Source organism: Cyanobium sp. HWJ4-Hawea, from assembly GCF_024345815.1.
Taxonomy (GTDB): Bacteria; Cyanobacteriota; Cyanobacteriia; order PCC-6307; family Cyanobiaceae; genus Cyanobium_A.
The window spans coordinates 1-57543 of record NZ_JAGQBV010000009.1; the positions used below are offsets into that span (position 1 = coordinate 1).

The following is a 57543-nucleotide window of genomic DNA, read 5'->3' on the forward strand; positions in this document are numbered from 1 at the left end:
CGTCGGGGATCGAGTCGAATTCGTAGAAGCGCAGGCCGTCGTGCTCGCCCAGGTTCATCGCCTTCTGGGCAATGTTCTTGAGGATCTGGCCGCCGGAGAGATCACCGATGTAGCGGGTGTAGTGGTGACCCACCAAAAGCTCGGGGCTTTCTTTCGCCACCTGGTGCAGGCGAGCGACGTATTTTTGGGCACCGGGGGTGGCTGTGATCGCAGTGCGCCAGTCGGCTCCGAAATAGAAGGCGAGGTCTTGCTCGAGGCTGTCGCGGCGGTTGAGCTCAACAAACCCCACCGGACCCACCACCGGGTGGTCCTTGAGCTTGGCGAACTCCTCCTCCATGGCGGAGTAAACGAAGTAGAGGTCGGCCACCAGGGTGCGATAGCTGGCCTTATCGACCACCCCCTTAAGGAAACAGCTCACGAAGCCGGTGTTCTCCGCCATCGTGTGGGCCTTTTTGGTGCCTTCTCGCAGCTGGGAGGCAAGGGCGACAGACATGGGATTGGTGGGCTGCTGGAGCAGAGGCCACAAAGTAGGCGGGGCCTAGGCCAGCTAGGTATGAAGGTTGCGAAGGTTAACGGGCTACAAAGGCTGGCGGTTGAAACTAGGCTCGAATTAGCTAGCAATTGCCACTGTGGATTTCGAAAAGCTCAGCGCCCCCAGCAGTGGCACGGCCATTCGTTTTGAAAATGGCCAGCCGGTGGTGCCAAACGATCCGATCATTCCCTTCATCCGCGGCGATGGCACCGGCGTAGATATTTGGCCCGCCACCCAGTTGGTGCTGGATGGGGCCGTGGCCCAGGCCTATGGCGGCGAGCGGCGGATCGAGTGGTTCAAGGTCTATGCCGGCGATGAGGCCTGCGACCTCTACGGCACCTATCAATACCTGCCAGAAGACACCCTCGAGGCGATCCGCACCTACGGCCTGGCGATCAAGGGTCCCCTAACCACGCCAATCGGCGGCGGCATCCGCTCCCTAAACGTGGCCCTGCGCCAGATCTTTGACCTCTATTGCTGCGTGCGCCCCTGCCGCTATTACGCCGGCACCCCCAGCCCCCACAAGCGGCCCCAGGACCTAGACGTGATCGTCTACCGGGAAAACACCGAAGACATTTACATGGGGATTGAGTGGGAAGCCACTGATCCGGTCTGCCTCGAGTTGATAGAGCACCTCAACAACGTGGTGATTCCAGCCAACGGCAAGCTCGGCCAGCGCCAGATCCCCACCGGTGCAGCCATCGGCATCAAGCCCGTGAGCAAGCACGGCAGCCAGCGGCACATCCGCAAGGCGATCGAGCACGCATTGCGACTTGAGGGCAACAAGCGCCACGTGACCCTGGTGCACAAGGGCAACATCATGAAGTTCACGGAGGGTGGCTTCCGCGACTGGGGCTATGAACTGGCCACCAGCGAATTTCGCGATGTCTGCGTGACCGAGAGGGAGAGCTGGATCCTCGACAACCTCGAGCGCGACCACTCGCTCAATACGGAAGACAACGCCCGCCTGATCGAACCGGGCTACGAATCCCTAACGCCAGAGAAGAAGGAGGCGATCTGCGCCGAGGTGAAAGCGGTGATCGACAGCATTGGCGAAAGCCATGGCTACGGCAAGTGGAAGTCGATGGTGTTGGTCGACGATCGCATCGCCGACAGCATCTTCCAGCAGATCCAAACCCGTCCCCAGGACTATTCGATCCTGGCCACCCTCAACCTCAACGGCGACTACATCTCCGATGCGGCAGCTGCGGTGGTGGGAGGCCTGGGCATGGCGCCCGGCGCCAACATCGGCGACAACGCCGCCATCTTTGAAGCCACCCACGGCACCGCCCCCAAGCACGCTGGCCTCGACCGCATCAACCCGGGTTCGGTGATCCTTTCGGGCGTGATGATGCTCGAATTCATGGGCTGGCAGGAGGCTGCAGACCTGATCACCGCTGGGCTAAGCGCCGCCATCGCCGCCGGTGAGGTCCCCTACGACCTGGCCCGCCTGATGGAACCGCGGGTGGAACCGGTGAGTTGCTCAGGCTTTGCCCAGGCGGTAGTGAGTCATTTCCATAAGTGAGTGCTGCGGTTGGGGCCGCTGAATGTAAATTTCATTCCATGTGCCGCTATTGCTGGTGAAGGAGCTGGGGATATCTGGGGAAGAATCTCAGAGGCAGGGAGCTCGGGTGCAGCGATCTCGGCGGCGGCCCCAGGGGCGCAAGTTGCTTTGCCCGGCCCATCCCGACCAGGTAATTGAGGGCAATGGCCGCAAATATTTCCTGCACCTACTGAAGGCCGAGGAGCTACAGGCCCGCGGCATGGCGCACAAAACAGCGAAGCTGGTGATCGAGGCCTACCCGGTGCTGGTGCTGAGCAACGAATGGCTGGAGGAGCTGTTCTGCCCAAAGTGCGGCACAAGCCGCTGGTGCCACATCACCCGCCAGGAGGATGGGTCGAACACTTTGCGCTGGGCGCCCCGGGAGCTCTGGCAACAGGTGGCCCATGTGGACCCGCTGGTGCCAAATCCCACGGTGAGTGAATTCACGCGGCGCTCGGCCCGGCGGCCCAGCCTGAAACGGGCCGACGGCAAGCGCTACTTCGACTGAAGGGATTGTTTGCTTGGGGCCTGGTGCGCGGGAGCGCGGGATTCTGTGTGGCCTGGGGTTTGCCCTGGCTTCGTGGACAGATCGCAACCTGCCAAGAGCGGCGAGCTAATCGAGAGCGGGGGCAAAGTGCATTGTGTTTTTTGGAGTGTCGGAAATTATGTACAGCCTGTACAGATCATGTACATAGCCCTAGGGGCACTACACAGCAAACCTGCAGCAAAAGCCACTAAACACGAGTAGCCAGTTATCAGGAGCCAGCCACGAGCCCTGGTGCTGCTGCCGTCGCCAAGAAAACCCACCATATTCATTAAAAACTTGACAAGATCGCGCCTAGCTTGCTGTTGAGCTGGGCAAGCCGCTCGCTCCCTTTCTTGAGCTGCGCGGTTTCGATCCTGACCTGCTTGATCTATTGCTCCAGCTCGTATCACTACACTTTCAGCTCGACGTTTGGATGCAAATTTATTGCTCTATGGCCGTCGCCACGGCGGCAGCTAAGCAAGGAATTCCTGCTTGCTGCGGTATATCGAAGGAAGTGGCTTCCAAGATATCGACATGGGAGGAGCAGGGCGGCGAAAACCGTGATCTAGCCTTGGCGGTCAAATCCTTAAACCATCTTAGCCAGCCCAAACCCTGCGCCATGCTCGAGGCCGGTGCTGTCGGCGGACAGGATTGCGAGAGCTGTGTCCATAAATCCATACAGGTTGTACAGATTCATGGACAGTGGTGATCCAGATAGGCCGGGGCCGTGATCTGGATGGTGTCGGTGCGAAGGCGCGGAACGATTAGATCAACGCTCTGCAACCAGCTCCAACTTCAGCTTCAGCTTCAGAACCCACTAGGCGCATGAGCAGCTGCAGCCCAGGGGCCCAATCCCAGCGGCCAGCCTTGCTGCTTTATGCGCATAAAAGCATAGCAATGCTAATAAAAAATTTAGGCATATCTTCTTTTCGGGGAGCAATTCACAATTTGCAGCCGGCTGTGGATCTAGTGGCGGATGACCTCAGCTCGCTCCAACTGCGCCATCCGCACCAACTGCGCTGGGCTGCCATTCGGGCACCAAGGCAGAGAGCACCGCCAGGGCGGCCCCAACATCTTGGGCGGCAATGGCTGCTTCGAGGGCATCGAGCTGGGGCCAGAGCTGATCTGGCAGCACCGATCGCTCGCGGGCCCGGTAAATCAGGGGGTGATCGGTGGCCTCGGATTCGGCATCGATCAGCAGCTCCTCAAACAGTTTTTCGCCGGGCCGCAAGCCGGTGCAGACGATCTCGATGTCGCCGCCGGGGTTGGAGCTATCGCGCACACTCAAACCGCTGAGGCGCACCATTTGTTCGGCGAGGTGTTTGATCCGCACCGGTTCGCCCATATCCAGCAGAAAGAGATCACTGCCCTTGGCTGCTCTGCTCTCTTCTGCACCGCCATTTGCTGTGCTGTCTGCTGTCTGGCCTTTTGAGAGGGCTGCCGCCTGGAGCACCAGTTGGGCGGCCTCCGGGATGGTCATGAAGTAGCGAATGATCTCCGGGTGGGTGAGGGTGATCGGACCGCCGGCCGCAATCTGCCGGCGAAATAGGGGCACCACCGAACCGGAGGAGCCGAGCACATTGCCGAAGCGCACCATCGCAAAGCGGCAAGGGGATCCCAGGCTCAGGGCCTGCTGAGCGAAGCCCTCCACCAGGAGCTCAGCCACGCGTTTGCTGGCGCCCATCACATTGGTGGGGCGCACGGCCTTATCGGTGGAGATCAGCACCACCTGCTGCAGGCCGCAGAGGCGGGCGGCATGGCAGATCACTCGGGTGCCCAGCACGTTGTTGGCCAGACCCGCCAGGGGGTTGGCTTCCACCAGGGGCACGTGCTTGTAGGCGGCAGCGTGGAACACCACCTCCACGCCCTGCTCGGCGAAACACCGCTGCACCAGGGCGGGGTCGGCGGCGCTGCCCAGCACGGGCACCAGCTCCACCCCATCGAGGAGCAGGGCGCTGAGCTCCTGGTGGATTGCGTAGAGGCTCGGTTCGCTGCGCTCAATCAACACCAGACGGCTGGGGCTGAGCTTGAGAATCTGGCGGCAGAGTTCTGAGCCGATTGAACCGCCGGCGCCGGTGACACAAACCACCGCAGCACGGATGCCAGGGCCAAGCAACTGGGACCTGGGCGGCACTACATCACGGCCAAGCAGCTCTTCAATCGATATCGGGCGTAGGGCATCGATGCGGGCGCGGCCGCTGGTGATCTCCTCCACCGAGGGCACCTGGAGCACGGGGATGCCGAACTCTTGGAGATCGTCGACGATCTTGCGGCGCCGGCTGCGGCTAAGCGAGGGAATGGCGATTAGCAGCTGATTGAAATCAGCCCTGCGCTCGCGCAGGATCTGGGGCGGATAAATGGGGACGCCATTGATGTTGCGGCGCCAGAGATCGGGAGAGTCGTCTAGGAACAGCTCCACGCTGTGGCTGCCGGCAAGGCGCAGAGCCGCGGCTAGCTGCACGCCGGCGGCACCGGCGCCGTAGATAGCCACACGGGTCAGGGCATGGGTTGGTTTGTTCTGCAGGCTCAGCAGCAGGTCACGCAGGCCAAAGCGCACCGCACCGGTGAAGCCGGTGAGAAGGAGCCAAAGCAACAACCAGCTGCTGCGGGGTGGCAGGGGCAGGCGCAACAGGGCGCCGCAGGCAAATAGCAACAGCACGAGCAGGCCATTGCGCAGCGCCAGGTTATATAGGGCGCGGCTGCCCACGTAACGGGTGAGGCCCTTGTATTGGCCGCTGAAGGTGTAAAGCGGCAGGCCGATCAACCAGGCAGCTGGCAATAGCCACAGGCCCTGCTCAAAATTGCTGGTGAAGGGGTGCGCCAGACGCAGCCAGAAGCTCAGCCACACCGCCAAGGGCAGCAAAAGCGCATCGACGGCGATTAACAGCAGGCGGCGTTGCACTGGTGTGAAGCGCAGCAGCTGGTTGGTGAGGACGCGAATAGGCATAAAAAAAGCCCCTGTCGCGGAGGCGAAAGGGGCGGAGTGCAGGGCTGGGCTGGGCGGGGGGGTGCTGGGCGGGGCGGGGCGCCATCAACGAGTTCAGCCGCTTGGGGAGATCAGGGAAATGCCAATTTTGTTGAGAGTCAGATTTTTTGAAAGTCAGCGCAGCGAGCGGGTGAGTTGCTTTTTGGAAGTATCATAATTTCTGTACAACCTGTACATGAGATGTACATGGACCCAGAGGAACTACACAGGAAAGCTGCGGCAGTAGAAAACGCAGCCAACCACCAGGAGGCCTAGCGCTGTTGAGGAATCAAACAAATCCGCCAACAGGTGCAGCCAGGAAAGAGCCTGCCCCCTGCACAGCCAACAACCCTTATCAGTACAATGAGTCGCACACTATTCAGCCCTTTAGACCACACTGAACCTGTGGTGGCGGGCCAGCGATGGGGCATGGATTCGGGATCAGACATCAGCCATTGGGGCTGTTTTGTAGCAGGCGCACCAACATCCGGCGTTGGTGATCTTGTCCCCCAAAGAAGACGGCCAAAACCTGGATTTCTCGCTGCTCAGCGTGTGGTTGAGACCAATAAACAGCACGATCCAGAGCCAGATGGCGAAGGCCAGGCAGCAGATCGTCGTGAGTTTCTCCGCGGAAGGGAGCGGTGGCCAACCGTTCAGCTGCGGTGATGATCGCCTCGATGCGCACCTGGGCGTGGCGATTGGCCTCAGCCGGTGGTTCTCCAAAACCGCAGTAGGAATGATTGAGGTACTCGGTGATCAGCAGAAGATCGTTGACCGCCTCTGCAGCGAAGACCACTTTCCACGGAAGCTGGCTAGCCGGAAGCTCGCTCACCGGGACGGGTTCGTCAGTTTTGCCCGAAGTTGATCGGCAGAGATAAAGGAGCCTTTGGCGCGCTGCTGCAGCAAGACCTGCAAGGCGGCCCGATCAGCTTGGGCATCAACCTCCTGCTGCTGCAAAAGCTCAAGGCCATGCTGCAGCACAGCGCTCAAGGATGGGAAGCGACCAGCACCCACCAACGCCTTGGCAAAGGCATGCTGATCCTCACGGAGAGACACTGAACTCTTGACGACCACACCCTTGAGGCTCACACTCTTGAGGACCACTGGCGCACCTTCACAACCACACCCCAGTGTGACCAAGTAGCACCAAGCAGTCAAGGGTCCTGGCCCTGGCTGTGCTCAGCCTCGCGGGCCAAGGCATGAACAAGCTCTCCTCAGATCCGTGAACAGCTGCAGCCCCGCAGGCCTGATCGATCTGAAACTCCATGCAAAGGCTTTCGAAGGTGGGATGCGTCAAAAACATCAAACTGGTTTGAGTAACTGGTTTGACTAACTGGCAGGCGACCGACAATCGTTCAGCAGCGCACTGGTTGAGGAAGAGCAGCTCAGTTCGCTAGAAACGCATCCACGCTGATACCCGCTTGGCGCAGGATGGCGCGAAGGGTTCCCTCGGGCATGTCACCAGGGTGATTCGGGATCGTGGTGTAGCGATTACCAGAACGCTGATACCAGATCTCGTGAGAACCAGCTGCTTGGCGGTCAAACGCAAACCCGAAGAGCTTCAAACGCTTGGTGACATCGCGGTAGCGATAACCAGACAGACGACCCACTACGCGCTCAGCACAACGGGAAGCTCAAAAGAATGCGCGAGGGGAGCAGAAGCCTCAAGTTCACCTCGATCAAGCCGCGCTTCATGAAGCTTTTTGGCGACATCACGGGCAATCTCGAGGGTTTCTGTCACGGTGCGCCCTTGGGCGACCAAACCGGGAATGCTTTCACAGGTGGCTAGGTAACCACCCTCTGGGAGCTGCTCCAAGTGAAAGTTGACGAGCCATTCAGCCACGATGGATGTCCCGCAGGGTCTTTTCAGTTTAAGTGAACCTTTGTTCCCGGTAGGTGGCGGCGAAAACCGTTATCTATCCTTGGCGGTTAAATCCTGAAACCACCGCAGCCAGCTCAAATCCTGCGGGATGCTCGGGGCCGGTGCTGTCGGCGGACAGGGTGGCGCGAGCTGTTTCCGTAAATCTGTACGACCCGTACAGATTGATTGATGGTCGTGATCCAGATGTGCCGGGGCCGTGATCTTGGTGGTGTCGGGGCGTGAGCGCGGCAGAAGTCGGAGGTTCAAGCCAAGCCGCCGTATTCGTCCAGCAGGGAGATCACATCTCGGACTCGCTGGGCGTTGATGGCGGAAGGGTCGAGTTGGTGGCAGAGCTGAACACGATTGCATCGAGCTTGCTGTTGAGCTCGGCGAGCCGCACGTTCTCTTTCTTGAGCTGCTCGATCTCGCTCTCGACTCGCAAAATATTGTTCTCGTCTTGCAGCATTCTCTGCTGCAGCTCGTATCGCTGCACTTTCAGCTCGATCGTTGGATGCCAGTTGAGCTTCTGCAATAGCCGTCGCCACGGCGGCAGCGATGCAAGGAATTCCTGCTTGCTGCGGTATATCGAAGGAAGCGGTTCCCAGGAGGTCGACATGGTCGTAGCTCGTAAACAGGGTGATCAGGGCGAGAAGCAGGGCGGCGAAAACCGTGATCCAGCCTTGACGGTCAAATCCAAAAACCATCGTAGCCAGCCCAAACCCTGGCTACAGAATAGTACAGGCGAACCACCAAGACATCCGTGGAACCACGGAACAGGCAGCGCCGGTGAGGCCCTGGCGCCCTGGACAACCAAGACCACACCCACGTTGCGCAACGCGCTACAATCTGAATGTAGTGGATCGATTCTGTGATCCAAAGCTTTCGGCATAAAGGGCTTCGCCTGTTCTTTGAAACGGGGAAAACCACTGGCATTCAGCCATCTCTTAGCCCCAAGCTCCGCCTTCAGCTTGCCGCACTGCAATCTGCCAACCAGATTGAAGACCTTGAATGCCCCGGTTATCGCCTACATCTGCTTAAAGGCACAGACAAAGGCCGATGGTCTATTTGGGTGAATGGCAACTGGAGGCTCACCTTCGAATTCCGCGAAGGCCACGTTTTCAATCTCGACTTCGAGGACTATCACTGATGCGAATGCACAATCCTCCCAATCCAGGAGAGTTCATCGCTGGCACGTATCTCGATCCGTGCGGCCTCTCCATCCGTCATGTAGCCGATCGACTGGGGATCTCCGCCTCAACTTTTCAGCGCCTCGTTGCCGGAAAAAGCCGGATCACTCCCGACATGGCTTTGCGATTATCGCGCGTTCTAGGTCGCAGCGCCGAAAGCTGGCTGTCGATGCAAGACAACTACGACCTCTGGCAGGCTCGTCAGCGACTCGATCTTTCCACACTCACACCATTGGAACTCGCTCCAGCCTGAGGGTCGATCGGTAACCCTATTTAGATCAACAAGAGCTGCGATTAATCCATGCGGCAAAATAGGAAATTCAAGCCAAGCCGCCGTACTCATCCAGCAGGGAAATCACATCTCGGACTCGCTGGGCGTTGATGGCAGAGGGGTCGAGTTGGTGGCAGAGCTGAACACGATTGCATCGAGCTTGCTGTTGAGCTCGGCGAGCCGCTTGTTCTCTTTCTCGAGCTGCTCGATACTCTGCTCCAGCGCGTAGCACTCCACGTCTACGTCGATCGTTGGATGCAATTTAGCTTCTGCAATAGCCGTCGCCACGGCGGCAGCGAGGCAAGGAATTCCTGCTTGCTACGGTATATCGAAGGAAGCGGTTCCCAGGAGGTCGACATGGTCGTAGCTCGTAAACAGGGTGATCAGGGCGAGAAGCAGGGCGGCGAAAACCGTGATCCAGCCTTGACGGTCAAATCCTGAAACCATCGTAGCCAGCCCTAACCCTCGTTACAGGATAGTACAGCTGTACCAGCAAGGCATCCGTGAAGCCACGGCGAGGCGCAATTCCAGGCCGGTGCTGCCTGCGGTTTAGGTGGCGCGAGCTGTTTCCGTAAATCTGTACGACCCATACAGATTGATTGATTGTCGTGATTCAGATGGCCCGGGGCCGTGCTCTGGGCAGTGTCAGGGAGAGAGAGGGGGCGGCACGATTAGGTCAGCGCTCTGCAACCAGCTCCACTCCAGCACCTGCTGCCAGCGTTGCTCACGGGGCCGCAGGCCTGAGCGCCACGGCAGGGAATAGAGCCTCACGCCATCCCCCCGTACTCCTCCAGCAGCGAGATCACGTCTCGGACTCGTCTGGCGTTGACGGCGGAGGGGTCGAGTTGGTGGCGGAGCTGAACACGATTGCATCAAGCTTGCTGTTGAGCTCGGCGAGCCGCGCGTTCTCGCTCTTCAGCTGCTTCATCCGTTGCTCGTGAGCAATCTTCCGCTGCTCGTACTCGATCTCTCTCAGCTTGAACTCGATCTCTCTCAGCTCGTAGTCGACAACGGGTCGCCAGTTGAGCATCGCCAACAAGCGCCGGAACCAGGGCAAAGAGGAGTAATACTCCGATTTGCTGATCGAGTGCGACGGCGCCGAGAAAGGGGATGTGGACATGGCTGTACGACGAGAAAAGAGTGATCAGCGCCAGCAGGCCGCCCAGGAGCAGGGTGAGCCACCCCTGGATGTCGAATAACAAAACCTTACCCACGCCGAATGACCGCCGCTCAACTAACAATACACTTGTACTGGCGAGCTGTTGAAAGCGGGAGGGCCTCTACGGCCCCCGGTTTCAGAAAAGTTGTCACCCTTTGGTGAGTCCCACGATCAGGGAAGACCCGGGCGGAACTGCAGCGGGTTCAGGCAGAACGCTTCAGTGCAAAACCCACCGCACCGCCCAGCACAAGTTGCAGAACACCAGCAGCCCAGTCGACTCTTTTTTCCGGTATCGGACGGAAGAAGCTGAGGACCAGCACCAATGCCGAAAAGGCCGCGATGGCTCCGATCAGGCGAATGGCATTGACCTCAAGGCGATGCCGCTGCCGGCGATCATCCGGGTGCTCAGCACTTCTAACCTGCACACCTCCGGTGAGATCAAGGAGCGCCTTGAAATCAGCGTTCGGGTCACTCATCCGTTCAGATACTCACCAACGTTTCGCGTTGATCGTCTTTCACAAACTGAAGCTGGGCGCCAGCCTCCTCTCGGTCCTTCACCAGCAGGTACAACGCCAGTGCCCGACGGAAGACGTCGGTCTTCGTGAGCCCCTCTGAAGAAGCAAGGTCGTCGAGGCGCTCACTGAGACGATCAGGCAAGCGCACTTCAAGGCGTGAGGTGGTCATCAAGCGAATCCGGCATGCGTACGGCAAATTTTACGGCAAAACCCGGCGTTTTTGAGCCATGGGGCATGTGAGCCGCATGTTGCCCCCACCGCTGCTTCAAGCCAACCCGCCGTACTCATCCAGCAGGGAGATCACATCTCGGACTCGCTGGGCGTTGATGGCGGAGGGGTCGAGCTGGTGACAGAGCTGAACACGATTGCATCTAGCTTGCTGTTGAGCTCGGCGAGCCGCTCGTTCTCTTTCTTGATCTGCTCGGTTTCTTTCTCGATCTGCTCTGTTTCGCTCCTCACCCGCAAGGAATCGCTCCTCAGCTGCTCGATCATTTTCTTCTCTTGCAAAGTCCTCTGCTGCAGCTCGTATCTCTGAACTTTCAGATCGATCGTTGGATGCCAATTGAGCTTCTGCAATAGCCGTCGCCACGGCGGCAGCGAGGCAAGGAATTCCTGCTTGCTGCGGTATTTCGACGGAAGCGGTTCCCAGGAGGTCGACATGGCTGTAACTGGTGAACAGGGTGATCAGGGCGAGGAGCAGGGCGGCGAAAACCGTGATCCAGCCTTGACGGTCAAATCCTGAAACCACCGTAGCCAGCCCAAACCCTAGCCACAGGCTAGTACAGGTGAACCAGCGAGGCATCCGTGGAACCACGGAGAGGCTCAGTTCGGGGCAGGTGCTGTCGGCGGACAGGGTGGCGCGAGCTGTTTCCGTAAATCTGTACGACCCGTACAGATTGATTGATGGTCGTGATCCAGATGTGCCGGGGCCGTGATCTTGGCAGTGTCGGGGAGAGGGGGCGGCAAGATCAGGTCAGCGCTCTGCAACCAGCTCCAACTCCAGCACCTGCTGCCAGCAGTGCTCACGGGGCAGTAGGCCTGAGCGCCGCGGCAGGCAAGACGCAGCTTCGGACCGCAAGGGAGGAAGGTCTGGGAGGCAAACCCCCAACCAGGCTCTGGTTCACCACCACGGCGGTGGAGGGCTGTTGAATTCGCCGTATTCGAGCAGGAAGCCGATCAACCCTCGGAGCTGTTGGGTGTGTTCTGGGGTGGGATCGAGCTGATGCTGGAGCTGAACAAGAGCGCATCGATTTTGGAGTTGAGCGCTTCGAGCCGCTCTATCTCGCTCTTGAGCTGCTTCATCCGTTGCTCGTGCGCGATCTTCCGCTGCTCGTACTCGATCTCTCTCAGCTCGTAGTCGACAACGGGTCGCCAGTTGAGCAACTCCTTCGGAGAAGACTGCGTCTACGCCAACAAGCGCCGGAACCAGGGCAAAGAGGAGTAATAGGAGGGTTTATCGAAACAGCCTTTGCTGATCGAGTGCGACGGCGCCGAGAAAGGGGATATGGACATGGCTGTACGACGAGAAAAGGGTGATCAGCGCCAGCAGACCGCCCAGGAGCAGGGTGAACCACCCCTGGATGTCGAATAACAGAACCCTACCCAAGCCGAACTCCCGCCGCTCAACTAAAAATACACCTGTACTAGCTGACTTTTGAAAGCGGGGGGCCTCTACGGAGGCCATACCGCGAAGCAGCCCCACAGGCCGGCAACCTCCAGCGGCGCTCACGGGGCCGCAGGCCTGAGCGCCGCGTCAGCTGACACGCAGCTTCGGCCGCCACACGAACAGCAGGCCTGCACCCCGCGAACCGCGAGCAATCAACGGCAGGCCCGCAGCAGAACAGAGCGGACGGCCTGGGCGTAGGCGGCCATCTGTTCGGGGGTGATGGTGGGATGCACCAGGAACATCAGGCTGGTCTCACCCAACTGCTTGGCTACGGGTAGGCGTTCAGCAGGGGCTAGGCCGGCATCCTGGAAGCACTTCTCCAGGTAGATCTCGCTGCAACTGCCAGATAGGGCGGGGTAACCGAGTTCAGTGATTTCAGAGAGGATGCGATCGCGGCTCCAGCCGGCGGCGAGGGCTTCGGGCTGCACGAAGACATAGAACTTGTACCAGGCATGGGTAAGGCCCTCTGGCGGAAGGGGCACGCGCACGGCGGGAAGATCAGCCAGCGCATCGGCCAGCAGCAACGCATTGCGGGTGCGGGCGGCAGTCCAGTCGGGTAGGCGCTGGAGCTGGATGCGGCCGATGGCGCTTTGGAGCTCGGTGAGGCGGAAGTTGGAGCCGAAGCGCTCGTGCAGCCAGCGGAAGCCGGGGGGATGCTCACGCGCGTAGACGGCCTGGTGGGTTTTGCCGTGGTCTTTGAAGGCCCACATGGCATCCCAAAGCTCGGGGCTGGAGGTAGTCACCATGCCACCTTCGCCGGCGGTGGAGAGGATCTTGTCTTGGCAGAAGCTCCAGGCGGACACATCACCGAAGCTGCCCACGGATTGGCCGTTGATGCGGGCACCGTGGGCCTGGGCACAGTCTTCAATTACGGCGATGCCGTGGACGCGGGCTAAATCACAAATGGCTGGCATGTCGGCAGGCCAGCCGCCGAGGTGTACCACGGCGATGGCCTTGGTGCTGGGGCTGATCAGCGGGGAAATGGTGGCGGCGGTGATGGCACCAGAATCGATATCCACATCGGCAAACACAGGTGTGGCACCTAGCAGCACGGCGCTGGAGGCGGTGGCGATGAAGGTGCGCGGCGTGGTGATCAGCTCATCACCGGGGCCGAGGCCGATGGCCAGATAGGCGGCTGAAAGGGCTAGGGAGCCATTGGCCATCGCGATGGCATGGCTGCTGCCGCACCACTTGGCAAACTCCAGCTCGAAGGAGCTAGTTTCCTGGCCAGTCCAGGTGTTTACTGTTCCGGAGGCGAGCACATTGGTGGCTGCGTCTATTTGCTCGACGTCGAAGTGGGGCCAGGGGGAAAGGTTCACAGACAGGAAGGGAACAACAAATGAAAGGTCAGGCTGTCTGGAGAGGCCGAGCAGGCACCCCAACCGCAGTCACGCCGTCGGGAAGATCAGTCACCACGGCTGCACCAGCACCAACGGTGACATCAGCGCCAATGCGAACCTGCTGAATCACGGAGGCACCGATTCCGATCCAGCTGCGAGCACCTACTTGCACTTCTCCCGCCAGGTGGGCACCAGGGCAGATGTGCACCCCTTCGGAAATAAAGGCATCGTGATCGACGCTGCAGCAGGTGTTGAGGATGGCGCCTCGACCGATCACGGCTTGGGCCTGAACAGCCGCCTGGGCGAACACCACCGCTCCAGGGCCGACTTCAGCCGAGGGCGACACCCAGGCAGTGGGATGGATCAAGGCAGGTAGTGAGTATCCAGCAGCATGAAGCCGATCCAGCCAAAGCAAACGGGTGCCTGGGTGGCCGATCGCCACAACAGCAGATGTGAATTGCTCCCGGCAGGCGGGCTCGAGGCACTGGGCAAGAGAACCGAGCACAGGCCAACCGAGGACTGCACTTAAGGGATCGGGGCCGCTGCAACGATCATCCAAAAAGACGATGCTGCTGAAATGGCCTGTGGCAAGAGCTGTTTCAGCTACAACCTTGGCGTGGCCACCGGCAGCAAGGATCAGCAGGGCGCTCATTGGCTGGCAGATGAACCAGTGAAGGGCGACATAGTGGCCTCACCAGCTGCACTAATCCCTTCCCGCCTAATCACCTTCAAAATAGTGATCAGAAAGATGCGCAAATCTAACCAAAAATCCTGGTGATCTACATACCAGACATCAAGACGAAACTTCTCCTCCCATGAGATTGCATTGCGGCCGTTGATCTGAGCCCAGCCGCTAAAGCCAGGCTTCACATCATGGCGGCGGGCCTGATCGGATGAATAGAGAGGCAGGTATTGCATCAACAACGGCCTAGGACCGATAAAGCTCATCTCGCCACGAAGGATGTTGATTAAGCCAGGAAGTTCATCAATGGAAGTGCTGCGCAACCAGCGGCACAGGGGCGTAAGGCGCTGGGCATCAGGAAGGAGGGTCCCGCTGGCATCGCGAGCGCTGGTCATGGTGCGGAACTTGAGCAGCTCGAAGGGGCGGCCGCGGTAACCGGGGCGTTGCTGGCGGAAAAGCACGGGGGCATCCAGCTGCCAGCGAACCAAAAGAACCACCACCACCAGAAGGGGCGAGAGCAGAAGCAGAGCCACCAGGGCTGCAACCCAATCAGCCAAATCCTTGAACAGGGCGTAGGTCTGCTGACCAAGATAACCATTGCGACGGCGTGCGTAACGAGTAGCGGTAGTTTCAAGAACTTGGCGACATTGATCGGCTAGCAGGCGACGTGAGAAGCGAGATTCAGCCAATGACCGCGCGTTAGAGCCCATGGAAGCCACCAGAGCCGGTTGTTCCGCCAGGGTGATTAATGCCGCGGCAAAGGCATCGGAATCGCGGGGGGAAACCGGGATCCCCAGCTGATGCTCCTGGATCAGCTCGGCCAGCCAACCGGGATAGTTGATCACCACCGGTAAGCCGCAGGCCAGGTAGTCGAAGAACTTGTTGGGGGAAGTACCGCAGTAGAAAGCTGGAAAGTCATCGAACACCATCAGCCCCACATGCACCGATTGGCGAAGGATTTCAGCCAGTTGGAGTTGTGGGATCAGTGGCAAGAAGTGACAGTTGACTAGCCCTTCGCTGGCAACACGCTGCTGTAGAGCAGGTTTACAGCGGCCATCGCCGATGAACAGCAGCTGGATGTCTTGGCGGCCTAAGTGCTGGAGCTCGGCAGCAACATCTAGAACCGCATCGAGACCATTAGCCAAGCCATGGGCACCCGTGAAGGCCGCTACGAAGGAATTGGGCGGAAAGGGCGCTGGCAGACCACTGATCAGCTGGGGCTGCTTCATCTTGCCACTGGGCTGGGGCTGGAACAGCTCCAAATCGCAGGCGTTGGGGATGCTGGTGATGAGGCTTGGCTCGATGCCGCGCTCCGCGATGCCCTCACAGATTCCAGGTGCCAGACCGATGCAGGCATCAGCGGAGTGGTAGCTGAGCCATTCCAAGGCCGAGAGGCCAGCAAGCACTAATGGGTTGCGAACTACTCCCATGGCGCGGGGCAGTTCGGGCCAGAGCTCGCGCACCTCAAACACAAACGGGACACCCCTCAACCAGCGGGCTGCGATGCCGGGGATACCGGCGGTGAGGGGCGTGGTGGTGGCGAAAACAAGATCGGCGTCGGAGTGCAGGGCCAGCTTCAGGCTCAGCCAGCTGTAGCGAAGAAACACCAAGGAACGCCCAAACAGCCCGAGGTAGTTGGAGTAGGGGAGATCGAACTCAACAACCGTGATTCCATCCACCAAGCCGGTACGAAGGCCTCGTGTGAAAGAGCCGCTCAGGCCGGTATGGGAGCGGGCATCACGCAGGCAAACCATCTGCACCTGATGCCCTGCCTCCACCAGGGAGCGGGCCAGATAGTAAGAGCGGGTACCTCCGGCACCAGCCGGGGTGGAAAAGTACTGGTGTAAGTATAGAATTTTCATAATTGGCTAGGACTAATATGAGAGCTTGAATAACTTGAAATTTCCTGCAAAATGAGCCAACTGGTTAGTAAAGTATTATGCAACGCGCAAGCCCTTAAGGCCACACAGGATTCCCATCACCGCCTCCAGCAAAATACTAATCTGGATGATATCAACCCCGCAGCATGTGTGCATCTCTAATCACCTTGAGGTAGCTGATCAGATCGAGATCGGTAGCGGTTGCAATATTTCTTGGACACATGGAATAGACATTCTCACAATCCTAAACGCACGCTGTCAGCCCTCCCAAGAGAACCTTTAACAAGCTTTGCATCAGCCATGGGGAGAGAGCCGAATAGTGGTGTGAGCATGAAAGGAGCTTGCAAGATGCAAACCTCAAGCACTGGGAAATGTGTTGTGACGCCGTAGGGGCCCCTGCAAAACCAAACGCTACGCCGAATACCTGAGCTGCAGGCTAAACCAGGCTGCGCAGGGGTTGAGTTCCACAGAAATCTACGCCTACAGGTAGGACGCGGGCGACGATATGCAAAAGCATGCCAAAAGTAATGTCAATAAGTGCAGAAAACATACAACCGCCTTAAATTAAAGAGAAGGTGGCAAAAGGGAAGGGCATTTCAACCAATTAAAGGGAACACCATTACAGCAGAAGCTCTCTTGCAAATTCTGCGTAAACCTGCGAAAGCTCGTAGACATCAGAAAACAAGTCCGAAAACACACACATGTTGCGATGATATTCTGCGTGAGCCTCGCGAACAGCAATAATGGATTCACAAAGGGATTCTGCACTGCCAGCCTGATAGCAAGATCCAATCATATATTCTTTGATAAGATCACCAGCCTCCAGCCCTAAACTGCTCACAACGGGAAGACGAAAATTGACCGCGTCAAAGAATTTTATAGGCAATGCAACGGCAGAGTTACTAACATAAGGCAAAAGCATTGAATGCGAACATGAAAGCATTGAAAATATTTCTGACGTAGATAAGTAGCCATAGTAACAAAGATTAGGTGTGCTAACTGCTTCCAACAAGGCCGACTTTTGCCCCCCACCCGCAATCTTGAAGACAAAACAACCAGGAAAACGAAGCTCCAGAATTCCTGCAGATTCAATAATAGTTTCGATATCATAGCCAGAACCCAGAGACCCTGCATACGAAACAACGAATGGAGCGTTTAAGCAGGAGAAAGTTGAAGGGATTTCATTGAGGGCTTGCACGGATTTACTCAGAAGTGCATTACTACACCAATAGAAAACATGCGCTCGCCTTCGCCTTGATCTCGGCATAACCTTGATATAGCTTCTGCTTACCGTAAAGAGCTTTGCATAGGACAACAACCTAAGCGTACGAGAACAAATAAGAGGAAAGAGAATAATAGCGTAAGGTGGTATCAAGCCTAATGGGTGACGCTTTGGTATTGCGAGGGCTTCCGGCCACGCATCGATAAGATCGCAAGATATTTGTTTTTGAAATAGCCAGCCATAAAGAATAGCAAGCCATCCGGTAAAAAAGAGTGGCTCTGCGACTAGGACATGGCTTGGCCTTTCGCATAGAAGTATGGCAAATGCTTTTAGAGCATAAATGAGCTCAGAACAAAGTCTACCTAGGCCAACCGACTTATTGTAGCCTGGAACGGTGACAAAACGAGCGAAATCATATCTCCATGATATGGATTGGAGATCATTAGATGATCTGTTCAATAACGTAGAGTGGCTAAAGCTTTGGGCCAACAGAGTGACGCGATTGCCTATCAGGGATATCGATTTGGCAAGATTAAAATAACGATCGTTGACCAATGAAGATCCCGAGGAGAGAGAATAAGGCCGCAGAATCATAACATGAGCAGGGTATATAATATTATTAGTCATAGCCTATGGCGTAGGCGGTTGGAAATAGGCTTAAAGTGCGATCCAAGCCTAAAATCATAGGGTTCAACCACAGAACATGCGCTCGATAGTTCAGCAGCCCACCAAGCGAATGTGCTATTTGAGGAAACAATGTTATTCGCATACGCAAGAATCGCAAAGTCGTCCAGATAAGAACGGGAACTAATAATCCTAGAGGAATCTAAGCCTGGAAACAAACGCGATGCCTGGCAAGCATCATCAGTAACCAATAGAATGTTCGGATAGATTTTGAAGGCTTCAAGATAATATCCTGATATATCTACTGTTCTGGACAAGTCCCCACATCTTATATGGCCGATAGCGTCATATCCTGAAGCCAAGGAGCGAAGATGGGATCGAGGCTCAATGAGGCATTTTTTTAAGAGTGCAATAAATTCATCCTGAAGAGGAACCTGATATTGCGCATAAGACTTAAATAGTCGAACCGGGGAAGTCGTATCTATTGGATCAATAAAATTATTCCAGTACCTCCCACATACTGGATTATCAACTTTGCGCGAAAAACCCAGCAAAAAGTAATCAGCCAAAGTCTGAGGGGTCTGTTTCAAGTAACAAGAGATCCCTAACATCTTGAGAAAACTCGATTGCTGAGGGCTATTTAGGCGCCTCACCTTCCTGAGCATTTTTATATGAAGACCCTCGGGACTTAAGCTATCAAACAAAGATCTACGTGAGTAAAAGAGATTTAATTGGAAGAGAACATTTCCAAGGCCACCAGAGAGTGCAAGTGTTTTCACGGGAAAAATCAAGAGTAGTCTTTGCTCAAATTCGGGTGGCGCCACTCCAAGTGGAGTAACTCAGGAGGGGCTGCGACACTCTCTGGAGGATGAATAAGTACTGTCAAGAGGTGACTTCTAGGAAGCTAATTACTCAAGTCTGTTTATCAATTATAAACCCTAATCACTGAATTCGCAACTCAGCGGCCAAGTATATCTGTGTAGATAGAGGCAGGGCCGCCTGAAAGTCTGTCCGGCGCGCCCTTGGCGGCTGCGTTCCGGCCTGGTTTGCTCGCGGGGCGTGCCCCTTCGCGATGCCCGAGACTGCTGTCCCTGTCGTTGATTTCAGCGCTGATGCCGACCTGATCAGCTTCCTCAAGGCCATCCCTGATGGCCGGTACCGGAGAGGGGTGCGCTATCCGCAGTGGTACCTGCTGCTGGTGACGGTGCTCGGGATCCTCAGCGACTGCAGGAGCTCACGCGATCTGGAGGCCTTCGCCGAGCGCCACCGGGAAGCGCTGAACAAGGCGCTGGGCCTGAATTTCAAGCGCTGGCCCACGGATGCGACGTTTCTCTACCTTTTCAATAAGTCGCATCTGGAGCAGTTCGGCGAGGTGCTCCAGGCCTGGATGATCAGCCAGATCCCAGGCGGGGCAACGGCTCTGGATCAGTTGGTCTGTGACGGCAAGACCCTCAAAGGCTCCGCGATCGAGACCGCCGACGGCAACCACCGCTTCGTGGCACAGGTCACCGTCTACGCCCGTGCCCTCGGTGTCGCCCTGGCGCAGAAGAGTTACGACACCCATGAATCCAGCGAGCGCTCAGCGCTCAAGGAGCTGCTCAGCACGATGGACCTGGAAGGCAAGCTCATCCAGGCTGATGCCCTGCACACGACGCAAGCATTTTTCACTGGTGCCTCGAGCAGGGCGCCGACGTCGCGCTGACCGTCAAAACGAACCAGCCCACGCTCCATCGGCAGATCAGTCGCCAGTTCGAGGGAAAGCGCCACATCCCTTTCACCGCAACGGCTCACGAGAAGCGTCATGGCCGTGACACCCATTGGGAACTGCGGACCAAGGAAGCGCCGGATCACATCAAGGAGAGCTGGCCGGGCAGCGCCTGAATCGTGGAACTGATCACCACGACGATCAAGCGCAAGGGCAAGCGCAGCGTGAGGCGCCACCTGTTCATCACCACGGTCCGAACCACTCCAGAAGCGTTGCTACGACTGATCCGGCAGCGCTGGAGCATTGAAAACGAATGGCACTGGGCCCGCGACACCCAGCTCGGTGAGGACGCTCACCGCTACGCCAATCGGATCGGTGCACCGGTGTTTGGGTTCCTGCGGACGGTGGTGATGAACCTGCTGCGGCGCGGCGGCTACCGCTCAATTCGCCGTGGACTGCGCGCGCTGTCTCACGACATCAAAGGAATGCTCGCGCTGGGCGGTGTTCAGCTCGCGGAAAACAGCACCTGAACCAACTTTCAGGCAGCCCTGTAGATAGAGGTGAAGAGCTGGTGCGGTTTACGCGAAGGGACCAGCTACCCCGGCTGAGCAACACATCTCAGTGATGAGATTCAAGTGACTGCCATCACCGCGGCGTGATCAGCGGATCGCTATCGCGGTGGCATCTCAATTGTTGAAAACCAGGCCTGCGCCTGACTTCTCCTGGCCTTCCGGCTTGGGATGCAGGACTCCAGCTCATGGAGTGGGATCGGCAGCAACGCCATCGCCCTGGCTGCCGCATCGACCACCACCATTTGTAAGGCAGCCAGCCCGATCCGCAGAAAGCTCATGCCGCGGTTCCAGTGCCGATCCAACTGACGCCTGAGGCCCCAGGGCCTATTAGAAGTCAGGTCGAGCACAGTTCCTGACTGGGTTGTTGCCAGCCCAGGAGTGACAGAAGGCCTCTGATGTCATGGGCCAGAGTAGCCAAGCCCTCAGTGATCGACCAGTAACCATCCATTCGCAGCGCATTCATGGCCAGGCTGCGCAGCGTGGCCATGATCTGCACGCCGTTAGCCTCGCGGTAGCGGTGGGCGTCTTCTCGGAGAGGCACATCCCGCGCCCAGTGCCAGCTGTTCTCGATACTCCAGCGGTAGCGCACGTGCAGCAGCAGTGCTTTTGCGCCAGTGCGCAAACTCGTTACGTAGTAACGGGTCTCGTCGACGGCTTTGCCATCGCGGGTGCCTTTGCAGCGCACTGCCAGGATCGTGGCGCTGCCGGGCCAGTTCTCCACCACCCACTCTGGGGCTGGCATGCCTCGCAATGTCCAGGTGAGGTCGCGGCCGCGTTTGCGTTCACACTTGCTGGCTTGCCACGGCGTCGTGCGGCCATAGGTCAGCCGGGCCTTGATCAGCTGAGATCTTTTGCGGCCACTGTGTTTCACAGCGATCAGGAAGTCGGCGCCACGCTGCTCGAGGTAGAGGAAAAAGGGCGGTTTGCATGCAGCGCGTCGGCCTGCACCAGTAAGCCGTTGAGATCAACGCGATCGAGCAGCTGGCGCAAGGCCGCGATCTCGCCGCGGGCATCGGTGGCGTAGGTGTTTTGAGCGATCGCCACACCCAGGCTGTTGGAGTACAGGCTCACCTGAGCGATAAAACGCACTGCGCCAGAGGCGGTTTGATCGATTGAACCCCGCAGAGTCTTGCCGTCACACACCAGGGTGTCGACGGTCTCAGTGACGCCAGGCTGCGCTGCCAACCACTGCTGCAGAAAGCCTCGAACACATCGACATCAAGCTGAGCGAGCAGCAAGCGGAAGGTCGAATCCGATGGTGGCTTGGCGATGTGGGTGCCGAGCAGCTCGTTGAGGGTCTTGCGGTGGCGTTTGGGAAAACGCTCCATCCCAAGCAGCGAACCCTGGTTACTCAGGATCGCCAGGATCGAAACCAACAGCATCCACCACTGCGGGTAACGAATCCCCCGACGCAGCCGGCAATCGGGCAACGCCTTGAGGAAGCTGATCAGATCCGTTGCAACAGCTGGGTTCTCGAGTGGTGTAACCAAGAGATACGAGCGCGACCTGCGCACCAAACCGGAGCCGGAAGCCGCACGCCAGGGCTACTGGGACACATTTCTAATAGGCCCTGGTGCTCTGCCCACTTAGCAGTGGTGGCAAGAGTCACTCATAGAAGTGCCACGGTCATGAATACTCGTCAACAGACGAAATAATGAATTCCTGCGCAGCCGCCTCCCTGGCGGCTTTTTATGCACTTAAGCCTTCTGTCATTTGTTTATTATTCGAGGTGCCCCGAAGACTGATTTTGAAACAAATATAATCCCAAGCCATAATAAAGATGATCCAGCGACTCAGGCAATCTCTCAATTTCACACGAATGCAAACAATGGCTATCGTCAAGATAAGCAAAATCGGACAACTTAAATCCAAAAGACTGAACATAATTATTTATTGAAATATAATCAAATACCCTATGAGCATTAAAATAAAGACGAGGAGATCCAATGGGTACAGCAATAAGCAAATAACCGTTCACGGAAACAAAAGAAGTTAAGCTTTTGATGGCTGTTTTCCATCCATTAGGACAAATAGAATCTCCATACCTTCCGAGACCAATATGTTCGATGACATGCAAGCAGGAAACTAAATCATAAGTGGGTTTATTAGAGCTCATTTTAAAGCTCGAAATGTTTAATAGGTCGAGCTGAATCGATGAAATATTATCAATTGGCAGAGAAAAGTTTCTAATATCACTGGAAATCACATGATTAACAAAATATGAGCTGGGCACAACAAAGCCACTTAAATCCGATCCCACGTCAAATAAGATGGGAGGCGAAATAACTTTTACCTGGTTGAGCGCCCAAGAGTTCATCTTTAAATACGCAATAGAGTAAGAGCCGGCATTTGCAAACCGATCCGTGATACAAGGAAATATATCTAGCGAGGGTAAATCGCAGGTCGATGGACTAGACAAAGGTAGAAACGCTAAAATATACTGCACGAAATCACTCATATACAGTAAAAGGCCCAAGGGTGCATGGGCCAACCTAAGTAGATTAATGCCGCTCAAATCAAGAACAACATATATTCTTTTTAGAAAATTTTTCAATCTTGAAGAAACAAAAAAGCTCATTTTTGTCAGCCGATAAGAAAAGAAATTGAGCGTTATCCGAAAATAACGCAATATACGCCAAGGATGCAGAATAGATAAATAACGCTTCTCGTTGAAATCTATAATACAAGCATTTATCTCATCCTTGAATAAAATTTGTGCAGCATTTGGTGAATTAGAAATACCCCCAAAATAAAATTTAGCAACAACCATGTCTAGCTTTATAAAAGCAAAATTATTCCTGTTAAGAAAATGAAGGTGCCAGTCTGCGGATATCCTTAGCTTAGAAGAATAAAGGCAAAGGAAGAAACCAATGGGATATATAGTAGCTGGATGAGGAACATTCCAAACAGCTAGGCCCCCGGAATATTGGCCGATAAGACTTGAATCTTCAGAAATTTGAGAGACAACGCCAGACACAACATTAAAGGCATTATTACGCAAATAGTGCAACATATCAATAAATCCAGATGTCAGCTCATCGCCTGAATTTATAAATGCTATATGTGTGCTTCCAATAAATTTTGAATAGCCTATCCCATAATTAAAAGCACTATATATTCCCATTTTTTTATCATGAATAATGTTGCAATGGTTTAAAAAGGGCTTAAGGGCGTCAACATGCCAAGTTTTTTTAGTAAAATGCAATAGCTCATCAGCGGGAATGACCAATACAAGCGATACTTCATATAAATATTGACCAAATGAACTTACTATTGAATCAATTGTCTTGATCAAATCATTATCAGCATGCTTGGCTACTGTAATTAAAGATAATTGCACATTACTCATATGGTAAAACAGTTAAAAATGGTTAAAGCGGAAATAGGAAAAGACAACACCAAGAGTAAATAACAAGGAGCAAAATACTTGAAACTAGATTGAAAAATCAGGACTAGAGAATAGTAAGAAATAAAATGGAAAACAAAGTGGAAGGAGAAGCAAATGGCCCAGTTCTTAATACATCAATCAGACATGATCCCAGGATAACAAAAAGGATTCGGCATTTAAATGAATTCAAATCAAGATATTTGAGGGAAAGAGCAAAAAGAAATATTAGTAAATATACAAATATTACGCCTCCATCCATATAAGAATAAAAGAATCCCGATGGAAATGCATTTAGGCCTTGGTCAAAACCTATCATTGCCCCTGATCCAATTGGATAGTCAATTAAAGTAAATAAGGATAAAAATTTATCAGATTGGTTGAAAATATTATAAACCCCAATAATAATCCAATCTAGTGATGCAAAGGAGAAACCAAAGCGATCTAAATTCTGCAAGTCATACGCTTTTGCATTATCATAGGATATAAGTTGAGAAAAAAAGAAAAGGGGGCCAATCATATAAACATAAAGAAATCTTGAAAAACTTTCGCTAGTTCGCGAGAGGAATAACGGAACAAATGGTATAAAAAAGAGCCCGGTTCGTTTTAGTATTTTCCAAAAATAAGAAAAACTTACCACTCCATTCGGAGCAACTGATACTATGGAGAGAATCAAGTAAAGTAATAATTCATAAATAAAAGTTCGACTACCAGTTACAAATGAAAACAAGAAATAAGAAAAGAAGGAAAGTAGTGTAAGGCGCGGAATGGACCTTCGAAAAACCAGGCTAATCACCAGGCTCGCAGATACAAGTTTAAAGGTGGCATTTGCGACAAATAGAAAGAACAAGAAACCGGGTACATTCTTAAACAAAGATATTTCTGAAAAGAAAAAATTTGATCGGGCTTCAGAAAAATTAAAACCAGTGCCAGATAAGACTGAAAAAGAAAAAATAAATATAAATAATGAAATTAAAAGCTGGACAATCTGCAAAGCTATCCAAAAATAAGTATTTGAAAAAGTAAGATTTTCGGTAGAGCATTTATTATTAAAACTAAGTCGTAAATTAGGTTTTTTAAGTAAAAATGCAGTAGCTAAAGCAAGTGATCCAGCTACTGAACTAAGAATAACTTGAGACGAAATTGGATAAAAAGAGAAAGGATTGATTAAAGCAAGTGTAAGCTGCAGATTATAAAGAATAAAGGCTAACAGGATCGCAATACTTGCGGAAGTTAATTTAATTCTCATAAATTTTAATAAGCATTTCTTTGGTCATAGATTCCAAAATCAAAAAGTTTTGGAAGATTATAGCTGCAAATTATTGCGGAAATCACGTAGAAAGCCGGCTAAGGAATTAATTCTTTAACAAGTTAAAAATTTTAAGATAATTTCAAAAAACTTGACACATAAATTATTAAAGTAATGAAAAATGTCTTTTAGAGAAAACCTTAGTGCGTGCTTTAAATAGTGCTTTTTACTAGGCGTAGAGGTGATCGCTGCATTTTGGATCCACAAAAACACATCATCTGTAACCCAGCTACAATTAATAGTAGCAAAGGCTACAGGAGGATTTACACCTTTTTTTTTGCAATAAATAATACCTCCAGCAGAATAAAGGTTCTTTAGTTTTTTAAAGTATTGCTTTACTGACGTAAAACACTCGAAATCATGTGATTGACATATACATTCATCAAACCAAACATTGTTTTTTTGGAACAATAATGGCAAGCTAGGTGTTTGAAGAGTTGGCTTTTTTCTTTTAAAATTTTGGAACGCTCGCATTTCGGTAAAAGCATAATAATTATGTAATTCATCAAATTCTTTTTGCTGCATATCAAGAAATTTACTGTCATGATAATCTTCAATTATACTTGTGCAATATTGACTAACTAATTCTTGTCTAATGTATCCGGAAGGACAGGCATCATTGCATAAAGTAGTGCAATCATAATTTGAGTTAGTTAATTCATCCTCAAAATGATTCAAATTCATCATGATCATAGTATCAGAATCAAAATGCCAGAAGCTACGGATATTTTGTTGCATGAGAAACACTTCTAATGCGAAAAATCGCTCAAAAACATACCTTAACCAGTCTTTGTTACCTTTAACTGGATTATGAAATTTTCCCTGAACCCAATGGAACGAAGCATTAAATTCATCCCTCTTTTGAGACTTTAATGAGCAAGAATCAATGTGCTTCCATCCATATTTTAATGCTAAACTTTTATTTAATTTGTCACCAAGAAGAATACATATCTTGCTAGGATTTGACTTTTTAGCCTGATGCAGTGTAAATTTCAAATAGTTACTGTTTCCATAATGCGTAAAAATTAACGGAAGTGAAATCATTGTCGTTATTTGAAAAGATGCAACGTGGCAAACAAGATTAAAAAAGAAGGGAAATAGCTAAGGAACAATTAGATATTCAAAGTTTTCTGAGAAAGAGAATCGGAGCCAGCCTCAGCAGAAATTGATTGTGACTGAGCAGGCATCAAGATTATTACGGCCTAGCTATCTGGAAGTTTAGCTGCAGAGTGCCAGCATTTTGTCACTTCTTATTGGCCTAGAAAAGGCGTTGCGTGGACGCGTTAAAGACGGTAAGATTCTGAACCAATTTATCGAGCTTCATCACCAACATTCAGTGTAATGGTTCAACTCTATGTGGCAGAGAGCATCTCCAGGAACAGGTCCAGTGTAATACGCCGCTTAAATTGCCCAATCTTGCATTCAACTGATTTGCTTTAGCTGTGGTAATTAATGATCTGTTGCTTCACGGCAGCAGCGGCCTCCAACCAAATGCTGTAACTCAGTGTAGCCATCAGCCCCGGCGAAGGCCGAGCTGATGGCTACACTGAGTAGTGTCCCTTTACTTGGTGTAAATTCTAAAGCCCGATTGCCATAGCTTAGAGTGAACAGATGTGAATGATGGGCTCTCATTCGCAGGACGTGTATACCTAGTTATTACATTATAGAAGGACGATAACATTTCAAGTTGTTCGTTTGGGGTTGAGCCTAGTTGTTAGCTACGCCTGAATCTCTTTTGTACTACTCTGCGCCGGCTCACTAGGAGCTTGTCGCACGTTGCGATGAGGCCAGGAAGCGGTGATTGAGCTCTTGTGATTCCGGAATATCCGATTGCAGCCGTTTGCGACATGATCCAGGCCCTCAGGCCGTGGCCATTGATGCCCTGAACAGCTTGAGCAGGTTGTGGGTGGTGGCCATCAGCGCCCATTCCCCATTCACCCTCTCCAACCCTCGCAATCGGAACCGATCCAGGCCTCTGGCCCCCTTGATCTGCCCAAAAACTGGTTCCACCGCAGTTTTGCGCACTGCATAGACCGCATGACCGGCCTTGGATCTGAGCTTCCGCTCCATTCGGCCTCTGGCATCGAGATCTCTGGGTGCTCGGCCCCGTGCTGGCCTGGGCCGCTGACTGTGCTGCTGCCGGCTGGTGGAGATGTAGGCATTCAGCCCTTTATCCTCACAGGCTTCCAGGTTGGCGGTGCTGTAGTAGCCGGCATCCGCAATCAAGCCATCCGGCAGTTCCCCAGTGTTGGCCTTAATCCGCTCCAGCATCGGCAGCAGGTGCACCGCATCGCTGGGCTGGTTGCTTACTCCGATGGCCACGATCACTTGGTGGTCAGCGTCCACAGCGGCCTGGCAGTTGTAGCCCTGGATCCAGCCGTCAGCGCCCTTGAGGATATGGCTGTCAGGGTCAGTGAAATTCCGCTGGGCCTGCGGTTTGGGCAGGGCCGCCTGAAAGTCTGCCCGGCGCGCCCTTGGCGGCTGCGTTCCGGCCTGGTTTGCTCGCGGGGCGTGCCCCTTCGCGATGCCCGAGACTGCTGTCCCTGTCGTTGATTTCAGCGCTGATGCCGACCTGATCAGCTTCCTCAAGGCCATCCCTGATGGCCGGTACCGGAGAGGGGTGCGCTATCCGCAGTGGTACCTGCTGCTGGTGACGGTGCTCGGGATCCTCAGCGACTGCAGGAGCTCACGCGATCTGGAGGCCTTCGCCGAGCGCCACCGGGAAGCGCTGAACAAGGCGCTGGGCCTGAATTTCAAGCGCTGGCCCACGGATGCGACGTTTCTCTACCTTTTCAATAAGTCGCATCTGGAGCAGTTCGGCGAGGTGCTCCAGGCCTGGATGATCAGCCAGATCCCAGGCGGGGCAACGGCTCTGGATCAGTTGGTCTGTGACGGCAAGACCCTCAAAGGCTCCGCGATCGAGACCGCCGACGGCAACCACCGCTTCGTGGCACAGGTCACCGTCTACGCCCGTGCCCTCGGTGTCGCCCTGGCGCAGAAGAGTTACGACACCCATGAATCCAGCGAGCGCTCAGCGCTCAAGGAGCTGCTCAGCACGATGGACCTGGAAGGCAAGCTCATCCAGGCTGATGCCCTGCACACGACGCAAGCATTTTTCACTGGTGCCTCGAGCAGGGCGCCGACGTCGCGCTGACCGTCAAAACGAACCAGCCCACGCTCCATCGGCAGATCAGTCGCCAGTTCGAGGGAAAGCGCCACATCCCTTTCACCGCAACGGCTCACGAGAAGCGTCATGGCCGTGACACCCATTGGGAACTGCGGACCAAGGAAGCGCCGGATCACATCAAGGAGAGCTGGCCGGGCAGCGCCTGAATCGTGGAACTGATCACCACGACGATCAAGCGCAAGGGCAAGCGCAGCGTGAGGCGCCACCTGTTCATCACCACGGTCCGAACCACTCCAGAAGCGTTGCTACGACTGATCCGGCAGCGCTGGAGCATTGAAAACGAATGGCACTGGGCCCGCGACACCCAGCTCGGTGAGGACGCTCACCGCTACGCCAATCGGATCGGTGCACCGGTGTTTGGGTTCCTGCGGACGGTGGTGATGAACCTGCTGCGGCGCGGCGGCTACCGCTCAATTCGCCGTGGACTGCGCGCGCTGTCTCACGACATCAAAGGAATGCTCGCGCTGGGCGGTGTTCAGCTCGCGGAAAACAGCACCTGAACCAACTTTCAGGCAGCCCTGGCGGTTTGGGGTTCCCGACTGCATCGGTTGGCAGCGTGCGCTGCGGCATTGCCAATGGATCGGTGCCGGCAGCCGCGGCAACGGTGCTCAGCTCCAGGCCTGCGGCTTCGGCCTTCTCGATCGCCAGCTTCTGAGCCTCATCTGCTCGTTTGCGGGCACCACGGCTGCGGCGTGCCGCCAGCTTTCTGAGCTGCTCATCGCCACTGGCCTCAGATGCTTCTGCGTCCTGCTCAGCAGCCTCGGCCTCGTCGTTCAGTTGAGCGGCCTTGGCAGCAGCAGCTTCTGCTTCTAGTTCAGCCCTGGCCTTGCGAATCCACTCCAGCCGGCTGGAACGTCGCTGAAGTTCCTCGGGCAGTTCGTCGCCCCGCTTGCCCTTGCCGTACTGGCCATCTTCCTGGACATCGATGATCTCGGCCTTGCGCAGCAGCGCTCGCATCTCAGCCTCGAGCTGCCGTTCGCTTTTGAGCATGCGCTCATGGCTCATCGCCTTGTGCTTACTGGCATTGACTTTGGCCTTGGTGCCATCCAATGCCACCTGCCCCAGGCTCACCAGCCCCGGCTTCTGGCAGAGCCGCAGCACCTGAACAAACAGACCGGCCAGGGCAGGCAGGTGACGGCGGCGGAAATCGCTGATCCGGCTGTGATCTGGCTGCTGATTGCCGGTGAGAACCCGGAAGGCAGCGTCTTCCCAGCAGGCTTTCTCGATCTTGCGGGAGCTGGGCAGCCCGACGCAGTAGGCGTACAGGAGCAGCACCACCATCATTCGCGGCTCGTAGGCCTTCTCGCCCCGCGGATCCTTCTGCCGGTAGACCGCGTGGATCTCCTCAAGATCAAGCTCGCCGGCCAGATCCAGCAAAAAGAACACCAGGTGGCTCTCTGGCAACCAGTCCACTGGTGATGGCGGCAGCAGCAGCGTCTACTCGGGATTCCAGGTGCGGAACGATTTGGCCTTGACCATGCCCCATTCTCTTGCCCAGACCCATTGCCGTCACTGGGATCTGGGCAGATTTCAGGGCGTCTGTGGAGAGGCCTTGCCCTGACCTATGTGCGACACGCTCCTAGGGAATTCAGCAGCAGCATCGAGCACTTCAGCGGGGTTGAGATGCTGCGAGACGCCAATGGAGGGCCACACTTCCACTACCTGATCGACGGAGAGCCGAAACCCCGTAGAACTATCGAAAGTCTTCAATCCCCCAGAGCGATTGGCATAGAGCTTCAACTGTAAGAACAGCTCACATTGCGCGAGCCGGTTTCGCTGCCAGATGGTGTGAATGCAATAACACTCCCAACTGCTTCCAACTCAAGCACCGCCTTGCGGTTCTCGGTGCACACCAGCTCAAACTGCTACGGCGTGAGATGTAGACCCTCCGGTTGGCGCATCGGTAGGGTGGGGCCGGGAAGCCGACCGGATTGTGCTGGAGAAGCCAGACCGGACCAAGAGGGTTCTGAAGGCACACGCTCCCCGGCGCCCAGCGAACGCGCTCTATTGGACGACCTGATCGCCAAACGGCGAAAGAGAATGTGATAGAGTGGTGCCGAAGGCACTCTCCGCATGGTGATCGTGGGAAGAACTCGTGTGGATCTGCAAGACTAGGGGATACTTGCAGCCTGAACTAAAGATAAAGCTGCTGGGCTGATATTAGTCAGCTATTAAGAAACTTAGCCAAGTGATCATTCCTGGAATTTATCGGCAGGCAAAGAAGAATTAATTGACGTTTTTAATATAGAAAAGCGCAACGCAAAAAGTACAGATTTTCTTATCAAATTTGAAATACCAGCAAAGTGGACTCAAAGCGTTGCATCAAGGCCACATAAAGTGTGTAGCTATTAAGAACATCGCGGAAGCAAAAAACCGACGTGCATAATAAATTAAAACTTACAAGACAACTAAAGGCAGAGAATGGCGCCAAAAGGCACTAAAAATATTGGATAATTTAAAGAATATCTTCTAGGCTAAGACAGTAATTGCCCAAATGCCCAACTACAGCACCCCCCGCTTTATTCGCGTACGCCAACGCGTCGACCAAGGAAATATCGTTAGCAAGGCAATAGCATAGCGTAGAAATTACAGCATCACCAGCCCCGGTGACGTCAAAAAGATCCTTTTGCAATACAGGACTGTGAACAAAATCTCCAAATTCATTGAGGCAACAAATTCCTTGACTCCCTAGCGTAATTACAGGTCTTTTAATCTGCAGATCATCGCGAAGAATGGCTAAAATAGTTGAACAATCTAAATTCTGGAGATATCCCAATGACTTCATTAAAAGATTAGCCTCAATAAGGTTAGGCGTAATAACATCTGCACCCCTATAAACACCTAAATCAGCCCTAGGCTTCGGATCGACAAGAGTAATTATGTTACTAATGCTAGCGTAGGACAGAACAGACTTAATCAAAAAATCAGACAGCGAGCCTTTATTGTAATCAGAAAACACAATTAAATCAGGCTTAAATTCAAAAACTGCAGAAATAATTAAGTCATCGTAATGATCGGGAATTGCCACACTATCAATATCCCAGCGGGCAATAATTTTGTCTAAACTCGTAAATCTATGCTTGATGCTTACAATGTCAGAATCGAATAAAAATTCAAGAGATTTAGAATAGTTTTGAGCCTCGCGGAAGCTACTGAGTCTATATTTTTTAAAAAAGGTCTGGTGGTCATGAAGTACGACCAAAGGAGCGACCTCGAAACCAAAAGTAAGCAACTGACGAGCAACGTTGAAGGAACCCCCTAACATGTAGTCGCTACTGAGCTCATTTAAGACAGGAAAGGGGCCTTCTGGTGCAATCCTAGTTACCTCACACCTGTGATAAACATCAATCATTCCGTCTCCCAACAAAACAACTTTTTTCATAATGAAAGATTTACAACTTGGGGCAATTAAGCGACACAAAAGCAATACAGGAAATGACCTACTTACTTAAGTTTTACAAAACATGGGTCGCAAAAGGCTATTATTGTGAATCAAAGAGTACGCCCAGCTAGGCACGAAAGAGCCTATAGGATAAAATGCAGCTAATAACTGATTGACAGGGCTACAGGCTATCTAAATCTGCATTATTACAAGTAATAACAAGACAAGCTTGTCCGCAATAAAAAAATTAGGGGCGCGGGGGAATAAGACCAGTCTATAACCACGAAAGTAAGGAGGTAACTAGTGGATCGTGAAGATGTGGCCTAACGAAAATGATAAGGAACGCCAGTACAAGCAACACACCTCAACTTCATAAACGCAAGAGCAGCTACAGAAATGCTGCTGAAACTGGTACAAGTCGATTAGAGCCTTGTAAACTGGAAGTAGAACAGTGAAACAAAACTGCTTGAGGAAATTAGGACGATGATACCGGAACATTGAGGGGGTGATATCCCCGGGCTGCGAAAGGCACCCCTCAAGCCCTATGAACTAACAAGTTGACAGTGCTCAAGATGAGCTGCAAACGACGTTAAAACCCTCACGGCGCAAATGGGAATGACGCAAAGAAAGAGAGTACAACGCAAGTGCTCACTTCTTGAGTCAGTACATGGTTACCTAGACACATAAGTGCAATAGTCTAGAATGTAAAAATGGTCAAGTTCAATCAGGAAATGTATCAATAAATTCTAAAATCGGCAAGCATTACATAAAGAGAAGAAAATCAACAAGTTAATGCAATTAAACGAAAGAATACAGAAACAGACAGTGTCACATAATAACGAGCTTGGTGCAAATAAAAAAAGGACGGGCCTAATCAATATCTTCGTGTAAAATAGAATTATCTCGGCAATACGCAAAAAAGAACGGAAGAAAATTAAAGTAATTAGAATAACAAGCAATGTTAGGAGAAACATCTACATCCTCAACACTACACAAAGCAAAGATAGATTTGATTCTAGTATTTATTGCCAAGAAGAATGGGCCAGAAGCTACACTTATTAAGGCAAGAGAATTAGCAGCCATGCATACTGCGCTCGTGAAGGAAAACTTATTAATTCCAGATCTATCGCTAGCATATGACGTAGAGCATTCTATGTCAAGGTAGGGATTTAATCGCTTTAAGGATTCGACAAGAATTTCCAAATTAACTACACAGTCAATGCCAAGCTGCTGTGATAGTGGCCTTTGATTTAGCACAAAAATGTCAGGTTTGCGCGGGCAGATCGAAACAATTGCGTTATATCTATGTCTAAAAACACTAGAATAGACAAGATCCAAGCGACTCTTGGACCTTAACTGCCGCAAAGGCAGACTATAATTTGAAATTAGGAACCTATAAAAAGCTTGATAAAAATCACTATAAGAACGCCTCGAATCATGCGACCCAGCATACACAAGTTTTGACTTAGTCCATGTCAATTTGGAATTTTTCCAAATATTAATGGCTGATGTCAAAATACCAGGCGCACAAGGCCTCACGTGAAGATTAGAAACGGAATTTAACCATAGATTAGCAACCAAATAAACTTCCTCTCTCACAAAGTAAGTAATTACAATAGAAGGGTTGGTTAATGCAATACATGAAAGAAAAACATAATCTTGGATAATGTCACCCAAGCCATAAAAATTATAGAATTCGTAACTGGAACGCGTTTTTTCACCAACAAAATCTGAGCTTGGCGTGAACTCTTTTGCTGAATAACTGCCTAAATTCCAACGGGCATCCCCCAAAGCGGGAACAAAAACGGGAGGTAAGAAATTTACAATCTTATTTACAAGATTATCAAGTCGCTTGCGCAATGAAAAACCAACCTTAGAAACAAGCGAGTTCTTATAAAGGAACTTTGCGGCATAAGCAAAGCCTAGGTAAATTGGCAAAATTAAAAATGACCGGAGTGACCCAGTGTCAACAGGAGAGAGGCGAGTATACCCTATTTTATCATCAAACCCTACATTTTGCACTATTGATGAATCTAGATGTAGGTGCTTTGATCTCGCTATAAAAGAGATATATGCGAGCTGATAATTCCATGCTGAACAGTCATAACAACTAAATATCCTTGGTGCACTGAAAAGCACATCCAAGAAGAGAGAACAAAGACTCCTTTCCGCAAAAACATCAAGTGATAACGAAGAGATCAGCTTTGAAAGCCAAGCCTCACGATTGACTAAATATCCGATCATAAAAGACGATTTCATTAGCCATCCACCCATACCTGGGCGATAAGACGAAGTAAAGATAAAACTTTTTTTAGCATCATGATAACAAGCATCCGATATAAATCCGGTCGCAAAAGAAACTGTCTTTTCACAACTGCTCTCTAATTTATCGAGTATCGTGCCTAGCAGGGGCAAGCTGAGACCTGACACCTGAATATCGTCCTCAATTAAAAGCAAGTATTGATGCCATTCCGCTACAGCCTGGATACATGTTGGTACAGCGTATCGGCAGCCATGATTCACACCAAGTTGATAGTATGAACATCTGTGATGTTGCGTAAACTCCTGCAAAATCTGGGAGGTACGTAGCCAATCATTTACCAGATCAGGATGACTTCCGTTCACTAGCCCATCCTGAAATAAATATGTTTTTAGATGCTTTGAAAGAGTACTAATAACCTTAAGGCTCTTCATTGTATTATCTGAACAACTGCGAGCTACAAATACAATAACCAAAGAATCAAGATGGTTAGAATTCAATGTGAGTGACATCATATAAAAAAGAATACAGTGAAGTTCTGCTCGGTCAGGACCGGCAACAAGGTTCTCTATTGCACAGCCAGGAATTAGTTAAGAAGTTTAGCATGAGATTGCCAGGAATCTTGGATCGCGATTATAGTCATGCTCTCAATACTGGGTTAATTAAAAACGAGAAGATGAAGCTGGTAACCATAAACAATTGGTAGCAATAGCTAGTGGATTAAGCAATCAGCTGTCAGTTCCTATCGCTCTAGAAAAGTTTTTTCTCCTATTTGCACTTTACTAAGCTAAGAAACCGATCAAAGAACTGAGCCGTGTTTACAGATGAGCGATCTACATCAGGGGTGAGCTCACTGATTTGGAAATAAATTGGCTCCATTACGCCATTTTCAGTTTCATTATCAAGGGCTCTGCCGACTTGATGAATCAACAACACCTGTGCCTGCATATACAGCGCCATGGCAATCCCAATCCACTGCCTTAAACCGCCGCTGAGCGAAATTCTCTTTACGCATACAAAGCTGGCATAGCACCCAGCACTGCTTACAATGAAGGTGGCGATCAGAGCCTGCTGAGCTGCCGCTCGCCCACTAGCCAGATCAACTTGGTTCATGGGAATAGCAAAAGCAATATTTTCAGGAATCGAGCCTATGGGTAAGCAAGATGCTCTGGGGCGGTGACTTTCAGGAAAGGTGACACTCCTAGGCTGCCGTTCAGGCGGCCTGTACCAAAGGTAGCGGCCCTGGCTCATTGAGCTCATCCGGCAGCTGATTGATCCAGACCTCCGCCGGTTGACACCAGCACCTGGTTGATCGTGACCAACGCCTTGGATGGTGCTGGCGTGCCTCTTCGTAGACGACAGCCCGCTGGCGGCAGACCTCAATCGCATCACCGTTGTGACGCTGGATGGGCATCTCGAATTTGATCCAGCTGCTGCGGTGTTGGTGGTTGTACCAGTCGACGAACGCGGCCACCCATTGACAGGCCTGGTCCTTCGAGGCAAATGGCTTGCGGGAGTAATCAGGTCGATACTTCACCGGCCTGAACAGCGATTCCGAGTACGGGTTGTCGTTGCTGACGCGAGGCCTGGAGAACGACCTGAGCACTCCCAGTTCCTCCAGCCGCGATTCCAGCGTCGCCCCACGCAACTCTTCGAAAAGCCTGCGGCTAGGCATTGCCTTTGTCGGCATGGAGGATCAGCGGCGGTTTTCTTCCTTTGCTGATCCATTCTCTGAGGCAAGCCCGACTGACCAAATCCACTGCGATGGCTGGATCTTCCCGTTCGGCGACCTCCCAGGCCACCACCTTGCGGCTCCAGACGTCGATCACCAGATAGAGGAACAGCGAGATCCCGCGGACAGTGGTGGGGAGATAGGTGATGTCCCAACTCCAGAGCCGGTTCGGAGCGATAGCCCTGAGCCTTGGAACGGCTCTGGGTTTCTGAGGTGGCCGTACACGCCCCCGCCGGTGAACCTGACCGTGGACGTGGAGCACCCGGTAGAAGCTGCTCTCTGAACCGATGTACAGCCCCTGATCAGCAAGGGCTGGCACGATCTGTCCCGGTGGCAGCGATGCGTATTCAGCCTGGTTGCAAGTGAGCAGGATGCGCTGGCGCTCCTCTTCACTCAATCTGTGGGAGACAGGGCGTGAGCTGGCTTTACGCCGATCGTGACCACTGTCATCTGCCGTCAAGGCCCTGCGCCACCGCTTGAGCGTGCGCAGAGAGATCTCGATCTCACAGCAGGCACGCACCAAACCCGCGCCAGCAGCATGCGCCTCATTGATCAGCTCAATCGCCTTGCGCCGGTGAGCGGAGCTGGTCAGCCTTCCGCGTCCTCCGAGCAGAAGGATTCCCACTATTTTTGCAGCACCAGCAAGGCCGCCATTTCCGCCATGGCCTTCTCCTTGCGCTGGAGCTCCTTCCTGAGGGCTTTGATTTCTCGCTGGTCCTGGGCGCGGAGCTTCTCCAGCTCCTTCTGCTCTTTCAAGGTGAGAACTGGCTTTTCATTGGCATCCTGGGCGGCCTGGCGCCAACGCTCTACCTGCTCAGGAAACAGTCCTCGCTCTCGGAAGTAGGCACTGAGTTCGGTGGCGTTTAAGACAGTAGTCTCCATCACCACCGTGAACTTATCGGCAGCTCCCCAGCCCTCTGGATCCTTCTCGGATGCCGGCACCACCTATCCCTGCAACCGCCATGCCTTTCTCCAGTTGTAGAGGGTCACCACGTGAATGCCCAGCTCCTCTGAAATCCTGGCAACGGACTGTCGCATGGGCGGACTCATCCGCCCTCTCACATCAGCTTTGACCGCCTCGCTGTAACGACGCATTGGTCATGTCTTCAAGCCCCCGGGTGTTCAGATCAAAGGGGTGACAACTTTACTGAAACCGGGGGGTCACATGGGGGATCACTTCTTGCCAGGCCGACAACTACAAGCGAGGCCGCCCCGGTGCAGGTAGCCACAAATCCCCAGCAGCAGCAAAGGTTGGAATTTGGTGGCGATTGAATGGGTAAGTCTGAGACATGCAAACACAGGAGAACCTGGTCAACCATGGAGACCGAGGGTGATTAAACTAAATCAAGTTATCAAATATTAAAAAACAAACATCGAGCCAGAATCTTCTATTAAGAATAAATATCGCAAACTAAATGTGCCCAGAACTACTGGAAGGTGTAAACTGGGGGCATATGAAGATCATCAAAAGAAAGAGTCGACTCAATCCTAGACTTCCCAAACTGTGAACGAATAGCATTAGAGATATCAAACTTTGTAGGGTAATAAATTTCAGTCAAAGCAGTCGAAGTCGGACAAGGGACCGAAGGGCAACTTAGAGAGAATGGGGCCGAAAGGAAATCCACAGAATTACGTGCTGCCATGGCTATCACTTCTGACCCTACGCCAAAAGAGGAATTAGTAGTATCGACAGTCAACAGACGCCTAGTCTTTTGCAGAGATCTAAGAATTGTTCCTTCATCAACAGGGTTAAGAGAGACAAGATCTATAAGTTCAACACTAATACCAGAAATTAGAGATAGAGCCTCGCAAGCAGCCTGATACCCGTCTCCATAAGCGATCACAGTTATATCTTCTCCAACATGAGAGACTCGAGCCTTGTCTAAAGGGAGCATAAATGAATCTTCGGGTACATGCTGTCTGGTTTTAAAGAGCCATCGAGGCTCAAGGATGACGACAGGGTTATTATCAGAGATTGCGGACGAAAGAAGGCCCTTAGCCATATAAGGAGAAGATGGTATGACAACCTTTAGGCCAATGACCGAGCCAAACAACCCATACAAAGACTGAGTATGCTGAGGACCATTACCCCACTGACGGCCAATATTTATACGAAACACAATAGGAACTGAATTGGACCCTCCAAACATATAATTCCATTTTGCGGCCTGGGTAAATATTTGATCAGCAGCAAAAAGAGCGAACTCAACGCGTCCGTGGTGGACTATCGGACGCATACCGTGGATGGCAGCTCCAACTGCCATGCCAGTCACAGCATCCTCAGAGACTGGAACATCAAGAACTCGATCAGGGAATTGATTTTTTAAACCTGCAGTCGTACCGTCAGCTCCATTTGGGTATGAAACACCAAGACCAAGAATAAAAACTGAGGAATCTCTAGAAAGAGCTTGCTCAGCGGCTTCATTTAAAGCCTGAGTATAAGTAATAATACGCATTCTAGTCATACAAGTCTGAGTAGAGGTCTTCAGGGTTAGGGTCAATAGCGGACGAAGCGTAACTAATTTCGCGAAGAACAAGTTCGCGCACCCTAGATTGCACAGCGAACAGTGACTCTTCAGAAAACCCTTCTAAAATCAAGAGTGAACGCAAACTATTGATGCAATCCATCTCTTGGCGAACTGCGGGTAAGTCTACTTTTCTATAGCCCTGAATATCGTCAAACAATGGAGAACTGTGCGCCATATGCCGAAAAACTTCACACTCAAGCACAGCCGGACTACCTTGTCGAACTCCGACTAGAAGCTCACAAGACTTAGCATAAACGTCAAAATAGTCATTACCATCAGCTTTTAGATAAGAGACTCCAAAGCCTCTAACAATTGCTTCAGTGCTGAAGTCGGGAGAACGACGATCAAGGATCGTAGAATTAACTGAATAAAGATTATTTTCGATGACTATCATTAGAGGAAGCTTGAAGAGAGCCGAAATATTAAGAGTTTCATAAAAGCCGCCTTCTTCCGAAGCACCATCGCCAATGTAAGCAACAGTCACATTATGAGACTGATTGTGCTTCTGCACAAAAGATGAACCAGCTGCGATTGAGGTAATACTTCCTAAGATAGGAGAGGAGCCCATAAACCCCTGTGAACGATCAATCATGTGCATTGAACCACCTTTACCACCTGAACACCCTTCTGCCTTACCTAATATCTCGCAAATCATGCGGCGCAAACTCCCTCCCTTTGCAAGATAGTGACCATGAGATCGATGATTCCCTAGAACCCGATCACCAGATAATAGGGAATTAGAAACACCTGTAGCAACTGCCTCCTGGCCGACATAAAAATGAACAAAGCTAAAAATTCGCTGTTCTATAAATAATTTTGCTAGTTCTTCTTCAGCAAGACGCAAAAGAAGAAGTTGCCCGAACACATCAATTGGGGATTTCATAAGTCAATCATAATGCGACCTGCAAGGCCAGCCCTAATCTCATTTAGAGCGTCATTGATATGGTCTAACTTGGTCCTCCCCGTAATAATATTTTCTAACGAAAGATGGCCGCTCTTGGCCATCTGCAAATAACGAGGGATATCAACAGAAGGGTTAAATCCTCCAGACTGTGTAGCCATAAATACTTTACCCTCGCCTTCAAAAAAATGAGCAGCATTTAAAAGCTGTATAGAGTTGCCTGGAACTGGCTGACCAACCATAACATACCTCCCTACGCCAGAAAGCAAAGGGACTGATTCTTCAATGGTATCTCTATCGCCGATGGTGGATATAACTACATCAGCACTGGTGATGCCAACAACATCGTTAAGTGCTGTAACAAGAGAAAATTGTTTTCGATTCACAAAAAAGTGAGCGCCCATCCGGCGCGCCAATAGCTCTTTATCTGCAACGTCAACTGCTACAACAGGATAAGCTCCAGCCTGAACGGCATAGCGTACGAGGTTTAGGCCAATACCTCCAACACCAATTATCAAGACACTTTCGCCATATTGCACACGAGCAGAGCATTTTATGACGCCGAGAGCAGTGGAAAGAGCACAACCTAAAAGAGCCGTAAGGTCGTTCGGGGTATCGAATGGGACAGGTGTCAATCGGTTTTCCGAAACAATTGAATATTCGCTAAACGTAGTAACTTTACCACTTTGAATTTCACGTCCGTTATAAATATATCTTGGGAAATCAGAATCTATGCCACTTCCCTTGCGCCAATGAAGACAAACCTTATCTCCACTCTTAACCTTGAGAACTCCCTCGCCAACATCCTGTACTATCCCGCATGCTTCGTGACCCAAAAGATGCGGGACAAAGCCACCATTACCTTTATGCCCTTTAATTTCTTCAAGTTGTGCGCCGCAAATGCCCGTAACTAAATTCTTAACAAGAACCTGTCCATACAAAAGTTGGCTTAGGCCAACGTTGGTAACAACTAAAGGATGATTTAGCCTTTCAAGCACAGCCGCTTTCATTGTAATAGTCATCTCTGAGTGGCAAAGAAGAAAAGAAGTTGTTGTTTAGTCTGAATAATATCACACCCTGGTAATCTTGGCATTTTTACTTAGACCATTCAGTGTTGGACCAAGGAAAAGAAGCGTAGGATTGATTCTCCTCTAAGGCTTTTATCGGATAGGGTAAGTTAGAGTACATTGGCCTGATACACTTAGCATCTAAAAGCGAAAGGACTTGATCTCCTAAAAGTGGAGAGAAAGTAAGTTTCGCAGGCCATGCGACAAAAACATTGCCATATTCCTGAACAACTGGGGCTCTAGGTAGCTGGCCATTACTGCAATGAGGTTCAGCACGAATTCCGTGCCATAACGACCACTCCTTGTCATTCCACTGAATATTTTTAAAGATATCTTTCATCTCCTGTTTTGCAGCCTCTATAGCATCGTTAGTACTTAGTGAAATAATATCTTCGGATAGTGCTCCACCTATATACCAGACATAACCACCTGAAGATATAGGGTGGCTAGTGATAGTTATGCGGGGCCGTGTATCCGTAGTAATACCATGTCCAAATAGTGGGTACGGCATTGTCTTGACCATTAGCTGGCGCAATGGACGTCGCTGAGAGTGTTGCGCCTGTGGATCTAACAAACTTAGAAATTCTTCATTTCCGAGCCCAGCTGCACAAATAACAATCTGAGCCTGAAGATTCTGCCCGGAAACAGTAATATTTCCAGCTCTCGACAGCGCTTCCACTCTTCCCCTATATATTTGATGCTTATATGGAGTTGACATTACATCTACAAGGGAAAATACGTCGAGTACTTTTTCAGGCAACTCGTATACAGGTTGTATCGCATTTTGAGCAAGAGCAATAGGGTAATCACGAGCAATTAACTTTCTAACTTTTGATTTGAGAATTAAAGCAGATGTTGATAACGCTAGCTGGCCAAGGGTGCCACCAGAAGGCCACATAAACTGTGTCTGGCTTAGAACTCGACATTCACTCAAGTCAATTTCACCAATTCCTGAAAGGCATCGATCCCATCGGTGAGGCAATGCTGCAACCTTTTCCGAAACAGCGAGTGAATTTCTACCCAGCATATATTTCTGGCCTCCATGGATCATGCCTTGAGAAGCTATTGTCTGTGTTCCGCCAATAGCACGTGTCTCAATCAGAATTACACTGTAGCCAGCTTTGCTCAATATATTGAGTAGCCAAAGCCCAGCAACTCCTCCTCCGCAAATCACAATATCCACGCAGTTTGTTTGATCAATTGCATCTCTTCTCATATTTAGTAAGTTAGTGAATTAGCATGAGTTCGACTGGGCGGGTCCAGCTTGCTAAACCAAGCACTTTAAGCCGCTACTTAACTGAGTGGTTCGGGGGATTTGATCCACGAAAAAAGCTCCTAAATCAAAGGCGACCATAGGTGGTAAAAGAACTAGATAGTTTTAAGTAACAATTTTGACATGTGTTGAACATATTATGCATAAATGGCCATGACCAGGGTTGAAACTTGATAAGACAGAATAGTCATAAAAGGACTAGAGGCTGGCAAGGTCTAAAGAATCTTATTCTCCACTTCCTTCGGGTAACGACAAATAACCAGAACCAGGATTATATTAGGTTAGAATTTGTAAGGATTAATTAATCAAAAACTCACAGCGAGTGTAATGCTTGAGGCTGCATTTTACTATCATGAGATAGAAAGAATCCTGCGTTCAGACGAGCGGCCTATTAGCTGCTAGAGGCGAGCTTTGATCTTATTAAACATTCAGTTAAATAATACTACGTACACAGTGTTAATCTTAATGAGCAAAGCCAAATCTATCTTGTAATTTCACGCGCGCAATCTAAGAGGCTTTCGAAAAAAGCATTGGCTTTAAAGCTTGCCATCGAATCCTGATCATTTACTGCGCCTACTAAATATGCACGATTTATTCCGGCTGCACGAGCAGCCTCAATATCGGATATCTTATCTCCAATGAGAATTGACCTATCTCTATCAAGCCACAATGCCTCAACCGCTTGATTTATTAAACCAGGGTTCGGTTTTCGGCAATCACACTCTACGGCCAAGGCCTCAATTACACCATTAGGATGATGAGGGCAATGGAATATTCCTGCTAGCTCAATGCCGTTATCAGCAAGATGTAGTCTTAGGGAATTATTTAAAGATTCGTATTCGTCACTAGTGTAGTACCCCCTGGCCAATCCAGATTGGTTTGTGATAATGACCAAAGCATATCCGGAACCTTGCAAAAGCCGCAAGCCTTCAATTGCCCCTGGCAAAAAAGTAAAGTCTGACCAATGATGGACGTACCCCTTGTCAATATTAATTACTCCATCGCGATCTAATAATGCCGCTTTACGAAAAAGAGGCCGCGGATGGCGAATTTTTTCAACCAAAGAAGTTGTGGAAAAACCACTTAGAAAAGGCATGAAATACGACTTACCTCCGTTTTCAGCTACAACTCGCGACTCCTCAGACATATCAGGTTTATAGTCGCCACCTTTAGTGTATATATCTGGGCGGATAAGCTTTATCAGGGTAATCGGCGTAAGTTCATCAAACAGGACTACTAGATCAACAAATGATAAGCATGCCAACATATAAGCTCGATCATCTCCAGAGATGAAAGGACGATCTAGCCCTTTCCCCAGCAAACGGACTGACGTATCGCTGTTAATAGCAACAACTAATGTTGCGCCAAGTGACGATGCTTGTTGCAAATATGTAGCATGCCCTCGGTGAATCAAATCAAAGACACCATTGGTCATTACGAGAGGGCGAGGCAACCTCTTAAGCCGGCGGGGGAGCTCATGCCAAGAGCAAAGTTTACTTTCAGCTTGCATTAAAAAATTCCTGAATAGAACATCAAAATCTAATTGAGTAATATTACATATTTCGACAGCAATTCATGTCCATAGCTTTTCTATTTTTTATCAATCTCAATAGAAAAAACCTTCATTTGGCAATAGCTGCAAAATTGCGGTGAACTTATCTTTTGTGACTATCGTTGCAGCAGCTTTATGCTTTTGAAAGGGCATCAAAATACTATTGTCAGTTCTAAAGATCGGCATCCCCCATCCTTCGAACGAGACAGGACAGCCTTAGAGCGTTTGACTCACTATCAATAGATAGCTTTTTTCAATTTTATACATGCATAAAACTCGCATGTTAGCCAAAAATAGATATACAAAGCCATGGCTAAAGTGAGAGATTTTTTGAAACTGGCGCAATCAGGTTCGCCTTGAACAAAGAATATTACCTTTGACTATTAGCGATACAATTATGTTTTGATATACTACGAGCTTACTTTTATGCAATTTAAAGTAATTTGAATAATGCACCTAAGAAAAGGACTCAAAACGCTCGACTAGAAAAGGAATGGCAGGAATTACGTACTCTCTCTCAAACGCAATGGCAAGCATCTGCTAGCCTAAGCTCACCACTTAGCTTACAAAACTCAATTCTGGATCCTCTGGAAAAGATGTTGGGTCGCCAGAAGTGAGCAAGTAGATGCTTCTTTTCTCATGTTGAATGTCTCCTCCATTTATCATTAACAAGGTTTCACGTTCATACAAGAATTTTGCATTTAAAGTATTATTACTGAGCTTGATGCTGCAATGGATGACATGGACCACAGGAACTGTTTTTAAGTATAAAAAAACAGCCATCGCCAAATCAAAGCAGATTAATAGTAATTAAACCACTAACTGGTTTAAAACCTTAGAATGCCATGGCATCATTCAAAAACGTTTTAATATTCATATCAAAAAAGTTCTTGCTCAATTAATCCACATATAGTGTGCCCGATCAAAATGTGGGATTCCTGTATCCTGGCTGTGTCTACACTTGGTACAATGATATTATAACGACAGATCCCTGATAAATCACCGCCATTCCCGCCAGTAAGACCGACAGTTTGTAGACCTATCCTATTTGCTTCTTGGGCAGCTTGTACAACATTTACTGATTTTCCCGATGTAGAAATCGCTATCAATAAGTCGTTCTTCCGACCAAGGCTAGTTATTTGACGAGAAAACACTTGATCAAATGAGAAATCGTTGCTTATACAAGTTAATACTGATGTATCAGCGGACAGTGCAACAGCTGCTAATGGCCTGCGGTCCCTATAAAGCCTCCCAGTCAGCTCAGCCGCTAGATGCTGACTATCTGCCGCAGATCCTCCATTTCCACAAAAGAAAATCTTACCTCCATTGCGCAATATATTTGCAGATAGTAAACCTACCTCTTGAACAACACTGCTCAAGAGGTGGAGCTTCTGTACAACGTCGAGATGCTCTCTAATGTTATTCAGAAAGAGTGACATTCGCCTATTGCAATAGATTAAACATATTGAAGAGTTTTGGGCTCGGCCTGTCGTGCATTAGCAAGTCTACAAAAAGGGTTGAGAGTGCTTGTGTCGCGGTCATTTTTAATGTAAGGCGCGCAAATGATGAATCCGTCAGGAAGATAGAATGATAAAAGAGGCAGAAGCATATAGAGACGAAGAAACCCTAGCAAGGTAAAGCGCTATGCGTGGTATTTGGGTCGTAATTTAAGGCTAGTTATAGGGCGGCCAACTTTTACTATACACCACAACCAAACAGACGCGCTAATTCGGCGTACAACTACCGAAAAAGAACAGATCCATATCTATCTGCATCTCCAGATTCAAGGACGCCATCCGGTCAATTAGCCATAGATTAGCTAGGCGCGCCACCGCCGGAGCCGCAGAGGACAGCGGGGCCGGCAGGAGCTGGCCAGACAATAAAAACGGTATTAACAATGATTAAATCTCCGACCCGACCTGCCTTGAGGTAACCAAATACCGCTACGTATTTAAGTACATTTCAAAGAATTTCGATAAATTCGCAAGATTCCAAGACTTTCTCTGAATCTCATGCCAGCAAACTACGGCTATGAAAGGCTAGCTAAAACGTGTTTTTCAAAAGGAAATGAATCTCCCGGAGTCAACTATACTCGAAAATCAGATCATACAGACAAAATCAATGAATTCCCCAGAAAGTGCTCCACCCTGGCAATGATATGCCATATTATTTCAAATATTCGAGGAAGGAAAGTAAAAATATTTCTTTATGCCAAAAGGAGAAATGAGGGCATTTTGGCAAAATAAAGTGAGGGCAAATCGCAAAAGCGTCGCCAAATTTTCAACAAGAAGGGCAATCCTAGGCTGATAACAAAATAACCCAGAGATGCCACTAATACTAAACAACAATCTATCACTGTTTAAACATTGACATTAATATTCTCCTAGGCTTGCGGGATATTAAAGCAGCAGCTCGCAAAGGCAACCACACTAGCAACCCCGGCAATCTACGCCATCTACCACCGAAATGATGGTCAAAAGTGAAACGGTCAGCCGAGTGGTCCTGAAGCTGAAATAATGTATGCCTGTGAGGATCTATACCAAGGCTTGCAGTCATAGTGATTGAAGCACCAGTTGTATGAGTTGCGTCTTGCCCGAAACCCACATTCACAACCAAATTCCGATTTGGCGAAGCAGTGAGGCCACCATTAGCGAGAACAGTAAATAACCACTGAATATCCCATGTATCTGGTTCATCCTTATCAAACAACCTCTGCCAAATTTGACTCCAGTGCCTGCGCTCAGCCGGATCAGGAAATATGGATGTAAGTAAACCGGAGTCACGCAGAGCCGGCCACTTGCTTAAGTCTCTATCGTAATGTTGCCAGCAGCGGCGCCAGCTGGCCCAGCCCCAACAGTGATTATACCTACTGAAGTAGTAACTGCCGTCACCGCGCCACCTCCCCTCTTGGAAATTATTGCCGCTAATGCACCACACCCGTGTATCTAGACGGTATTTATCCAGCAGAGTTTCGCAGTATGCGAAAAAGCTAGGATGGGGGACACAATCGTCCTCAACAATAATACCTTCCTCAACTTGCTCAAAAAACCAGGTGATCGCCCGGCTGACGCCTAATTTGCAACCCTGGTTCACATCTGAGTAGAGGCGATTGATCTGACAGGGCCAGTCGATTTCCTCTTCTATCAATCTCCTGGTGGCAGCAACCTTCTCTGCCTCTCCAGGCCGCGAGGGGTTGGGGCCGTCGCAAGCTACATATAGCCGGGTAGGCGCCACCGGACGGATCGCATCGATCACTTGTCGGAGGGTGTGGGGTCGCCGCCAGGCGATTAAGAGAATGGGAACTTCGAAAGTCATGGCAGGAAAAGATGCGTTATTGGCTCAATGCCGTCCTGAAATAGGCAATCGTGGGCTCAAGGCCCTGCTCCAGCGCCACCGTGGGCTGCCAGCCCAGCTCCCGTTGGGCCAGATCGATTACCGGTTGGCGCTGCAGGGGGTCATCGGCCGGTAGGGGCTTAGTGATCAGGGGCAGCTGGGGGTTGATGCGATCACGCACCAGCTCAGCCAATTGCTTGATCGTGAATTCAGCTGGATTGCCGATGTTGATCGGGCCGGTGTGCTCGCCATTCATCAAGCGGATTAGGCCCTCCACCAGATCGTCCACATAGCAAAAACTGCGGGTTTGACTGCCGTCGCCGTAGAGGGTGAGGGGTTCGCCGCGCAACGCCTGCACGATGAAGTTGCTCACCACCCGGCCGTCGTCGGGCAGCATCCTGGGCCCATAGGTATTGAAGATCCGCGCCACCCGGATCTCGGTGCCATGCATGCGCCGGTAATCGAAGCAAAGGGTTTCGGCGATGCGCTTGCCCTCGTCGTAGCAGCTGCGGATGCCGATGGTGTTAACGCAGCCCCGGTAGCTCTCGGGCTGGGGATGCACCTCCGGATCGCCATAGACCTCACTGGTGCTGGCCAGCAATAGCCGGGCCCCCACGCGCCGGGCCAGGCCCAACATGTTGTAGGTGCCAAGGAAGCTGGTTTTGGCCGTTTTGATCGGGTTGAACTGGTAGTGAACCGGCGAAGCCGGGCAGGCCAGGTGCCAAATCCGGTCGACCTCAAGCTTGATCGGCTCGGTCACGTCGTGGCGGATCAGCTCAAAGCGGGGGTGGCCGATCCACTGGACAATGTTTTCCTTGCGGCCGGTGAAGTAGTTATCGAGGCAGATCACCTCCTCACCGGCTTCCATCAGCCGATCCACCAGGTGCGAGCCCACAAAGCCGGCACCGCCGGTGATCAGGTTGCGGGTAAGGGATGCGGGCATGGCGTTAAGTCAACGGGGTTGGCATCAAACAGGTATGAGCTCTAAGGCTTCTGAACCTCCAGCCACGGCAGTAGTCACCAAGCGTCGATCAAAGCTGGCCAAGCGGCCCTGCTGGCGAACGGCCCTAAACTAGTTTTATTAAGGCCTTCCTAAAAAGAGGCAATCGAAAATAATGCTTAACAACTTAAAATTTTGAATCATGTCAGACTCAAGCTTCTTATGGGTAGCTTGATAAATTGGGTCCACCGTGCATGCGCAACATACGGCTCATCTGCAAGCAAAAGGAATTCTTGATCGCCTATGAAAATGCGGTCGGTTTTCTAGATGTCACTAAGTAATAGCCTTAATAAATCGACTTTGGTTTGATTCGAGATTAAATATCAGATCACATCGCTCCAACGTGCTCAGCCGGTGGGCGATCAGCACCAGGGTGATGTCCCGGCTTAAAGAATCAATCGCTTCCATAACAGCCTCTTCAGTTTCATTATCAAGGGCACTGGTGGGTTCGTCGAAAATTAATACCTGGGCCTGCTTATAAAGGGCCCTGGCAATACCAATCCTCTGCCTTTGACCGCCGCTGAGCCGAATACCCCTTTCGCCCACAAAGCTGCCATAGCCCTCAGCGCTGCTTTCAATGAAGCCGGCGATCTGGGCCTGCTCAGCTGCAGCTCGCACCCTGGCCAGATCAATTTGATTCTTAGGAATACTAAAGGCGATATTTTCAGCAATTGAGCTATCGGCAAGATAGATGCTCTGGGGCACATGGGCGATCGCAGCTCGCCAGGCCGCCAGCCGCCCTGGGTGCTCAGCAGCATGGATATCCAGCCCATCAACCAGCAGCTGGCCCGCAGTGGGTTCAAGCAAGCCCATCAGCAGATCCACCGTGGTGCTCTTACCGCTGCCGGTGCTGCCGATCAAGCCGATCCTTTCGCCCTTGCGGATCTGTAAATCCAAGCCCTGCAGCACTTCCGGCAGCTCTGGGCCATAGCGAAAACGCACCGCCTGCAGCTGGATAACCGTATTTAGGGGCATTGGTGCTGCAGCGGCCAAATGCTGCGGCAGGGGTTGGTCGAGGATCTCCAGCACCCCAGCCAAATCGGCGTTGAAACCCTTAAGAGCAGCCCAGCCGCCATAGGCCTGCTGCAGGGCTGGCAGAAGGCGCTGGGCCCCAAGAGCCAATGCCCCAAGCAAAGGAATCACAGAAGCGCCACTTCCATTTTCCTGCACCAGCAACCAGCCCAGCAGGGCGATCGCCACCATGCCCAGGGCCTCTAGGGCATAGCGTGGAAAACTAATTAGAAAAGTGTTTTTGGCATCTAGTTGCCGTTGGCGTCGGTCGGCCCGCAGATAAAGCTTTAAGTAAATGGGCTGGCTCCCCTCCAGCAGCACATCGCGTATTGCCCCAAGGCCCTCCTGCACCGCCTTAAGCACTTGGCGACTGGCCTCTGCTATCAGACCGCTGTTGCCGCTCAGCTTGTTTCTAGTGGTAATGGAAATTAGGCCATAGGCGCTGCCAAATAGGGCTGCAGCGGCCAGGGCAACCTGGGCGTTGATCAGCAGCAGGCCAGTAAGCAGCCCCACAGCCACCACCACCGAAGTGGCCAGCAGCAAGGCGTAGTAGATCGCAACCACCGTGCGGCCTACTTGGCTTGTGATGGTGTTGATCACCGTGCTGCTGTTGCGCTGCACATGCACCCCATAGGGCTGATACAGGGTGCGTCGGTAGGCCTCACCGCTCAAATCTGAGCCGATCGCCGCCGCCATCCGGCCATTCAGCCAGAGGTTGGCTAGCCGCACCACCGCCGCCAGCACCGCTGCTGCCGCAAAGGCCGCCGTGGCCGGCAGCAGCAGCTGGCCAGGCGTCGTGAAGCCCACTCGCAGCGCCAGCTCCTGGATCAGTGGTTGCTGCCACAGCTGCTCCGGTGCACTCAGCACCGCCAAAAAAGGCAACACCGCCCCCAGCGACACCAGCTCCGCCCCACCACTGGCCAGCATCACCACCAGCAAGGCCGCCAGCTGCCAGCGGCGCCGCCGGCTCAGGTGGCCCCAAATCCCCAGCAGCAGCGAGCGGGTGGATTTGGGTGTGGATTTGGGTGCTTCCGGGGTGGGTTGGTCTGGGGCTGGAGTCATAGGGGAGAGTTGTGGTCGCTAGGGCTGGCGGCTGGCGGCGATTGGCAGAGCGGCAGGCGGCCTAAAGCAAAAAACTCCGGGATTCTGTAAGGGCTGTACAGAATCCCGGAGAGTGGTGAAAAGGGCTGCAGCCCCTGCGGGGATTGGCGCGGTTGAGTGCTTGCTGGGGTTGGGGTTGGTGGCCTCGGGGGATTTTCGGGCTGGGGTACCTGGAGGGTCAGGTGGGAGCTAGGCGTTAGCGGTCAGCCAGTTGCTGAGATCGTCAGGACCCTGGAAATCGAGCAGGGCATCGGCTAGGGATTCCAATTTATCCACTGTTAAGGCCTGGATCTGGGCGGTGGTGGCGTCAGCCAGGGGGCCGCAACGGCGGGCCAGAAGGCGGAGGGTCATCTTTGCGGCTTCGTGGGCTTCGCCCTCCTGGCGGCCCTTGGCTTCACCCTCTTGGCGGCCCTCGGCCAGCCAGTCCTGAACAGCGCGAGTATGGCGGATCTCTTCTCGGGGAATGCCGGCGATCACCATGATCTGTTCCTCACTGAGCTGGGGGAATCGTTGCACCAGCATAGGCAGCACAACCGTGTCTAGATCAGGTCTGCTACCGAGGATCTGTTGGCTGGTGGCTGCCAGCTCACTCTCGGGCCGCACCGGCAGGGTGAGCAGGTTCAGCAGCGGATCGAGCTGAGGCTTATGGCTCAGTTCTTCCAGGCTTAGCCATACCACCTGTTGTAGGAAGAGCTGCAGCGCCTGAGTGGGGCCGAGCTTGAGTCGGTTATGGGGCGTGATCACCATTACGGCCCAGTGCTGCACTTGGGGCTGCTGTTGCAGAAAGCGGTAGGTCTGCGCCGCCAGGCGGTGGTGGAAACCCGGATCTGGGTGCATCTGCACCTCCAGCAGCACCACCGGAAACTCCGGGCTGCCGGTTTCGGCACAGCCAGTACTCTCGCGGGGCCAAAGCACGCCATCGAGGCGGTGGCTGAGCTCTTTTAGCTCTGGTGCCTCAAAGCGATAGTGGCGATCGCCAGGATCCTCGGGATTCCAACCCGGGCCGAAGGCATTACCACCTCGATTCGGCAACAGCGCGCGGATCAGGTCTGGGGCGCTTTGGAATACCCGGTAATACCAGCGGTCGGTGTTCACTCGCAACGCGCGTTGGTTGGAGAAAAGGTAGCCGCAGCATGGGGTAGGGCTGCAGCCCGTGCGGTGATTGGTGCGGTTGGGTGTTCGCTGGCGGCTGCTGGCCCCGGGGGATGTTCGGGCTGGGGCGCCTCCTTAAATATGTACCGCCTGTACAGATCCTGCACAGTTGCAATTCAGGGGAGGTGGATCAGTTCGGGATCAGGAGGTGCTCGTGGGCTACCTGGTGATGGGCGGCGGCCTTGTACAGCCCACGGTCAAAACTGGCTAATTGCAGGTGCAGTCTTTGGCAGAGAGCCAGGTGTAGCGCATCCCCTGCCCGCAGCGGTGGCGCCTGAACCAGACAGAGATGGGCGGCGGCCTCGAAATCTCCGTCTGACAGCTGAATGGTTTGCAAGCGTTGCTCACGCAAGACTCCAAACCGCTGCCAGGCTTCCTGGGATTCCTGGAGTGTGATCGCGTCACGTCGCACCTGAAGAGCCAGGGCAGATGCCAGTTCTGTCGCAACCCAAGACGAGATCAGCCAGGGCTGCTTGGCATGCAAATGCAAAAAAGTTAGGGCCGTTGATGTGCCTGCTTCATGCACCAGCGCCGCCACAAGCAGGGAGGTGTCGAGGTACAGGCGCTTCAATAGCGAGCTCCCTCCCGCAGCTCCTGCAGAAGAGCCGAAGCATCACTCCCATTGTGGAAAGGTTGCTCAGTTGTGGTTGCCAGGAAGGCATCGAGATCAAAGCCCACCCCAGGCTGTTCTGCCGCCCTTGTAAGCCGCGCCACGGGCACCCCGCGCCGGGTAATTTGCACGTCTTCTCCTGATTCCACTGCATCCAAGAGAGCCGAAAGACGCGCCTTGGCCTGGGCCACGTTGAGACTTCGCATCTTCCAAAGAGTTAGTCAGATGACCATTGTAGTGGTGGCTGTGGCGGCTTACCTACCTCCAAAGACTTCAATCCCACGGCCACTCGGCCACTCGGAGCAAGGTCAGGCCAGTGGCCATCCACGAGGCAATGGCCACCCCATCAGCCCCACATTGGTGGTGCAGGCGTAGGTGGACCTTCAAACAGAACTCTCAGGGATTCTGTACGGGCTGTACAGAATCCCTGAGAGTGGAGAAAAGGCTGCAGCCCGTGCGGTGATTGGTGCGGCTGGGTGTTCGCTGGCGGCTGCGGGCCCCGGGGGATGTTCGGGCTGGGGCGCCTTGCGGCTTAGGGAGAAGCCCCTACCGAAATGCTACGGAAATTCCGGGTTGCAGACACCATATTTGGTGTGGTTACACCTCAGATATTGACGACTTGAGATTCTGCAGGTCGCCCCCTCCTCCAGCAGGACACCAGGTTGAGGATGCCCCCCTGGAGCCGGTGACCTCGCCGAGCCTCCTAGCATTAACGCATGAAAGCCAAGGCAGCATGAAAACCGTCAAGCATGTTGGGGGCAGCGGCCAGATCTCGTTGGGCAAAGAGTTCGCTGGTCGCACCGTGGTGGTCGAGAGCCTCGAGCCCGGGGTCTGGGTGATCAAAACTGCCCAGACGATCCCCGACAACGAGCTCTGGTTGCATCAACCGGAAGCAGTGGCTCGTCTAGACCGGGCCATGGGCGCCATGCATCAACCGCCCCGCAGCACGGATCTCGAGGCCCTGGAACAGCATCTGGGGATGGTGTGATTCAGCTCGACCTCAACAACCCCGAGTTTCAAGCCAATCTGCTCACATTGGAAAAATCAGATGCCTGGGCCGTTCTCAAGACTCTGCGTCTGCTTCATGGAATGAGCTGGGAGCAGCTGCAAAGCAGCAAGGGACTGCGCTGGGAGCTGATCCAGAGCCGACAAGGCTCTTTGGGTGAACGGCTCTATTCCATGCGAATCAGCCGCAGCTGTCGAGCAGTGGCCTGGCGTGATGGCTCTTGGCTGCGGTTGCTCTCGCTCCACCCCGACCACGACTCGGCCTATTGATGCAGCATTTGGCGGCGCAGGGGGAAGCCCCTACTGAAGTGCTACGGAAATTCCGGGTTGCAGGCACCAAATGTGGTGTACTCGTGGAATCAGGGAGTAGGCCAGCGGTGGGTTGGTGGAAGTTTGCTGAAATTTTCGGCGGCAGGGGCCTCAAAGCAAAACCTCCACGATTCTGTACGGGCTGTACAGAACCGCCTTCGCTAGAGGCGGACCAGTTGCTGATCGAGCTGCTGGCGGAAATCGGAGACCGTGCTGGTCAGGCCTGCAGCCAGCGGAATTTGGGCCTGCCAGCCCAGGGCCGCCAGGCAGCTGACATCAAGTTGCTTTTTGGGCGTGCCATCGGGCTTGGTTGCATCCCATTCGATGTTGCCGCGATAGCCCGTGGCTGCGGCCACCGCTGCTGCTAGTTCGCGGATACTTAGATCCACGCCCGTACCCACATTTAGGAACGTCAGGGGCTCAGCGTTGGCAGCCAGGGGGGCATTGGGCGCGTCCGGATCCCAGTGCTCCAGGGCAAACACGCAGGCCTCGCCCAGATCATCCACATGCAGGAATTCCCGCAACGGCGTGCCACTCCCCCAACACGTGACTGAGCTGCCAGCTCCATGATCGGGCAGTTGGGCGGCCTCGTGGAAGCGTCGTATCAACGCCGGCAGCACATGGCTGTTGGTGGGGTGATAGTTGTCGCCCGGCCCATAAAGATTGGTGGGCATCAGGCTGATTGCATCAAAACCGTGCTGCCGCCGCAGGGCCTCGCACAACTTGATCCCAGCGATCTTGGCGATCGCATACCACTCATTGCTGGGCTCCAGAGCGCCCGTGAGCAGGAACTCCTCCTTGATCGGTTGCTCGGCAAATTTGGGATAGATGCAGCTACTGCCTAAAAACAACAGCCGTCTCACGCCCGCCCGCCAAGCGCTCTCGATCACATGGGTTTGGATCTTGAGGTTGTCCAGCAGAAAATCGGCTGGATAGCTGGCATTGGCTTGGATGCCACCCACCTTCGCGGCGGCCAGCACCACCACCGTGGGTCGGTTGCTGGCAAACCAGGCCTCGACCGCCGCCGGAGCTAACAAATCCAGCTCACTGCGGGGGGCCGTTAGCAGGGCACCACCCTGGGCCGGATCGCCATGGCCAGCGCGCTGCAGGGCCCGACAGATCGCACTGCCTGCCATGCCTCGGTGGCCCGCCACAAAAATGCGGTCTGCTGGCAAAAGCAAGCCAAGTGAGTTGGTCATGGCCGCCTCCAGATGCAGCGGCCAACCCTTTGCACATGGGCCTCCAGGTCGGCTGGTAGCTCATGGCGCAGCACCAAATCCACCCGCCAGGGCAGCAGCAGATCATCAATTTTCGCCATTAGGCGCAGGCGGTCTGGGTGGCTCAGCTGGGAACCTTCCAGGCAAAGATCAAGGTCTGATCCGGGCTGCTGACTCTCCATTGCCCTTGAGCCAAACAGCCACACAGCTTCTGCTTGGGGCTGCATGGCAAACAGCTGCACCAGCTGCCGCTGGGCTGATTCGGGCACACCGGGTATGGAGCTCACTGCGATTCCTCCAATAGGCGCTGATTCAGCCTGGCCCGCAGCTGCCGAAAGCGGGGCAGATACTGGGCCAATATTTGCCCGCCAATTGCATCAGCCGTAGCGCGGTTGTAGGTGTGGCTGGTGAGATTGCGGTCCTGAATCATCAACATCCAGGTCTGGCCTTCATCGATCAGACCCAGGCGAAAAGCCTCACGGAGGGTGTCGCGAGAACCCAACAATGAGCTATCACCCTGGTTCCGCAAAAGATCCCTAAGGGTGTTCCAAGCCAGCTCAAAAGTGTATTCAAATGCTTTGATCAGACCCTGCTGTTCCCTTTCATTTAGGGCGGGGGGCTCCGCAAAGGTTTCCAGCTGAATCAGCGCTTTGTTGTAGTTGCTAAAGCGCTGCTGCCAGCGGATGTCTTCCGTCATCAGCCTGGACCAACAGCCGCAGGATTCGCAGCAGGACTAGCCGGCGGATTCTCCATCGAGCCCACCACCACAAAGCCCTCACGCCGGAGGGTGGCCTCCTTCGCCGCTTCCTCCTTATCGGCAGCCACCATCTCGGCCACCAACTGCTCGAGGGTGGTGGTGGGGGTCCAGCCCAGCTTCGCCTGGGCCTTAGTGGGATCGCCGAGCAGGGTTTCCACCTCCGCGGGCCGGAAGTAGCGGGGGTCGATCTTCACCACGATGGCGCCGGTGTCGGCACGGCGGCCCACCTCATTAATTCCTTCGCCTTCCCACTGGATCGCCTTTCCAGAGCTGCCATTGCCGGCACCCCAGCCCAATTCAGCGGCGGCCAGCTCAATGAAACGGCGCACCGATTCCTGGCGGCCGGTGGCGATTACGAAATCTTCCGGGGGGCCCTCCTGCTGCAGCATCCGCCATTGCATCTCCACGTAATCGCGGGCATGGCCCCAATCGCGCAGGGAATCGAGGTTGCCCATGAATAGGCACTGCTCCAGATCCGCATCAATCCGAGCTAGGCCGCGGGTGATCTTGCGGGTCACGAAGGTTTCACCACGGCGCGGTGATTCGTGGTTAAACAAAATGCCGTTGCAGGCATACATCCCATAGGCCTCGCGGTAATTCACCGTGATCCAGTAGGCGTATAGCTTTGCCACCCCATAGGGGCTGCGGGGATAAAAGGGAGTGCTCTCCTTCTGGGGGATCTCCTGCACCAGGCCGTAGAGCTCAGAGGTGCTGGCCTGGTAGATGCGGGTTTTGGCGCTCAGGCCCAACATCCGCACCGCCTCGAGGATCCGCAACGTGCCGAGGGCATCGGAATTGGCGGTGTATTCGGGCGCCTCAAAGCTAACGGCCACATGGCTCTGGGCCCCCAGGTTGTAGATCTCGTCGGGCTGAACCTGCTGGATGATTCGGATCAGGTTGGTGCTGTCGGTGAGGTCTCCGTAGTGGAGGGTTAGGCGCGGCGCCTCGCCTGAAGCCCCCGTTTCATGGGGATCCTGGTAGAGGTGATCAATCCGGGTGGTGTTGAACGAAGAGGCTCGCCGTTTAATGCCGTGCACCTGGTAGCCCTTCTCCAGCAGCAGCTCGGCCAGATAGCTGCCGTCTTGCCCCGTGATGCCGGTGATCAGGGCTATTTTTCCAGTGATTTTGCCAAAAACAGCTCCAGTTGCTGGACTTGGGGTCATGCGCTCTGGGGCTCTGAACAAAATTTTTGATGAAATTGATGATAGATCCGCGCAATCAATTCGATCAGGTGAGTTGCGGCAGGGGCCAAACTGAATAAATGCCAGCGGCCACCCCAGCATCGATCAGCAGCACTGACCCCTGCGTGCATTGCGGCTTTTGCCTGCCCAGCTGTGCCAGCTACCAGGTGCTGGGCACCGAGATGGATTCGCCCAGGGGCCGGATCCATGCCCTCAAGGCGATCGAAACGGGGGAACTGGCCCTCGATGCCACGGTGGCGGGCCATTTCGACAGTTGCCTGGGCTGCTTTGCCTGCGTTAGCGCCTGTCCATCCGGGGTGCGCTACGACAGCCTGCTGGAGGCCACCCGCCCCAAGCTCAACGCCCCCGGGCTGCGCAGCCCCGCCCAAAATCTTTTCCGCCAACTGCTCTTTTCGCTGCTGCCCTACCCGGCGCGGCTGCGGGCGGTGCTGACCAGCTGGCGCAGCTATGCGGGATCACCCCTGCAGGCCCTGGTGCGCCGCAGTGGCCTGCTCAAGCTGGCGCCCCCCCAGCTGGCCGCCCTCGAGCAGTTGCTGCCGGCCCTAAGCAACGAGAGCTTCAGCGACGGCCTGGCCCTTGTCACCCCGGCCCAGGGCCCACGCCGCTACCGGGTGGGCCTGGTGCTCGGCTGCGTGCAACGGCTATTTGAGCCGGGGGTGAATGGGGCGGCCCTTAGGGTGTTGAGCGCCAACGGCATTGAGGTGGTGATCCCACCAAACCAGGGCTGCTGCGGCGCCATGACCCACCACCAGGGCGAGGAGCAGCAAACCCGCGACCTGGCCAAGGCCCTGATCGCCAGCTTCGAAGCGGTGGTAGGCCCAGGTAAGGCCGCTGGCTCCGAGCCCCTCGATGCGGTTTTGGTGGCGGCCTCCGGCTGCGGCCACACCCTCAAGGCCTACGAGCAGCTGGTGGGCAGCAGCTTCTCGGCGCCCGTGCACGACATCCAGGCCTTCCTGCATGGCGTGGGCCTCAGCGAATCATTTGTGGCTGGCCTCAGCCCCCTGAGCCATGGCGATGGTCGCCCCGCCAGCGCCGCAGACCCCCTGGAGCTTGCCTATCACGATGCCTGCCACATGCTGCACGGCCAGGGCATCCGCGACGAGCCCCGCCAGCTGTTGGCCCAAATTCCCCACGTGCGGCTGAAGGAGGCCGTTGACGCGGGGGTTTGCTGCGGCAGCGCCGGCATCTACAACCTGGTGCAACCCGATGAGGCCAGCGAACTGGGGCGTCTTAAAGCCGTCGACCTCTGCGCCACAGGTGCCTCCCTGGCGGTGAGCGCCAATATCGGCTGCACCCTCCAAATCCGCCGGGCCATGGAGGCCGCGCCCGAGCCGATTGCGGTAGAGCATCCAATCCAGCTGCTCGATCGCAGCTTCCGGGGCGGACTGCCTTAAGAAGCTCAGCCCCCTTCCAGCAATTGCCAGGCCTGGCTGAGGGTCTCGGCGGTGCCGAGGTTGCCGGGGAAGGTGAGCACCGGCAGCAGGGGCACGGCCGCCTCCGGCGGGCTGAGCACCAGCGACAACCCGGGCAATAGCTGGCCCTGCAATTCCACCGCGGCCAAGCCCAGCCCATCGGCGAGCAGGGCCTGGGTGGTGATGCCCCCCTTACTGATCAGGTAGCCAAGCCCAGGCGCCAGGGCCGCCACCAGGCGGGCCATCAGGGCGGCCAGCTCCATACCCAATTGGCGGCGCTCGAAGGCATTGGCACAAACCACTTCCCCCCGGGAGCTAAACAGCACCGGGGTTAGGCCATTTGCCACAACAGCCTCCAATTGCTCAAGCCAACTGCGCTCTAGGGAGGCCAACAGCTCGCCAGCTGCCGGGCCAGCCAGCACCCGTGCCAGCTTGGCCACATTGATTTCCACTCCGCCACAGCTGCTGCCCCCAGAGCTAGTGCCACTGGCCAGCAGGTGCTCCAGCTGGGCATCGGCCAGGGGCACATGGGAGCCCACCACCACCAACCCCGGCAGGAAATTGCCCCCTAAATCCCGGCGGCGCAGGGCCGCCAAACCCCTGGCATC

66 protein-coding genes and 1 pseudogene are annotated in these 57543 nt (G+C 53.1%); 13 read left to right on the forward strand and 54 right to left on the reverse strand.

The genetic code is table 11. The features are described 5' to 3' along the window. Nucleotides 1–493 (reverse strand): heme oxygenase (biliverdin-producing) (locus tag KBY58_RS03285; protein ID WP_255002876.1); only part of this gene is annotated, 493 nt, incomplete at its 3' end. A 136-nt stretch (nt 494–629) separates the two neighbouring features. On the opposite strand from KBY58_RS03285, the gene KBY58_RS03290 reads away from it, so the two are divergent. The 3 genes from KBY58_RS03290 (at nt 630) to KBY58_RS03300 (ending at nt 3310) form a co-directional block, all read left to right on the forward strand. Then, nucleotides 630–2057, forward strand: coding sequence for an NADP-dependent isocitrate dehydrogenase (locus KBY58_RS03290; protein WP_255002877.1), 1428 nt, complete (start codon nt 630–632; stop codon nt 2055–2057). A gap of 106 nt (nt 2058–2163) precedes the next feature. Continuing rightward, nucleotides 2164–2583 (forward strand): hypothetical protein, encoded by a 420-nt coding sequence (locus KBY58_RS03295; RefSeq protein ID WP_255002878.1) that lies wholly within the window; start codon nt 2164–2166, stop codon nt 2581–2583. A 469-nt stretch (nt 2584–3052) separates the two neighbouring features. Continuing rightward, nucleotides 3053–3310, forward strand: coding sequence for a hypothetical protein (locus tag KBY58_RS03300; protein WP_255002879.1), 258 nt, complete (start codon nt 3053–3055; stop codon nt 3308–3310). A gap of 273 nt (nt 3311–3583) precedes the next feature. Here KBY58_RS03300 and KBY58_RS03305 read toward each other — a convergent pair whose 3' ends face one another. The 6 genes from KBY58_RS03305 to KBY58_RS03330 form a co-directional block, all read right to left on the reverse strand. Beyond that, nucleotides 3584–5548, reverse strand: a complete 1965-nt coding sequence (locus KBY58_RS03305; RefSeq protein WP_255002880.1) for a polysaccharide biosynthesis protein — start codon at nt 5546–5548, stop codon at nt 3584–3586. Nucleotides 5549–6014: 466 nt separating this feature from the next. Beyond that, nucleotides 6015–6398, reverse strand: coding sequence for a type II toxin-antitoxin system RelE/ParE family toxin (locus KBY58_RS03310; protein WP_255002881.1), 384 nt, complete (start codon nt 6396–6398; stop codon nt 6015–6017). Continuing rightward, a complete protein-coding gene (locus tag KBY58_RS03315; RefSeq protein WP_255002882.1) occupies nt 6395–6670 on the reverse strand; it encodes a type II toxin-antitoxin system ParD family antitoxin in 276 nt (91 codons plus the stop codon). The genes KBY58_RS03310 and KBY58_RS03315 overlap by 4 nt, the downstream gene beginning before the upstream one ends. 281 nt (nt 6671–6951) lie before the next feature. Further along, nucleotides 6952–7176, reverse strand: coding sequence for a type II toxin-antitoxin system HicA family toxin (locus KBY58_RS03320; protein WP_255002883.1), 225 nt, complete (start codon nt 7174–7176; stop codon nt 6952–6954). Beyond that, a complete protein-coding gene (locus KBY58_RS03325; RefSeq protein WP_255002884.1) occupies nt 7176–7409 on the reverse strand; it encodes a type II toxin-antitoxin system HicB family antitoxin in 234 nt (77 codons plus the stop codon). Before KBY58_RS03325 ends, KBY58_RS03320 begins: the two co-directional genes overlap by 1 nt. 316 nt (nt 7410–7725) lie before the next feature. After that, nucleotides 7726–8043 (reverse strand): hypothetical protein, encoded by a 318-nt coding sequence (locus tag KBY58_RS03330; RefSeq protein WP_255002885.1) that lies wholly within the window; start codon nt 8041–8043, stop codon nt 7726–7728. Between the two features lie 252 nt (nt 8044–8295). Between KBY58_RS03330 and KBY58_RS03335 the strand changes: the two genes are divergently transcribed. Both KBY58_RS03335 and KBY58_RS03340 read left to right on the forward strand, forming a co-directional pair. After that, on the forward strand, nt 8296–8574 hold the full coding sequence (locus KBY58_RS03335) for a type II toxin-antitoxin system RelE/ParE family toxin (RefSeq protein ID WP_255002886.1): 279 nt from the start codon (nt 8296–8298) through the stop codon (nt 8572–8574). 5 nt (nt 8575–8579) lie between these two features. Next, nucleotides 8580–8867 carry a HigA family addiction module antitoxin gene (locus KBY58_RS03340; RefSeq protein WP_255002887.1) on the forward strand — a complete coding sequence of 96 codons (288 nt, stop codon included), beginning with the start codon at nt 8580–8582 and terminating at the stop codon, nt 8865–8867. 102 nt (nt 8868–8969) lie between these two features. Here KBY58_RS03340 and KBY58_RS03345 read toward each other — a convergent pair whose 3' ends face one another. The 4 genes from KBY58_RS03345 to KBY58_RS03360 all read right to left on the reverse strand — a co-directional run bounded on the left by KBY58_RS03345 (nt 8970) and on the right by KBY58_RS03360 (nt 9921). Next, nucleotides 8970–9173 carry a hypothetical protein gene (locus KBY58_RS03345; protein WP_255002889.1) on the reverse strand — a complete coding sequence of 68 codons (204 nt, stop codon included), beginning with the start codon at nt 9171–9173 and terminating at the stop codon, nt 8970–8972. Between the two features lie 30 nt (nt 9174–9203). Then, a complete protein-coding gene (locus KBY58_RS03350; protein ID WP_255002891.1) occupies nt 9204–9332 on the reverse strand; it encodes a hypothetical protein in 129 nt (42 codons plus the stop codon). Nucleotides 9333–9530: 198 nt separating this feature from the next. Next, nucleotides 9531–9656, reverse strand: a complete 126-nt coding sequence (locus tag KBY58_RS03355; RefSeq protein WP_255002893.1) for a hypothetical protein — start codon at nt 9654–9656, stop codon at nt 9531–9533. A gap of 31 nt (nt 9657–9687) precedes the next feature. Further along, nucleotides 9688–9921: a hypothetical protein gene (locus KBY58_RS03360; protein WP_255002895.1), complete on the reverse strand. Its 234-nt coding sequence runs from the start codon at nt 9919–9921 to the stop codon at nt 9688–9690. Nucleotides 9922–9961: 40 nt separating this feature from the next. Here KBY58_RS03360 and KBY58_RS03365 point away from each other — a divergent pair, with 40 nt between their 5' ends. After that, nucleotides 9962–10084, forward strand: coding sequence for a hypothetical protein (locus KBY58_RS03365; RefSeq protein WP_255002897.1), 123 nt, complete (start codon nt 9962–9964; stop codon nt 10082–10084). Between the two features lie 163 nt (nt 10085–10247). Here KBY58_RS03365 and KBY58_RS03370 read toward each other — a convergent pair whose 3' ends face one another. The 10 genes from KBY58_RS03370 to KBY58_RS03420 form a co-directional block, all read right to left on the reverse strand. After that, the gene (locus KBY58_RS03370) at nt 10248–10520 is read right to left on the reverse strand and encodes a hypothetical protein (protein ID WP_255002899.1); all 273 of its coding nucleotides are present in this window, start codon (nt 10518–10520) and stop codon (nt 10248–10250) included. A gap of 4 nt (nt 10521–10524) precedes the next feature. Further along, nucleotides 10525–10728 (reverse strand): ribbon-helix-helix domain-containing protein, encoded by a 204-nt coding sequence (locus KBY58_RS03375; RefSeq protein ID WP_255002901.1) that lies wholly within the window; start codon nt 10726–10728, stop codon nt 10525–10527. Between the two features lie 131 nt (nt 10729–10859). Beyond that, a complete protein-coding gene (locus tag KBY58_RS03380; protein WP_255002902.1) occupies nt 10860–11219 on the reverse strand; it encodes a hypothetical protein in 360 nt (119 codons plus the stop codon). Nucleotides 11220–11735: 516 nt separating this feature from the next. After that, nucleotides 11736–11942 (reverse strand): hypothetical protein, encoded by a 207-nt coding sequence (locus KBY58_RS03385; RefSeq protein WP_255002903.1) that lies wholly within the window; start codon nt 11940–11942, stop codon nt 11736–11738. Nucleotides 11943–12012: 70 nt separating this feature from the next. Continuing rightward, complete coding sequence (locus KBY58_RS03390) at nt 12013–12243, reverse strand: hypothetical protein (RefSeq protein ID WP_255002904.1); 231 nt, start codon at nt 12241–12243, stop codon at nt 12013–12015. 134 nt (nt 12244–12377) lie between these two features. After that, complete coding sequence (locus KBY58_RS03395) at nt 12378–13544, reverse strand: DegT/DnrJ/EryC1/StrS family aminotransferase (protein ID WP_255002905.1); 1167 nt, start codon at nt 13542–13544, stop codon at nt 12378–12380. Between the two features lie 28 nt (nt 13545–13572). Further along, on the reverse strand, nt 13573–14217 hold the full coding sequence (locus KBY58_RS03400; protein WP_255002906.1) for an acetyltransferase: 645 nt from the start codon (nt 14215–14217) through the stop codon (nt 13573–13575). Next, nucleotides 14214–16109, reverse strand: a complete 1896-nt coding sequence (locus tag KBY58_RS12940; protein ID WP_315858023.1) for a sugar transferase — start codon at nt 16107–16109, stop codon at nt 14214–14216. The genes KBY58_RS03400 and KBY58_RS12940 overlap by 4 nt, the downstream gene beginning before the upstream one ends. A 637-nt stretch (nt 16110–16746) precedes the next feature. Next, nucleotides 16747–17325 (reverse strand): hypothetical protein, encoded by a 579-nt coding sequence (locus KBY58_RS03415; RefSeq protein ID WP_255002907.1) that lies wholly within the window; start codon nt 17323–17325, stop codon nt 16747–16749. Nucleotides 17326–17972: 647 nt separating this feature from the next. Further along, complete coding sequence (locus tag KBY58_RS03420; protein ID WP_255002908.1) at nt 17973–18752, reverse strand: hypothetical protein; 780 nt, start codon at nt 18750–18752, stop codon at nt 17973–17975. 293 nt (nt 18753–19045) lie between these two features. Here KBY58_RS03420 and KBY58_RS03425 point away from each other — a divergent pair, with 293 nt between their 5' ends. Beyond that, nucleotides 19046–19675 (forward strand): ISAs1 family transposase, encoded by a 630-nt coding sequence (locus KBY58_RS03425; RefSeq protein WP_255002909.1) that lies wholly within the window; start codon nt 19046–19048, stop codon nt 19673–19675. Between the two features lie 182 nt (nt 19676–19857). Continuing rightward, the gene (locus tag KBY58_RS03430; RefSeq protein ID WP_255002910.1) at nt 19858–20208 is read left to right on the forward strand and encodes a transposase; all 351 of its coding nucleotides are present in this window, start codon (nt 19858–19860) and stop codon (nt 20206–20208) included. Between the two features lie 140 nt (nt 20209–20348). Here KBY58_RS03430 and KBY58_RS03435 read toward each other — a convergent pair whose 3' ends face one another. The 8 genes and pseudogenes from KBY58_RS03435 to KBY58_RS03470 form a co-directional block, all read right to left on the reverse strand. Then, nucleotides 20349–20597, reverse strand: a complete 249-nt coding sequence (locus tag KBY58_RS03435) for a hypothetical protein (protein WP_255002911.1) — start codon at nt 20595–20597, stop codon at nt 20349–20351. Beyond that, nucleotides 20585–21121: an ISAs1 family transposase gene (locus KBY58_RS03440; RefSeq protein WP_255002912.1), complete on the reverse strand. Its 537-nt coding sequence runs from the start codon at nt 21119–21121 to the stop codon at nt 20585–20587. The genes KBY58_RS03435 and KBY58_RS03440 overlap by 13 nt, the downstream gene beginning before the upstream one ends. A 5-nt stretch (nt 21122–21126) precedes the next feature. Next, nucleotides 21127–21321, reverse strand: a complete 195-nt coding sequence (locus tag KBY58_RS03445; protein WP_255002913.1) for a hypothetical protein — start codon at nt 21319–21321, stop codon at nt 21127–21129. Continuing rightward, nucleotides 21318–21740, reverse strand: coding sequence for a transposase family protein (locus KBY58_RS03450; protein WP_255002914.1), 423 nt, complete (start codon nt 21738–21740; stop codon nt 21318–21320). The genes KBY58_RS03445 and KBY58_RS03450 overlap by 4 nt, the downstream gene beginning before the upstream one ends. A 230-nt stretch (nt 21741–21970) precedes the next feature. After that, a complete protein-coding gene (locus KBY58_RS03455) occupies nt 21971–23599 on the reverse strand; it encodes a DUF268 domain-containing protein (protein WP_255002916.1) in 1629 nt (542 codons plus the stop codon). 103 nt (nt 23600–23702) lie between these two features. After that, entirely contained in the window at nt 23703–24884 is a 1182-nt protein-coding gene (locus tag KBY58_RS03460; protein ID WP_255002919.1) for a hypothetical protein, read from the reverse strand. Nucleotides 24885–24998: 114 nt separating this feature from the next. Beyond that, entirely contained in the window at nt 24999–25940 is a 942-nt protein-coding gene (locus tag KBY58_RS03465) for a hypothetical protein (protein WP_255002921.1), read from the reverse strand. 864 nt (nt 25941–26804) lie between these two features. After that, a pseudogene (locus KBY58_RS03470) lies at nt 26805–27386 on the reverse strand (transposase); the annotation flags it as partial. 82 nt (nt 27387–27468) lie between these two features. Between KBY58_RS03470 and KBY58_RS03475 the strand changes: the two are divergent. Together KBY58_RS03475 and KBY58_RS03480 are read left to right on the forward strand one after the other, a co-directional pair. Beyond that, nucleotides 27469–28098, forward strand: coding sequence for an ISAs1 family transposase (locus KBY58_RS03475; RefSeq protein WP_255002909.1), 630 nt, complete (start codon nt 27469–27471; stop codon nt 28096–28098). A gap of 182 nt (nt 28099–28280) precedes the next feature. Next, nucleotides 28281–28631, forward strand: a complete 351-nt coding sequence (locus KBY58_RS03480) for a transposase (RefSeq protein WP_255002910.1) — start codon at nt 28281–28283, stop codon at nt 28629–28631. Here KBY58_RS03480 and KBY58_RS03485 read toward each other — a convergent pair. From KBY58_RS03485 to KBY58_RS03580, 20 genes are all read right to left on the reverse strand, one after another. Beyond that, nucleotides 28579–29544: a transposase gene (locus tag KBY58_RS03485; RefSeq protein ID WP_255002925.1), complete on the reverse strand. Its 966-nt coding sequence runs from the start codon at nt 29542–29544 to the stop codon at nt 28579–28581. The two genes, KBY58_RS03480 and KBY58_RS03485, sit on opposite strands and share 53 nt — an antisense overlap. Nucleotides 29545–30586: 1042 nt before the next feature. Continuing rightward, on the reverse strand, nt 30587–31513 hold the full coding sequence (locus KBY58_RS03490) for a bifunctional heptose 7-phosphate kinase/heptose 1-phosphate adenyltransferase (protein ID WP_255002927.1): 927 nt from the start codon (nt 31511–31513) through the stop codon (nt 30587–30589). Nucleotides 31514–32383: 870 nt separating this feature from the next. Beyond that, nucleotides 32384–34138: a hypothetical protein gene (locus tag KBY58_RS03495; protein ID WP_255002929.1), complete on the reverse strand. Its 1755-nt coding sequence runs from the start codon at nt 34136–34138 to the stop codon at nt 32384–32386. 403 nt (nt 34139–34541) lie between these two features. Then, nucleotides 34542–34886 carry a hypothetical protein gene (locus tag KBY58_RS03500; protein WP_255002930.1) on the reverse strand — a complete coding sequence of 115 codons (345 nt, stop codon included), beginning with the start codon at nt 34884–34886 and terminating at the stop codon, nt 34542–34544. 100 nt (nt 34887–34986) lie between these two features. Next, nucleotides 34987–35448 carry an integrase core domain-containing protein gene (locus KBY58_RS03505; protein WP_255002931.1) on the reverse strand — a complete coding sequence of 154 codons (462 nt, stop codon included), beginning with the start codon at nt 35446–35448 and terminating at the stop codon, nt 34987–34989. After that, the gene (locus KBY58_RS03510) at nt 35441–35902 is read right to left on the reverse strand and encodes a DDE-type integrase/transposase/recombinase (protein WP_409995711.1); all 462 of its coding nucleotides are present in this window, start codon (nt 35900–35902) and stop codon (nt 35441–35443) included. Before KBY58_RS03510 ends, KBY58_RS03505 begins: the two co-directional genes overlap by 8 nt. 227 nt (nt 35903–36129) lie before the next feature. Continuing rightward, a complete protein-coding gene (locus tag KBY58_RS03515) occupies nt 36130–36447 on the reverse strand; it encodes a hypothetical protein (protein WP_255002932.1) in 318 nt (105 codons plus the stop codon). Nucleotides 36448–36450: 3 nt separating this feature from the next. Next, the gene (locus KBY58_RS03520) at nt 36451–36543 is read right to left on the reverse strand and encodes a helix-turn-helix domain-containing protein (protein WP_255002933.1); all 93 of its coding nucleotides are present in this window, start codon (nt 36541–36543) and stop codon (nt 36451–36453) included. A gap of 389 nt (nt 36544–36932) precedes the next feature. After that, entirely contained in the window at nt 36933–37961 is a 1029-nt protein-coding gene (locus KBY58_RS03525; protein ID WP_255002934.1) for an alpha-ketoacid dehydrogenase subunit beta, read from the reverse strand. Nucleotide 37962: 1 nt separating this feature from the next. Continuing rightward, nucleotides 37963–38916, reverse strand: a complete 954-nt coding sequence (locus KBY58_RS03530; protein ID WP_255002935.1) for a thiamine pyrophosphate-dependent dehydrogenase E1 component subunit alpha — start codon at nt 38914–38916, stop codon at nt 37963–37965. Further along, nucleotides 38913–39944 (reverse strand): zinc-binding dehydrogenase, encoded by a 1032-nt coding sequence (locus tag KBY58_RS03535; RefSeq protein WP_255002937.1) that lies wholly within the window; start codon nt 39942–39944, stop codon nt 38913–38915. Before KBY58_RS03535 ends, KBY58_RS03530 begins: the two co-directional genes overlap by 4 nt. A gap of 85 nt (nt 39945–40029) precedes the next feature. After that, nucleotides 40030–41184, reverse strand: a complete 1155-nt coding sequence (locus KBY58_RS03540; protein WP_255002938.1) for an FAD-dependent oxidoreductase — start codon at nt 41182–41184, stop codon at nt 40030–40032. 571 nt (nt 41185–41755) lie between these two features. After that, on the reverse strand, nt 41756–42709 hold the full coding sequence (gmhB, locus tag KBY58_RS03545) for a D-glycero-beta-D-manno-heptose 1,7-bisphosphate 7-phosphatase (RefSeq protein WP_255002939.1): 954 nt from the start codon (nt 42707–42709) through the stop codon (nt 41756–41758). A gap of 995 nt (nt 42710–43704) precedes the next feature. Continuing rightward, the gene (locus tag KBY58_RS03550) at nt 43705–44265 is read right to left on the reverse strand and encodes an SIS domain-containing protein (protein WP_255002941.1); all 561 of its coding nucleotides are present in this window, start codon (nt 44263–44265) and stop codon (nt 43705–43707) included. 913 nt (nt 44266–45178) lie between these two features. Then, the gene (locus tag KBY58_RS03555; protein WP_255002942.1) at nt 45179–46141 is read right to left on the reverse strand and encodes a hypothetical protein; all 963 of its coding nucleotides are present in this window, start codon (nt 46139–46141) and stop codon (nt 45179–45181) included. Nucleotides 46142–46157: 16 nt separating this feature from the next. After that, a complete protein-coding gene (locus KBY58_RS03560) occupies nt 46158–47102 on the reverse strand; it encodes a UDP-glucuronic acid decarboxylase family protein (protein ID WP_255002944.1) in 945 nt (314 codons plus the stop codon). Nucleotides 47103–47432: 330 nt separating this feature from the next. Beyond that, the gene (locus KBY58_RS03565; RefSeq protein ID WP_255002946.1) at nt 47433–49232 is read right to left on the reverse strand and encodes an ABC transporter ATP-binding protein; all 1800 of its coding nucleotides are present in this window, start codon (nt 49230–49232) and stop codon (nt 47433–47435) included. Nucleotides 49233–49460: 228 nt separating this feature from the next. After that, nucleotides 49461–50366, reverse strand: a complete 906-nt coding sequence (locus KBY58_RS03570; RefSeq protein ID WP_255002947.1) for a DUF2887 domain-containing protein — start codon at nt 50364–50366, stop codon at nt 49461–49463. Nucleotides 50367–50553: 187 nt separating this feature from the next. Beyond that, nucleotides 50554–50994 (reverse strand): type II toxin-antitoxin system VapC family toxin, encoded by a 441-nt coding sequence (locus KBY58_RS03575; protein WP_255002949.1) that lies wholly within the window; start codon nt 50992–50994, stop codon nt 50554–50556. Continuing rightward, the gene (locus KBY58_RS03580; protein ID WP_255002950.1) at nt 50991–51239 is read right to left on the reverse strand and encodes a type II toxin-antitoxin system Phd/YefM family antitoxin; all 249 of its coding nucleotides are present in this window, start codon (nt 51237–51239) and stop codon (nt 50991–50993) included. Before KBY58_RS03580 ends, KBY58_RS03575 begins: the two co-directional genes overlap by 4 nt. A gap of 527 nt (nt 51240–51766) precedes the next feature. On the opposite strand from KBY58_RS03580, the gene KBY58_RS03585 reads away from it, so the two are divergent. Together KBY58_RS03585 and KBY58_RS03590 are read left to right on the forward strand one after the other, a co-directional pair. Next, the gene (locus tag KBY58_RS03585) at nt 51767–52021 is read left to right on the forward strand and encodes a hypothetical protein (RefSeq protein ID WP_255002951.1); all 255 of its coding nucleotides are present in this window, start codon (nt 51767–51769) and stop codon (nt 52019–52021) included. Continuing rightward, a complete protein-coding gene (locus KBY58_RS03590; RefSeq protein WP_255002952.1) occupies nt 52018–52308 on the forward strand; it encodes a hypothetical protein in 291 nt (96 codons plus the stop codon). Before KBY58_RS03585 ends, KBY58_RS03590 begins: the two co-directional genes overlap by 4 nt. A 200-nt stretch (nt 52309–52508) precedes the next feature. Here the strand turns inward: KBY58_RS03590 and KBY58_RS03595 are convergent, their stop codons facing one another. The 4 genes from KBY58_RS03595 to gmd are packed head-to-tail and all read right to left on the reverse strand — an operon-like array spanning nt 52509 to nt 55484. Further along, on the reverse strand, nt 52509–53546 hold the full coding sequence (locus KBY58_RS03595) for a GDP-L-fucose synthase (protein ID WP_315858026.1): 1038 nt from the start codon (nt 53544–53546) through the stop codon (nt 52509–52511). Then, the gene (locus tag KBY58_RS03600) at nt 53543–53851 is read right to left on the reverse strand and encodes a nucleotidyltransferase domain-containing protein (RefSeq protein WP_255002954.1); all 309 of its coding nucleotides are present in this window, start codon (nt 53849–53851) and stop codon (nt 53543–53545) included. Before KBY58_RS03600 ends, KBY58_RS03595 begins: the two co-directional genes overlap by 4 nt. Next, entirely contained in the window at nt 53848–54261 is a 414-nt protein-coding gene (locus KBY58_RS03605) for a nucleotidyltransferase substrate binding protein (RefSeq protein WP_255002955.1), read from the reverse strand. Before KBY58_RS03605 ends, KBY58_RS03600 begins: the two co-directional genes overlap by 4 nt. After that, on the reverse strand, nt 54261–55484 hold the full coding sequence (gene gmd, locus KBY58_RS03610) for a GDP-mannose 4,6-dehydratase (RefSeq protein WP_255002956.1): 1224 nt from the start codon (nt 55482–55484) through the stop codon (nt 54261–54263). The genes KBY58_RS03605 and gmd overlap by 1 nt, the downstream gene beginning before the upstream one ends. 98 nt (nt 55485–55582) lie before the next feature. On the opposite strand from gmd, the gene KBY58_RS03615 reads away from it, so the two are divergent. Continuing rightward, entirely contained in the window at nt 55583–56917 is a 1335-nt protein-coding gene (locus KBY58_RS03615) for a (Fe-S)-binding protein (RefSeq protein WP_255002957.1), read from the forward strand. 5 nt (nt 56918–56922) lie between these two features. Here the strand turns inward: KBY58_RS03615 and KBY58_RS03620 are convergent. Beyond that, on the reverse strand, nt 56923–57543 hold a 621-nt coding region (locus KBY58_RS03620; RefSeq protein ID WP_315858028.1), incomplete at its 5' end, for a nucleotide-binding domain containing protein.

Coding starts and splice junctions, on each gene's coding strand:
- KBY58_RS03300 (WP_255002879.1), top strand. CDS start 3,053: ATGGCCGTCGCCACGGCGGCAGCTAAGCAAGGAATTCCTGCTTGCTGC.
- KBY58_RS03305 (WP_255002880.1), bottom strand. CDS start 5,548: ATGCCTATTCGCGTCCTCACCAACCAGCTGCTGCGCTTCACACCAGTG.
- KBY58_RS03330 (WP_255002885.1), bottom strand. CDS start 8,043: ATGTCGACCTCCTGGGAACCGCTTCCTTCGATATACCGCAGCAAGCAG.
- KBY58_RS03340 (WP_255002887.1), top strand. CDS start 8,580: ATGCACAATCCTCCCAATCCAGGAGAGTTCATCGCTGGCACGTATCTC.
- KBY58_RS03350 (WP_255002891.1), bottom strand. CDS start 9,332: ATGGTTTCAGGATTTGACCGTCAAGGCTGGATCACGGTTTTCGCCGCC.
- KBY58_RS03370 (WP_255002899.1), bottom strand. CDS start 10,520: ATGAGTGACCCGAACGCTGATTTCAAGGCGCTCCTTGATCTCACCGGA.
- KBY58_RS03375 (WP_255002901.1), bottom strand. CDS start 10,728: ATGACCACCTCACGCCTTGAAGTGCGCTTGCCTGATCGTCTCAGTGAG.
- KBY58_RS03380 (WP_255002902.1), bottom strand. CDS start 11,219: ATGTCGACCTCCTGGGAACCGCTTCCGTCGAAATACCGCAGCAAGCAG.
- KBY58_RS03390 (WP_255002904.1), bottom strand. CDS start 12,243: ATGGCCTCCGTAGAGGCCCCCCGCTTTCAAAAGTCAGCTAGTACAGGT.
- KBY58_RS03400 (WP_255002906.1), bottom strand. CDS start 14,217: ATGAGCGCCCTGCTGATCCTTGCTGCCGGTGGCCACGCCAAGGTTGTA.
- KBY58_RS12940 (WP_315858023.1), bottom strand. CDS start 16,109: ATGAAAATTCTATACTTACACCAGTACTTTTCCACCCCGGCTGGTGCC.
- KBY58_RS03425 (WP_255002909.1), top strand. CDS start 19,046: ATGCCCGAGACTGCTGTCCCTGTCGTTGATTTCAGCGCTGATGCCGAC.
- KBY58_RS03455 (WP_255002916.1), bottom strand. CDS start 23,599: ATGAGTAATGTGCAATTATCTTTAATTACAGTAGCCAAGCATGCTGAT.
- KBY58_RS03460 (WP_255002919.1), bottom strand. CDS start 24,884: ATGAGAATTAAATTAACTTCCGCAAGTATTGCGATCCTGTTAGCCTTT.
- KBY58_RS03475 (WP_255002909.1), top strand. CDS start 27,469: ATGCCCGAGACTGCTGTCCCTGTCGTTGATTTCAGCGCTGATGCCGAC.
- KBY58_RS03490 (WP_255002927.1), bottom strand. CDS start 31,513: ATGAAAAAAGTTGTTTTGTTGGGAGACGGAATGATTGATGTTTATCAC.
- KBY58_RS03500 (WP_255002930.1), bottom strand. CDS start 34,886: ATGAACCAAGTTGATCTGGCTAGTGGGCGAGCGGCAGCTCAGCAGGCT.
- KBY58_RS03505 (WP_255002931.1), bottom strand. CDS start 35,448: ATGCCTAGCCGCAGGCTTTTCGAAGAGTTGCGTGGGGCGACGCTGGAA.
- KBY58_RS03520 (WP_255002933.1), bottom strand. CDS start 36,543: ATGCGACAGTCCGTTGCCAGGATTTCAGAGGAGCTGGGCATTCACGTG.
- KBY58_RS03525 (WP_255002934.1), bottom strand. CDS start 37,961: ATGCGTATTATTACTTATACTCAGGCTTTAAATGAAGCCGCTGAGCAA.
- KBY58_RS03530 (WP_255002935.1), bottom strand. CDS start 38,916: ATGAAATCCCCAATTGATGTGTTCGGGCAACTTCTTCTTTTGCGTCTT.
- KBY58_RS03535 (WP_255002937.1), bottom strand. CDS start 39,944: ATGAAAGCGGCTGTGCTTGAAAGGCTAAATCATCCTTTAGTTGTTACC.
- gmhB (WP_255002939.1), bottom strand. CDS start 42,709: ATGACCAATGGTGTCTTTGATTTGATTCACCGAGGGCATGCTACATAT.
- KBY58_RS03550 (WP_255002941.1), bottom strand. CDS start 44,265: ATGTCACTCTTTCTGAATAACATTAGAGAGCATCTCGACGTTGTACAG.
- KBY58_RS03555 (WP_255002942.1), bottom strand. CDS start 46,141: ATGACTTTCGAAGTTCCCATTCTCTTAATCGCCTGGCGGCGACCCCAC.
- KBY58_RS03560 (WP_255002944.1), bottom strand. CDS start 47,102: ATGCCCGCATCCCTTACCCGCAACCTGATCACCGGCGGTGCCGGCTTT.
- KBY58_RS03565 (WP_255002946.1), bottom strand. CDS start 49,232: ATGACTCCAGCCCCAGACCAACCCACCCCGGAAGCACCCAAATCCACA.
- KBY58_RS03580 (WP_255002950.1), bottom strand. CDS start 51,239: ATGCGAAGTCTCAACGTGGCCCAGGCCAAGGCGCGTCTTTCGGCTCTC.
- KBY58_RS03585 (WP_255002951.1), top strand. CDS start 51,767: ATGAAAACCGTCAAGCATGTTGGGGGCAGCGGCCAGATCTCGTTGGGC.
- KBY58_RS03595 (WP_315858026.1), bottom strand. CDS start 53,546: ATGACCAACTCACTTGGCTTGCTTTTGCCAGCAGACCGCATTTTTGTG.
- KBY58_RS03605 (WP_255002955.1), bottom strand. CDS start 54,261: ATGACGGAAGACATCCGCTGGCAGCAGCGCTTTAGCAACTACAACAAA.
- gmd (WP_255002956.1), bottom strand. CDS start 55,484: ATGACCCCAAGTCCAGCAACTGGAGCTGTTTTTGGCAAAATCACTGGA.
- KBY58_RS03615 (WP_255002957.1), top strand. CDS start 55,583: ATGCCAGCGGCCACCCCAGCATCGATCAGCAGCACTGACCCCTGCGTG.